The sequence below is a fragment of the Streptomyces sp. NPDC048483 genome (genome assembly GCF_040651455.1).
In the GTDB taxonomy this organism is placed as follows: Bacteria; Actinomycetota; Actinomycetes; order Streptomycetales; family Streptomycetaceae; genus Streptomyces.
In genome coordinates this window covers 1-56,457 of record NZ_JBEZJZ010000043.1, presented here as the reverse complement: position 1 = coordinate 56,457, position 56,457 = coordinate 1, and the positions used below count along the sequence as shown (strand labels likewise).

At 70.4% G+C, this 56,457-nt stretch carries 52 protein-coding genes (1 of these 52 only partly in view); 26 read left to right on the top strand and 26 right to left on the bottom strand.

The annotated features are described in order from the left end of the window. From AB0D04_RS22070 to hydA, 3 genes are all read right to left on the bottom strand, one after another. Positions 1–538, bottom strand: partial view of an NCS1 family nucleobase:cation symporter-1 gene (locus tag AB0D04_RS22070; protein ID WP_362705842.1) — the 5' portion only. 1,052 nt of this gene lie to the left of the window's left edge; the window shows 538 of its 1,590 coding nt (coding positions 1–538); its start codon is at positions 536–538; its stop codon lies beyond the left edge, outside the window. A gap of 63 nt (positions 539–601) precedes the next feature. Beyond that, a complete protein-coding gene (locus tag AB0D04_RS22065; RefSeq protein WP_362705840.1) occupies positions 602–1,606 on the bottom strand; it encodes a TIGR03842 family LLM class F420-dependent oxidoreductase in 1,005 nt (334 codons plus the stop codon). An 11-nt stretch (positions 1,607–1,617) separates the two neighbouring features. Continuing rightward, positions 1,618–3,024, bottom strand: a complete 1,407-nt coding sequence (gene hydA / locus AB0D04_RS22060) for a dihydropyrimidinase (protein ID WP_362705837.1) — start codon at positions 3,022–3,024, stop codon at positions 1,618–1,620. Positions 3,025–3,437: 413 nt separating this feature from the next. Between hydA and AB0D04_RS22055 the strand changes: the two genes are divergently transcribed. The 4 genes from AB0D04_RS22055 to AB0D04_RS22040 all read left to right on the top strand — a co-directional run bounded on the left by AB0D04_RS22055 (position 3,438) and on the right by AB0D04_RS22040 (position 5,896). Beyond that, entirely contained in the window at positions 3,438–4,322 is an 885-nt protein-coding gene (locus AB0D04_RS22055) for an ABC transporter substrate-binding protein (protein WP_362705835.1), read from the top strand. 172 nt (positions 4,323–4,494) lie between these two features. Further along, positions 4,495–4,674, top strand: coding sequence for a CopG family transcriptional regulator (locus tag AB0D04_RS22050; RefSeq protein WP_362705832.1), 180 nt, complete (start codon positions 4,495–4,497; stop codon positions 4,672–4,674). A gap of 1 nt (position 4,675) precedes the next feature. Then, complete coding sequence (locus AB0D04_RS22045) at positions 4,676–5,020, top strand: VOC family protein (protein ID WP_362705829.1); 345 nt, start codon at positions 4,676–4,678, stop codon at positions 5,018–5,020. Positions 5,021–5,038: 18 nt separating this feature from the next. Further along, a complete protein-coding gene (locus AB0D04_RS22040) occupies positions 5,039–5,896 on the top strand; it encodes a class I SAM-dependent methyltransferase (protein ID WP_362705827.1) in 858 nt (285 codons plus the stop codon). 66 nt (positions 5,897–5,962) lie between these two features. On the opposite strand, the gene AB0D04_RS22035 is transcribed toward AB0D04_RS22040, so the two are convergent. From AB0D04_RS22035 to AB0D04_RS22025, 3 genes are all read right to left on the bottom strand, one after another. Next, on the bottom strand, positions 5,963–7,276 hold the full coding sequence (locus tag AB0D04_RS22035) for an aspartate aminotransferase family protein (protein ID WP_362705825.1): 1,314 nt from the start codon (positions 7,274–7,276) through the stop codon (positions 5,963–5,965). Beyond that, positions 7,273–8,115, bottom strand: coding sequence for a nitrilase-related carbon-nitrogen hydrolase (locus AB0D04_RS22030; RefSeq protein WP_362705822.1), 843 nt, complete (start codon positions 8,113–8,115; stop codon positions 7,273–7,275). Before AB0D04_RS22030 ends, AB0D04_RS22035 begins: the two co-directional genes overlap by 4 nt. Before the next feature lie 150 nt (positions 8,116–8,265). Further along, positions 8,266–9,531, bottom strand: coding sequence for a hypothetical protein (locus AB0D04_RS22025; protein WP_362705819.1), 1,266 nt, complete (start codon positions 9,529–9,531; stop codon positions 8,266–8,268). Between the two features lie 207 nt (positions 9,532–9,738). Here AB0D04_RS22025 and AB0D04_RS22020 point away from each other — a divergent pair, with 207 nt between their 5' ends. Genes AB0D04_RS22020 through AB0D04_RS22010 form a run of 3 tightly spaced genes read left to right on the top strand, consistent with a single transcriptional unit; the run spans position 9,739 to position 12,209 of the window. Beyond that, a complete protein-coding gene (locus tag AB0D04_RS22020) occupies positions 9,739–10,170 on the top strand; it encodes a MarR family transcriptional regulator (protein WP_362705816.1) in 432 nt (143 codons plus the stop codon). Continuing rightward, positions 10,167–11,606, top strand: a complete 1,440-nt coding sequence (locus tag AB0D04_RS22015; RefSeq protein WP_362705814.1) for an MFS transporter — start codon at positions 10,167–10,169, stop codon at positions 11,604–11,606. The genes AB0D04_RS22020 and AB0D04_RS22015 overlap by 4 nt, the downstream gene beginning before the upstream one ends. A gap of 48 nt (positions 11,607–11,654) precedes the next feature. Beyond that, complete coding sequence (locus tag AB0D04_RS22010) at positions 11,655–12,209, top strand: isochorismatase family protein (RefSeq protein ID WP_362705811.1); 555 nt, start codon at positions 11,655–11,657, stop codon at positions 12,207–12,209. A 37-nt stretch (positions 12,210–12,246) separates the two neighbouring features. On the opposite strand, the gene AB0D04_RS22005 is transcribed toward AB0D04_RS22010, so the two are convergent. Continuing rightward, on the bottom strand, positions 12,247–13,710 hold the full coding sequence (locus AB0D04_RS22005) for an amidase (RefSeq protein ID WP_362705809.1): 1,464 nt from the start codon (positions 13,708–13,710) through the stop codon (positions 12,247–12,249). 142 nt (positions 13,711–13,852) lie between these two features. Beyond that, positions 13,853–15,670, bottom strand: coding sequence for a gamma-glutamyltransferase (gene ggt / locus AB0D04_RS22000; protein ID WP_362705807.1), 1,818 nt, complete (start codon positions 15,668–15,670; stop codon positions 13,853–13,855). Between the two features lie 156 nt (positions 15,671–15,826). On the opposite strand from ggt, the gene AB0D04_RS21995 reads away from it, so the two are divergent. Together AB0D04_RS21995 and AB0D04_RS21990 are read left to right on the top strand one after the other, a co-directional pair. Beyond that, positions 15,827–16,573 (top strand): hypothetical protein, encoded by a 747-nt coding sequence (locus AB0D04_RS21995; protein WP_362705804.1) that lies wholly within the window; start codon positions 15,827–15,829, stop codon positions 16,571–16,573. Between the two features lie 122 nt (positions 16,574–16,695). After that, positions 16,696–17,796: an ionic transporter y4hA gene (locus tag AB0D04_RS21990; RefSeq protein WP_362705802.1), complete on the top strand. Its 1,101-nt coding sequence runs from the start codon at positions 16,696–16,698 to the stop codon at positions 17,794–17,796. A 710-nt stretch (positions 17,797–18,506) separates the two neighbouring features. On the opposite strand, the gene AB0D04_RS21985 is transcribed toward AB0D04_RS21990, so the two are convergent. Further along, positions 18,507–19,244 (bottom strand): SDR family oxidoreductase, encoded by a 738-nt coding sequence (locus tag AB0D04_RS21985; protein ID WP_362705799.1) that lies wholly within the window; start codon positions 19,242–19,244, stop codon positions 18,507–18,509. Positions 19,245–19,438: 194 nt separating this feature from the next. Between AB0D04_RS21985 and AB0D04_RS21980 the strand changes: the two genes are divergently transcribed. From AB0D04_RS21980 to ligD, 3 genes are all read left to right on the top strand, one after another. Further along, positions 19,439–20,116 (top strand): alpha-ketoglutarate-dependent dioxygenase AlkB, encoded by a 678-nt coding sequence (locus tag AB0D04_RS21980; RefSeq protein WP_362705797.1) that lies wholly within the window; start codon positions 19,439–19,441, stop codon positions 20,114–20,116. Positions 20,117–20,312: 196 nt separating this feature from the next. Beyond that, positions 20,313–22,574 (top strand): MMPL family transporter, encoded by a 2,262-nt coding sequence (locus AB0D04_RS21975; RefSeq protein ID WP_362705794.1) that lies wholly within the window; start codon positions 20,313–20,315, stop codon positions 22,572–22,574. A 56-nt stretch (positions 22,575–22,630) separates the two neighbouring features. Then, positions 22,631–23,602, top strand: coding sequence for a non-homologous end-joining DNA ligase (gene ligD, locus AB0D04_RS21970; protein ID WP_362705792.1), 972 nt, complete (start codon positions 22,631–22,633; stop codon positions 23,600–23,602). A gap of 62 nt (positions 23,603–23,664) precedes the next feature. Here the strand turns inward: ligD and AB0D04_RS21965 are convergent, their stop codons facing one another. Then, positions 23,665–24,567 (bottom strand): hypothetical protein, encoded by a 903-nt coding sequence (locus tag AB0D04_RS21965; RefSeq protein ID WP_362705789.1) that lies wholly within the window; start codon positions 24,565–24,567, stop codon positions 23,665–23,667. A 317-nt stretch (positions 24,568–24,884) separates the two neighbouring features. Between AB0D04_RS21965 and AB0D04_RS21960 the strand changes: the two genes are divergently transcribed. Both AB0D04_RS21960 and AB0D04_RS21955 read left to right on the top strand, forming a co-directional pair. Next, positions 24,885–25,910, top strand: a complete 1,026-nt coding sequence (locus AB0D04_RS21960; protein ID WP_362705786.1) for a glutathione S-transferase C-terminal domain-containing protein — start codon at positions 24,885–24,887, stop codon at positions 25,908–25,910. A gap of 94 nt (positions 25,911–26,004) precedes the next feature. Beyond that, complete coding sequence (locus AB0D04_RS21955) at positions 26,005–26,304, top strand: hypothetical protein (RefSeq protein WP_362705784.1); 300 nt, start codon at positions 26,005–26,007, stop codon at positions 26,302–26,304. Between the two features lie 266 nt (positions 26,305–26,570). On the opposite strand, the gene AB0D04_RS21950 is transcribed toward AB0D04_RS21955, so the two are convergent. Beyond that, a complete protein-coding gene (locus tag AB0D04_RS21950) occupies positions 26,571–26,978 on the bottom strand; it encodes a hypothetical protein (protein ID WP_362705781.1) in 408 nt (135 codons plus the stop codon). A 271-nt stretch (positions 26,979–27,249) separates the two neighbouring features. Between AB0D04_RS21950 and AB0D04_RS21945 the strand changes: the two genes are divergently transcribed. Then, entirely contained in the window at positions 27,250–28,842 is a 1,593-nt protein-coding gene (locus AB0D04_RS21945; RefSeq protein ID WP_362705779.1) for an alpha/beta fold hydrolase, read from the top strand. A 32-nt stretch (positions 28,843–28,874) separates the two neighbouring features. Here the strand turns inward: AB0D04_RS21945 and AB0D04_RS21940 are convergent, their stop codons facing one another. From AB0D04_RS21940 to AB0D04_RS21915, 6 genes are all read right to left on the bottom strand, one after another. Beyond that, entirely contained in the window at positions 28,875–29,279 is a 405-nt protein-coding gene (locus AB0D04_RS21940; RefSeq protein WP_362705777.1) for a hypothetical protein, read from the bottom strand. Between the two features lie 53 nt (positions 29,280–29,332). After that, positions 29,333–30,202: an amino acid ABC transporter permease gene (locus AB0D04_RS21935; protein WP_362705774.1), complete on the bottom strand. Its 870-nt coding sequence runs from the start codon at positions 30,200–30,202 to the stop codon at positions 29,333–29,335. Further along, positions 30,199–30,843: an amino acid ABC transporter permease gene (locus AB0D04_RS21930; protein ID WP_362705771.1), complete on the bottom strand. Its 645-nt coding sequence runs from the start codon at positions 30,841–30,843 to the stop codon at positions 30,199–30,201. Before AB0D04_RS21930 ends, AB0D04_RS21935 begins: the two co-directional genes overlap by 4 nt. Before the next feature lie 18 nt (positions 30,844–30,861). Continuing rightward, positions 30,862–31,791, bottom strand: coding sequence for a glutamate ABC transporter substrate-binding protein (locus tag AB0D04_RS21925; protein WP_362705768.1), 930 nt, complete (start codon positions 31,789–31,791; stop codon positions 30,862–30,864). Positions 31,792–31,805: 14 nt separating this feature from the next. Next, positions 31,806–32,549 (bottom strand): amino acid ABC transporter ATP-binding protein, encoded by a 744-nt coding sequence (locus AB0D04_RS21920; RefSeq protein WP_362705766.1) that lies wholly within the window; start codon positions 32,547–32,549, stop codon positions 31,806–31,808. A gap of 167 nt (positions 32,550–32,716) precedes the next feature. Continuing rightward, positions 32,717–33,157 (bottom strand): DUF6278 family protein, encoded by a 441-nt coding sequence (locus AB0D04_RS21915; RefSeq protein WP_362705763.1) that lies wholly within the window; start codon positions 33,155–33,157, stop codon positions 32,717–32,719. 254 nt (positions 33,158–33,411) lie between these two features. Here AB0D04_RS21915 and AB0D04_RS21910 point away from each other — a divergent pair, with 254 nt between their 5' ends. Next, entirely contained in the window at positions 33,412–35,259 is a 1,848-nt protein-coding gene (locus AB0D04_RS21910; protein ID WP_362705761.1) for an SGNH/GDSL hydrolase family protein, read from the top strand. Positions 35,260–35,338: 79 nt separating this feature from the next. Here AB0D04_RS21910 and AB0D04_RS21905 read toward each other — a convergent pair whose 3' ends face one another. From AB0D04_RS21905 to AB0D04_RS21885, 5 genes are all read right to left on the bottom strand, one after another. Next, positions 35,339–36,118, bottom strand: coding sequence for an exodeoxyribonuclease III (locus AB0D04_RS21905; RefSeq protein WP_362705758.1), 780 nt, complete (start codon positions 36,116–36,118; stop codon positions 35,339–35,341). A 30-nt stretch (positions 36,119–36,148) separates the two neighbouring features. After that, entirely contained in the window at positions 36,149–36,790 is a 642-nt protein-coding gene (locus AB0D04_RS21900) for an MBL fold metallo-hydrolase (RefSeq protein WP_362705845.1), read from the bottom strand. 77 nt (positions 36,791–36,867) lie between these two features. Beyond that, positions 36,868–38,151: a 4-carboxymuconolactone decarboxylase gene (gene pcaC, locus AB0D04_RS21895; protein ID WP_362705756.1), complete on the bottom strand. Its 1,284-nt coding sequence runs from the start codon at positions 38,149–38,151 to the stop codon at positions 36,868–36,870. 310 nt (positions 38,152–38,461) lie between these two features. Next, positions 38,462–38,941 (bottom strand): IS110 family transposase, encoded by a 480-nt coding sequence (locus AB0D04_RS21890; protein WP_362705753.1) that lies wholly within the window; start codon positions 38,939–38,941, stop codon positions 38,462–38,464. Further along, the gene (locus AB0D04_RS21885) at positions 38,890–39,198 is read right to left on the bottom strand and encodes a hypothetical protein (protein ID WP_362705752.1); all 309 of its coding nucleotides are present in this window, start codon (positions 39,196–39,198) and stop codon (positions 38,890–38,892) included. Before AB0D04_RS21885 ends, AB0D04_RS21890 begins: the two co-directional genes overlap by 52 nt. Positions 39,199–40,068: 870 nt before the next feature. Here AB0D04_RS21885 and AB0D04_RS21880 point away from each other — a divergent pair. The 3 genes from AB0D04_RS21880 (at position 40,069) to AB0D04_RS21870 (ending at position 43,082) form a co-directional block, all read left to right on the top strand. After that, a complete protein-coding gene (locus AB0D04_RS21880; RefSeq protein ID WP_362705749.1) occupies positions 40,069–41,103 on the top strand; it encodes a cupin-like domain-containing protein in 1,035 nt (344 codons plus the stop codon). Positions 41,104–41,190: 87 nt separating this feature from the next. Continuing rightward, positions 41,191–41,985 (top strand): SDR family NAD(P)-dependent oxidoreductase, encoded by a 795-nt coding sequence (locus tag AB0D04_RS21875; protein WP_362705746.1) that lies wholly within the window; start codon positions 41,191–41,193, stop codon positions 41,983–41,985. Next, entirely contained in the window at positions 41,982–43,082 is a 1,101-nt protein-coding gene (locus AB0D04_RS21870) for an amidinotransferase (protein WP_362705745.1), read from the top strand. Before AB0D04_RS21875 ends, AB0D04_RS21870 begins: the two co-directional genes overlap by 4 nt. A 10-nt stretch (positions 43,083–43,092) precedes the next feature. Here AB0D04_RS21870 and AB0D04_RS21865 read toward each other — a convergent pair whose 3' ends face one another. Beyond that, the gene (locus tag AB0D04_RS21865; protein WP_362705742.1) at positions 43,093–45,087 is read right to left on the bottom strand and encodes a radical SAM protein; all 1,995 of its coding nucleotides are present in this window, start codon (positions 45,085–45,087) and stop codon (positions 43,093–43,095) included. A gap of 259 nt (positions 45,088–45,346) precedes the next feature. Between AB0D04_RS21865 and AB0D04_RS21860 the strand changes: the two genes are divergently transcribed. Genes AB0D04_RS21860 through AB0D04_RS21840 form a run of 5 tightly spaced genes read left to right on the top strand, consistent with a single transcriptional unit; the run spans position 45,347 to position 50,532 of the window. Then, the gene (locus AB0D04_RS21860) at positions 45,347–46,477 is read left to right on the top strand and encodes an amidohydrolase family protein (RefSeq protein WP_362705739.1); all 1,131 of its coding nucleotides are present in this window, start codon (positions 45,347–45,349) and stop codon (positions 46,475–46,477) included. An 11-nt stretch (positions 46,478–46,488) separates the two neighbouring features. Further along, positions 46,489–47,748, top strand: coding sequence for a hypothetical protein (locus tag AB0D04_RS21855; protein WP_362705736.1), 1,260 nt, complete (start codon positions 46,489–46,491; stop codon positions 47,746–47,748). A 28-nt stretch (positions 47,749–47,776) separates the two neighbouring features. Then, on the top strand, positions 47,777–48,640 hold the full coding sequence (locus AB0D04_RS21850; protein WP_362705729.1) for a hypothetical protein: 864 nt from the start codon (positions 47,777–47,779) through the stop codon (positions 48,638–48,640). Positions 48,641–48,682: 42 nt separating this feature from the next. Then, complete coding sequence (locus AB0D04_RS21845) at positions 48,683–49,657, top strand: TauD/TfdA family dioxygenase (protein WP_362705726.1); 975 nt, start codon at positions 48,683–48,685, stop codon at positions 49,655–49,657. Positions 49,658–49,692: 35 nt separating this feature from the next. After that, on the top strand, positions 49,693–50,532 hold the full coding sequence (locus AB0D04_RS21840; RefSeq protein WP_362705723.1) for a hypothetical protein: 840 nt from the start codon (positions 49,693–49,695) through the stop codon (positions 50,530–50,532). On the opposite strand, the gene AB0D04_RS21835 is transcribed toward AB0D04_RS21840, so the two are convergent. Then, entirely contained in the window at positions 50,505–51,002 is a 498-nt protein-coding gene (locus AB0D04_RS21835; protein ID WP_362705721.1) for a methyltransferase domain-containing protein, read from the bottom strand. The genes AB0D04_RS21840 and AB0D04_RS21835 overlap by 28 nt on opposite strands. Positions 51,003–51,359: 357 nt before the next feature. Here AB0D04_RS21835 and AB0D04_RS21830 point away from each other — a divergent pair, with 357 nt between their 5' ends. Both AB0D04_RS21830 and AB0D04_RS21825 read left to right on the top strand, forming a co-directional pair. Beyond that, on the top strand, positions 51,360–53,354 hold the full coding sequence (locus AB0D04_RS21830) for a Gfo/Idh/MocA family oxidoreductase (protein WP_362705718.1): 1,995 nt from the start codon (positions 51,360–51,362) through the stop codon (positions 53,352–53,354). Continuing rightward, a complete protein-coding gene (locus tag AB0D04_RS21825) occupies positions 53,351–53,893 on the top strand; it encodes a hypothetical protein (RefSeq protein WP_362705715.1) in 543 nt (180 codons plus the stop codon). Before AB0D04_RS21830 ends, AB0D04_RS21825 begins: the two co-directional genes overlap by 4 nt. Before the next feature lie 632 nt (positions 53,894–54,525). Here AB0D04_RS21825 and AB0D04_RS21820 read toward each other — a convergent pair. Both AB0D04_RS21820 and AB0D04_RS21815 read right to left on the bottom strand, forming a co-directional pair. Then, positions 54,526–55,098: a hypothetical protein gene (locus tag AB0D04_RS21820; protein ID WP_362705713.1), complete on the bottom strand. Its 573-nt coding sequence runs from the start codon at positions 55,096–55,098 to the stop codon at positions 54,526–54,528. After that, entirely contained in the window at positions 55,095–56,216 is a 1,122-nt protein-coding gene (locus AB0D04_RS21815) for an ROK family glucokinase (RefSeq protein WP_362705711.1), read from the bottom strand. The genes AB0D04_RS21820 and AB0D04_RS21815 overlap by 4 nt, the downstream gene beginning before the upstream one ends. Positions 56,217–56,457: the final 241 nt, after the last annotated feature.

Sequence of the window (56,457 nt, the reverse complement as noted above, 5' to 3'; positions counted from 1 at the left end):
GGTAGCCGCCGATGGTGGCGGCCTCGGCCCAGTCCCCGCCGGCTATCTTGCCGAGCAGGATGTAGATGCCCTGGCCGCCGATCCAGGTCTGGATGCCGAACCAGCAGCAGGCCACGGCGGCGCGGATCAGCGCGGGGAGGTTGGCGCCGCGCAGGCCGAAGGAGGCGCGGGCCAGGACGGGGAACGGGATCCCGTACTTGGGTCCGGCATGGCCGGTGAGCAGCATCGGTGCGAGGACGATGACATTGGCCAGGGCGATGGTGAGGACGGCCTGGCGCCAGTCCATGCCGAGGGCGATCAGGCCCGAGGCGAGCGTCCAGGACGGGATGTTGTGGGCCATGCCGATCCACAGGGCGGTGAAGTTGTAGGTGGTCCAGCGGCGTTCGGCCAGCGGTACCGGGCGCAGGTCGGCGTTGACGTAGCGGCCGTGCGGGTCCAGGGCCCCGGGGGCCGGCTCGATGCGGCCGTCCGGGGCGGTGATCTGGTCCGGCGGGGAGCCGGGGAGCTGCGGTGGCACGGGCGGGAAGGGCGCGGTCATACGGGGCCTTTCGTCCGGGCGGGCCACCGGCGGTCGGGGCCGCGGCCCCGCCCCGGCGCCCGTTCAGTCGGCGAATGCGGGAATGATCCGTTCTCCGTACGCGTCGATGGTGGATTCCTTGGCGTCGTGCATGGCGTAGACCGCGAACTGGTCGACGCCCAGTTCCTTCAGCCGTCGCAGCTTGTCGATATGGGCCTCGGCCGGGCCCAGCAGGCAGAAGCGGTCGACGATGGTGTCCGGGACGAAGGCGGTGTCGGGGTTGTCGGCGCGGCCGTGGTGGGAATAGTCGTAGCCTTCGCGGGCCTTGATGTATTCGGTGAGCTCTTCGGGGACCAGGCCGGAGTGTTCACCGTAGCGGGCGACGAGGTCGGCGACGTGATTGCCGACCATGCCGCCGAACCAGCGGCACTGCTCGCGGGCGTGGCCGAGGTCGTCGCCCACGTAGGCGGGCGCGGCGACGCAGATCGTGACGTCGGAGGGGTCGCGTCCGGCGTCCACCGCGGCCTTGCGTACGGCCTTGATCATCCACTCGGTGAGGAAGGGGTCGGCGAGCTGGAGGATGAAGCCGTCGGCCAGCCGCCCGGTCATTTCCAGGGCCTTGGGGCCGTAGGCGCCCATCCAGACCGGCAGCTTGCCGTTCTTGATCCAGGGGATCCGGATCCGGTGGCCACCGCCGACGTCCGCCTCGCGTCCCTCGGCCAGATCGCGGATGACGCCGATGGCCTCGCCGAGCCGGGCCAGGGTGTTGGGTGGCCGGCCGGCCACCCGCATCGCGGAGTCGCCGCGTCCGATGCCGCAGACGGTGCGGTTGCCGTACATCTCGTTGAGGGTGGCGAAGGTGGAGGCGGTGACCTCCGGGGTGCGGGTGGAGGGGTTGGTGACCATCGGGCCGACGATCATGCGGTCCGTGTGGTCCAGGATGCGGCTGTAGATGACGAACGGTTCCTGCCACAGGACGGCCGAGTCGAAGGTCCAGCCGTAGCGGAATCCGTTGCGTTCGGCACGGCGCATCAGGGCCACGACGGCGGATGCGGGCGGGTCGGCCTGCAGGACAACTCCGAAGTCCACGGCGGCGCTCCTTAAATGAGGTACTGGCAGGTGCCGCGCGGGATGTACTGGCCATGGCCCGCGCGTCCGGTGAACTCGCCCTGGTCGATGACGAGTTCACCGCGCGAGAGAACCGTCTCGACCCGTCCGGTGAGGTGTTTGCCCTCGTACGCCGAGTAGTCGACGTTCATGTGGTGGGTCTCGGCGGAGAGGGTCTGCTCGGCGGTGGGGTCGTAGATGACGAGGTCGGCGTCGGAGCCGGGGGCGATGGTGCCCTTCTTCGGGTAGAGGCCGAACATCCGGGCCGGGGCGGCGCAGGCGATCTCGATCCAGCGGCGGCGGCCGATGCGGCCCTCCACGACGCCCTGGTGGAGGAGGTCCATGCGGTTCTCCACGCCGGGCATCCCGTTGGGGATCTTGGAGAAGTCGCCGCGGCCCAGCTCCTTCTGGCCCTGGAAGCAGAACGGGCAGTGGTCGGTGGAGACCACCTGGAGGTCGTTGGTCCGCAGTCCGCGCCACAGCGCCGCCTGGTGCTCGCGCGGCCGCAGCGGTGTGGAGCACACGTACTTGGCGCCCTCGAAGTCCGGTTCGGCGAGGTTGTCGGTCGACAGGAACAGATACTGCGGGCAGGTCTCGCCGAAGACGTTCAGCCCCATCCTGCGGGCCCCCGCGATCTCGGCGACGGCTTCCTCGGCGGAGACATGGACGACATAGAGGGGTGCGCCGGCGACGCGCGCCAGCTGGATGGTGCGGTGGGTGGCCTCGGCCTCCAGCAGGACGTGCCGGACCTCGCCGTGGTAGCGGGGGTCGGTGCGGCCCTCGGCCAGCGCCTGCTCGACGAGGACGTCGATGGCGATGCCGTTCTCGGCGTGCATCATGATCAACCCACCGTTGCCCGCGGCCCGTTGCATCGCCCGCAGGATCTGGCCGTCGTCGCTGTAGAAGACGCCCGGGTAGGCGGTGAACAGCTTGAACGAGGTGACTCCCTCCGACACGAGGAGGTCCATCTCCTTGAGCGTGCTCTCGTTGACGTCCGAGAGGATCATGTGGAACGCGTAGTCGATGGCGCACTGGGCATCGGACTTGGCGTACCAGGCGTCCAGGCCCTGGCGCAGCGCCTGACCACGGCCCTGGACGGCGAAGTCGACGATGGTGGTGGTGCCGCCCCAGGCGGCGGCGCGGGTGCCGGTCTCGAAGGTGTCCGACGCGAAGGTGCCACCGAACGGCAACTCCATATGGGTGTGCGCGTCGACGCCGCCCGGGATGACGTATTTGCCGGTGGCGTCGATGGTGCGGTCCGCGGAACGGCTCCAGCTCTCGGCGTACGGACTGCCGTGCGCGGCGAGGGCGACGATCCGGCCTTCCTCCACCAGGACGTCGGTGTGCATTTCTTCGGCGGCGGTGATGACCAGTCCGCCCCGGATGACCGTACGGCTCACAATCCCTGCTCCTTCCACACCAGCAACCTCGGCGGCACCGGAAGGCGGAGCGCGACGTGCGCCGTCTCCTCGGCATGCCTGCTCCGCTGACGCCATGCCACAACCGGTCTACACCCGTAGATTCCGGTCGAGAAGGAGACCGTAGAAGCATGTCATCCACGGTGGCAATACCGTGACCGTTAATCAGCGGGGACGTTCGTGTTGCGCCGACGATCAGCTGGACGGTTGAACGCCGGCGGCGATCGGAGCCCGGCCCACCGCTTGTGGGGGGACCGGCCACGGAGGGGTGCGAAGGCGCCGCGGCGGGCAGAACGAGGACGCCGGAACGGGCCGTACGACAAGGCAGGAAGACGAACTCAGGACGCAGACGACGACATCACCCATCTCACAGGACGTCAGAAAGGCGACACGTCATGGAGCAGAGCACGCCGTGGGAGTTTTCCGACGACCGCGGGCGCCTGGCGGTGGCCGGGGACCGACCGGCGCGGATCGTGACCTACATACAGGCGGGGGCGACGCTGTGGGACCACGGCATCCGCCCCGTGGGGATCTTCGGGTCCCAGCACGACGGCGCCGCCCCCGACCCGGCCAAGGCCGGCGAACTGCCGCTGGCGGAGATCCCGTATCTCGGCGCGGGCGGCGCGCTGCACCCGGACGCGCTGCTGGAGGCCGAGCCGGATCTCGTCGTGGCCGTCACCTATGACGGCGAGCAGATCTACGGGCTCGAGCCGAAGACCGCGCTGGAGCTGGAGGCGCATGTCCCGGTGGCGGCCGTCGCGGTGGGGCCGGGGCGGGGGCTCGCCGAGGTACGGGAACGGTTCGCGGCGCTCGCGGGATCGCTGGGGAAGGGTGAACCGCTGGGTGCGGCAAGGGAGTTGGACGCGGCGGAGGACGTGCTGCGGCAGGCGACCGGGGGCCCGGTGCGGCCGCGTGTCCTCGCACTGTCGCCCGGCGACCGCGAGCGGGTCCATCTGGCCCGGCCGGGCGCCTGGCCGGATCTGCGGGCGCTGGCCGAGCAGGGTGTCGACCTGCTGGAGCCGACCGCCGGATCCGGTGCGAACTGGTCCACGGTCGGCTGGGCGGAGGCCGCCGGAATGCGCCCGGACATCGTGCTGACGGACACCCGGGTCAACGCCGCCCGGCCCGCGCAACTGCGCGCCGACGCACACTGGCGCGCCCTGGAGGCCGGGGCCCGGATCCTGACCTGGAACCCGGAGGCCCCGTGCAGCCGCCGCGCCCACACCCGCTTCTTCACGCTGGTGGCCGAGACCGTACGGGCAGTGGTGGCGGGGAGTTAGCGCACCTCGCGCGAGCGGGCCCGGGGTAACGGGAAAGGCCACCGTGTACCTCAACAGCGCGGCGGCCGGGCGGACATACGAGGACGTGGCACCCTGACCCGCGCTCTGCGGCGCCGGGCCCACGACCCACATCCCTAGTATGCTAGCAAATTAGGATGCTACTCTCTCTCTTGTGGGAGACGAGGATGTGAAGCAGTTCAACGTGTACCTGCCGATCGGGCTGATCAAGCAGGTCAAGTACCGCGCCATCGAGTCGGAGCTGTCGCTGTCGGCGCTGGTCGCCGAGGCGCTGCGCGCCTACCTCGATGACCCCCGTCACAAGCAAGAGCAAGCGTCGGACAAGGAGAGCTGACATGACGACCGAAGGCATCGAAGCCGTGTTCATCGAGACCCATAACTGGGGGAAGTCCGCGAAGTTCTTCCAGTCACTGGGCTACGAGTTGGAGTTCTCCACGGACCACAACTCCGGACAGCTCCGCAACGGCGACGGCCCCTCCCTCTTCATCGCCGAGGTGCCCGCGGACCAGGAGCCCCAGATGCGGCTGGTGCTGAAGGTGCCCGACGCCGATGCGTTCCGTCCCGACCCTGGAGTCGAGGTGGTCACACCGTTCGAGGACACCCACTTCGGGACCCGGATGATGACCGTCCGTGACCCCGACGGACGCCTGTGGAACCTCCAGGCCCCGGCCAAGAACTGACCCAAGGAGAGGAACATCGTGACAGACGAGCAGAACGAGGTGCCGGACAGCACCGCGGTGCGGGTCGCCCTCTGGCGGGCGTTACACGTGCAGATCGACCCGCCGCCCCACGTGCTCGAGGACGAGATCGGCCTGCAGCTCGCCGCCCCTGACGAGGGATGGCGACGCCGACCGGACATGGACCCGCACACCACCAGCACTTTCCGCGCGGCCATCGTGTCCCGCGCGCGTTTCATCGAGGACCTGGTTGCCGAGCAGATCGACCACGGCATCACCCAGCACGTCGTCCTGGGGGCCGGACTCGACACCTTTGCCCAGCGCAGACCGGAGGCGGCCGCCCACCTACGGATCTTCGAGATCGACCAGCCGGACACCCAGGCCTGGAAGCGCCGACGCCTGATCGAGCTCGGCTACGGAATCCCCGACTGGCTGCGGCTGGTGCCGGTCGACTTCGAGGCGGGCGGGGACTGGTGGGAGCAGTTGTGCCACGCCGGCTTCGATCCCGGCCGGCCGGCGGTCGTCGTCTGCGCCGGCGTCACCATGTACCTCACCAAGGACGCCACCGCGGCGACCCTGCGCCGGCTCGCCGGGCTGACCCCCGGCTCGACGCTCGCCATGACGTTCATGCTGCCGGCCGAACTCATCGATGACGCCGACCGCGCCGCGCTCGAGGCGACCAAGCCACAGGCGCAAGCGGCCGGGACGCCGTTCATCAGCTTTTACACCCCGCAGAAGATGCTGGCGCTGGCCCGCGAAGCCGGCTTCAAGGACGCCCGGCACGTGTCGGGAGCCGCGCTGGCCGACCGCTACTTCGCCGACCGGACGGACGGCCTCCGCCCGTCGAGCGGAGAGGATTTCCTGGTGGCCGCCACCTGACCCCCGCGTTCCACCGCGGCCGGCTCTCCGGTGGCGCCGAGCCGGCCGCGGTGCTGTGGACAGGTGTCAGGAACCCACCGGTTTCCCCTGCGCCGCCCGCAGCGCGTCCGCGAGCAGGTCGGCCCCCTCTTCCGCCTCGGCGACGGTCAGCGTCATCGGGGGTGCGATCCGCAGCGAGGCGCCGCCCTGGCCGCCCTTGCCGATGAGCAGGCCGCGCTCGCGGGCCGCCTCGATGACCAGGGATGCGGCCTCGGGCGAGCGGGTGTCGGTGCCGGGGCGGACCAGCTCGATGCCGATCATCAGTCCGCGGCCGCGCACTTCCCGTACGACATCGAGTCCGGCCGCGACGGCCCGCAGCCGCTCGATGAGCAGGCCGCCGACGCGCCGGGCGTTGCCCTGGAGGTCGTGTTCGAGGAGGTAGGTGAGATTGGCGAGGCCGGCGGCCATGGTGACGGGGCTGCCGCCGAAGGTGGAAATGGAGTTCGCGGAGAGGGAGTTCATGATGTCCGCGCGGGCGACGACACCGCCGATGGACATGCCGTTGCCGATGCCCTTGGCGAAGGTCAGCATGTCCGGCGGGCCGTTCTCGGCGTGTGCCTGCCAGCCCCAGAAGTGGTCTCCGGTGCGGCCCCAGCCGGTCTGGACCTCGTCGCTGATCCAGAGGATGCCCTCACGGGCGAGGACCTCACGGAACGCCGCGTACAGGCCGTCCGGGGGCGCGGTGAAGCCGCCGACCCCCTGCACCGGTTCGGCAATCAGCGCGGCGACGCCGCCCGCGGTCTGCTGGAGCATGTCCTCCAGGTCGGCGACGCAGGCCTTGATGTAGTCGGCGTCGGAGAGCTGGGCGTACGGGCCGCGGGAGCGTACCCCGCCGTGGACGTAGAGCGTCTGGAGCGGCGAGAGGCTGGTCGGGGACCAGCTCTGGTTGCCGGTGATGCCGACGGCGGAGAAGGACCGGCCGTGGTAGCTGTTGCGCATCGCCAGGATCTGGTTGGAGCGGCGGTACGAGGTCGCCAGCAGCAGGGCCGTGTCATTGGCCTCCGTACCGGAGGTGGTGAAGAAGACCCGGGCGTCGGGGATGCCGGAGAGCGCGACGATCCGCTCCGCCAGCTCGACCATGGGGCGGGAGAGATAGAGCGTCGAGGTGTGCAGGATCCGGCCGGCCTGCTCGCCGACGGCCTTGGTGACCTCGGGCAGGGCGTGCGCCGTCATGGTGGTGAGGATGCCGCCGAAGAAGTCGAGGTAGCGGTTGCCCTCGATGTCCCAGACGTAGCGGCCCTCGCCGTGGGTGAGTTCGAGCGGCCGCTCGTAGTAGAGGCTGAGCCAGGACGGCAGGACGGACCGGTGGCGGGCGTGCAGCTCCGCGGAGTCGTGGGTCACGGCTGCACCAGCCCGCCGTACGCGTCGGGGCGCCGGTCGCGATAGAACGCCCACTGCTGCCGGACCTCGTCGATCAGCGCGAAGTCGAGGTCACGGACGACGAGTTCCTCTTCCTTGTCGCTGGCGACCTCGCCGACGAACTGGCCGCGCGGATCGACGAAGTAGCTGGTGCCGTAGAAGTCGTTGTCGCCGTACTCCTCCACGCCGACCCGGTTGATCGCGGCGATGAAGTACTCGTTGGCGACGGCGGCCGCGGGCTGCTCCAGCTGCCAGAGGTGGCCGGACAGTCCGCGGGAGGTGGCGGAGGGGTTGTAGACGATCTGGGCGCCGTTGAGGCCCAGTTGCCGCCATCCTTCGGGGAAGTGGCGGTCGTAGCAGATGTAGACGCCGACCTTTCCGACGGCCGTGTCGAAGACCGGCCAGCCCCTGTTCCCCGGCTTGAAGTAGTACTTCTCCCAGAAGCCCTTGACCTGCGGGATGTGGTGTTTGCGGTAGATGCCGAGGAGGGTGCCGTCGGCGTCGATGACGACCGCGGTGTTGTAGTAGAAGCCGGACTGCTCGATCTCGAAGATCGGGACGACGATGACCATGCCGGTCTCGCGGGCGAGTGCCTGCATCCTGCGTACGGTCGGGCCGTCGGGCGCGGACTCGGCCCAGCGGTAGTGCTCCGGCTCCTGGACCTGGCAGAAGTACGGGGCGTTGAAGACCTCTTGGAAGCCGATGATCTTCGCGCCCTGAGCAGCCGCCGCTCTGGCGTGCTCCTCGTGCTTCGCGATCATCGATTCGGTGTCGCCGGTCCAGGTCGCCTGGACCAGTGCGGCACGCACAACATCGGCCATGAGCTGCTCCTTTGTCGATGCGTCAGCCTGCAGCCCACGCGGGATCTACGCCGATATCTACGCCGGGATCTACGCGTGTGGAGGTGACCGTAAGCCCCGTCACGCACCGTGGCAAGACCATCTCTCAGCGCGGCGCGCCCAGGTGGGGGATCACAGATGGGCGATGCGCAGGGCGTGGGCGATATCGCGGTGCCGGTGCGGTGAGACGTTCCCGGCCGCGGTCAGCAGCAGCGGCTCCAGCGTGTCCGGTGCCACGGCGGCTGCCATGGCCGCCTCCTCCGACGTACGGGCCCGTACGAGCGCGGCCAGTAGCTCCAGCGCCTGCCCGGTACGGTCCCGGTCGAGCAGCGCCAGGGCGGCCTGCGCCACCTCCTCGACGGGGCGGGCGACGCCCTGCCGCAGCATCTGGGCGCCGTCGGACGTACGGCCCGCGGCGGCGAGCGCGTCGGCGGCCGCGGCGAGCCCCGCGGGCGGGAGGCAGGCCGCTTCCCACAGGAGGGTGGGGACGTCGGAGGAGAGTCCGGCGCGCTCCAACTCCTCGATGAGGAGAGGGAGTTCGGATGCGGGGCGGTTGGCGGCGGCGCAGAGTTCGGCGTGCGCCAGGCCGCCGTTGGCGGTGGCGCGCAGATGGGCCAGACGGGAGACGGCGGTGGCGGCGGCGTGGCGGGCCTCGGCGGCGGCCGGGGCGGGCGCGGGGTGGTCCGTCGGTCGGCCGTCACCCGTCGGCTCCTCGTCGTACACGCCCGCGAAGCGGGCGCCGCGCAGAGTGGGTACCGGGTCGGGGGCGGTCTCGTACTCCTCCGCCGCCTCGTCGTCCGCCGCCGCCTCCAGCCCGGCGAACCGGGCGCCTCGGGGGCGGGCGGGCCTGGCCTTGGCCCTGCTCTTGGCCTTGACCTTGGGCCGCCTGTCCGCCGTCTCTGCCAGCGCCTCCAGCCGGGCCCGCAGCTCGCCGACGCGGGCGCCCGCGCGCGCATGGTCGTCCCGCGCCCAGGCCAGTTCCTGGGCCGGCCGGTCCGCGTCCGTGGGACCCGCCGCCTGTACGGCCGCCTCGAGTTCGCGGGCACGCAGCGCCGTGTGCCGCTCCTCGTGCAGCATCGCCTCCAGGCGCGCCTCGAGCGCGGGCCGGCCGCCCGGCCGTGCGTCGTGGTCCGCGACCGCCTGCGCATGCAGCCGCCGGGCCCGCGCGCTCGCAGTGCTCACCGCATGCTCGCCCGGCAGCTCCGCGAGGTCGTACAGCAGCGACTCCATCACATCCCACGGCGGCACATCCCGCCCTTGCAGACAGGCCCGCAGCCCCTCCGGATCGCGCCGCGCAAAGACCCCGTACCAGCCGGCCGACGGGTCGAGCCGCTGGGTGAGAGCGCCCAGAAAGTACGCGAATTCCCGTACCGCGTCGTGGAGTTGGGTTTCCGACATCGGCTGAGCCTCTCCCCCTTCGGCCGGAGTTCTCCCACTCGCCCGCATTCGACACCGCGGATGTTTCGGGGACGGTGACGGCGTGCTACGTACACGTTGCGGGCCGCGCACAGCGCCCGGCAGGCGGGCATCGCGCGAGCCGGAGCACCCTTCGCTTCTTGACAGGGAAACTTGCAAGTTTACCTGTTGGCCTTCTACGCTTGCGGTATGCCGGAAGAGAAGCAGGAACGCCTCGCGACGGATCTGGGCGCGACCGTCGGGCAGCTGATGCGACGCCTGCGCGCCGCGTCCCCGCAGGGCGAGCTCAGTCCCACCCAGCGCGCGGTCATCGCCCGGATCGACGCCGACGGGCCGGCCACCACCGCGGCGCTGGCCCGTGCCGAGCTGGTCCGCCCGCAGTCCATGCGGATGACGGTGGGCTCGCTGGAGGAGCGTGGCGTGCTCGCCCGCAGCCCGCATCCGACCGACGGGCGGCAGGTCGTCTTCTCCCTCACCGAGGAGGGGCGCCGGGTACTCAAGGACGTACGGCAGGCCAAGCAGAACTGGCTCGCCGTGGCCATCGCGGAGCGGCTGACCCCCCAGGAACAGCGCACCCTCGCCACGGCGACCGAGCTGATGCGGCGGCTGACCCGGGAATGAGTGCGCCGAGCCGCTCCCACGAGCCCGCCGGCCTGGGTGCCGACGCCCCCGGCCGGCCCGCCGACGGGACCCGCCACCGGGCCTTCGGCGCGCGCCTGATGACGCCCCTGCTCCTCGGCTCGCTCCTCAACCCTCTCAACTCCACGATGATCGCCACCGCCCTGGTGGCCATCGGCCGGGACTTCCGCATCGGGGCCGCCGGCACCGTCTGGCTCATCTCCGCGATGTATGTCGCCAGCGCGGTGGGCCAGCCCTCGATGGGGCAGCTGGCCGACCGCGTCGGGCCGCGACGGGTCTTTGTCGCCGGTGCGCTGACGGTCTGCGCGGCGGGGCTCATCGGGGCGCTGGCCCCCACCTTCACCCTGCTGATCGTCTCCCGGGTCGTGCTCGGCATCGGTACGGCGGCGGCCTACCCCGCCGCGATGGCGATGCTGCGCGCCGAGTCGACGCGGGTGGGGGTGCCCACGCCCCGCTCCGTACTGGGCCGGCTCTCGCTCGCCGCCCTGGGCAGCGCCGCCATCGGCCCCACCCTCGGCGGACTGCTCGCCGCGACGGCGGGCTGGCGCGCGGTCTTCGCCGTCAACATCCCGCTGGCGTTGCTGGCTCTGCTGTCCGCGCTCGCATGGCTCCCCCGCGACGAGAAGTCTCCCCGCGCCGCCGGCTCCCCGGCCTCCCTCGACCCCCTGGGGATCGCCCTCTTCGCCGCCACGCTCACCGCCACGATGTTCTTCCTCCGGGACCTCGCGGCCCCCCAGTGGCTCCTGCTCGCCCCCGCCGCCGTCCTGGCGGCCGTCCTCGTCTGGTGGCAGCTACGGCACCCGTCCCCCTTCCTCGACCTCCGCATGCTCGCCCGCCACGGCGGCCTGCTGCGCACCTATCTCCGCCACGGGCTGACCTATCTCGTGATCTACTGCGCGCTCTACGGCTTCAGCCAGTGGCTGGAGGAGGCGCACGGCTACTCGTCCTTCCACGCCGGCCTGATCATGCTGCCGATGTCCGGCGCGGCCGCCTTCTGCTCGATCGCCGGCGCCCGTACGAAGGGGATCCGCGCCCCGCTGACCCTCGCCGCGGTCTGCCTGGCGGCCGGCAGCGCGGTTCTTCTCGTCCTGCACAGCGCCAGTCCGCTCCTCGCGCTGCTGTGCGCCGGGGCCCTGCTCGGCGTCCCGCAGGGCCTGGCCGCCACCGGAAACCAGGCCGCCGTCTACGTCCAGGCCCCGGCCGACAGCGTCGGCGCAGCCGCGGGACTCCAGCGCACCGCCCAGTACCTCGGAGCCATCACCGCCGCCAGCCTCATCGGCCTCCTGTACGGCCGGCACGCCACCGACCCCGGGCTGCACCAGATCGCCGCCCTGGGCATCGCCCTCGGCGTGCTCCTCCTCGTCCTCACCCTGACCGACCGCAGCCTGCGCGCCGGCCCGGGAAACTCCACCAACTGACGGCCCTGACAGGCTCGTTCACCACACCACTCCCCAAGGAGCAGCACCGTGCCCGCCACCACCCTCGACCCCACCACCGCCCTGATCCTGATCGACCTTCAGAAGGGCATCGCCGGTCTGCCCGCCGCCCCGCACCCCGCCGCCGAGGTCATCGCGCGCGGTGCCCGGCTGGCCGCCGCCTTCCGCGTGCGCGACCTGCCCGTCGTCCTGGTGAACGTCACCGGCGGCGCACCCGGCCGTACGGAAACCGCCCTGACCGGCACCACCCCGCCCGCCGACTGGGCCGATCTGGTCCCCGAACTCGACCGGCAGCCCACCGACATCACCGTCTCCAAGCAGCAGTGGGGCGCCTTCCACGGCACCCACCTCGACCTGGAACTGCGCCGCCGGGGCATCACCCAGGTGGTCCTCGCCGGCATCGCCACCAGCATCGGCGTCGAATCCACCGCCCGCGCCGCCCACGAACACGGCTACCACGTCACCATCGCCACCGATGCGGTCACCGACCTGGACGAGGCGGCGCACCGCAACAGCCTGCAGAAGATCTTCCCGCGCCTGGGCGAGACCGACACGACGGAGGCGATCATCACGCTGCTGGGCTGAGCCGGTGCATCCGTCCTCGGTCGGCGCCGCGCACCCGTCAGGCCGGGACGCCCGGCCGCCGCTCGTGCCACCGCAGATCGTCCTGCAACTGGGCCGCCAGGGAGATCAGCCGTGGCTCGCCGTGGGCCGGGCCGAGGAGTTGGGCGCCCAGGGGGAGGCCGTCCCTGCTGAATCCGGCGGGGACGCTGACGCCGGGCCAGCCGAGGACGTTCCAGGGCCAGGCGTAGGGGCAGGCGGCGATCATGGCCTGGTCGGTGCGCCAGCCGTTGAGTTTGGCGAGGGTGCCGATGCGCGGGGGCGGGGTGGCGGTGGTGGGGGTCAGGAGGATGTCGTAGGGGCCGAAGAGCGCGCCGATGCGGCGTTGTTGGCGTTTTTCGACGGCGCGGGCGCGGCGCAGGACGGGGCCGCCGAGGATGCGACCCATGCGGACGGAGCCGCGGGTGCGGGGGTCGAGGACGGTGCGGTCGGGGACGCGGGCGGCCCATTCGCCGACGCCGGCGGTGGCGCGGGGGAGGAAGGAGAGGCCGAGCAGGCCGTAGTCGGGTTCGGCCTCCTCGACGAAGTGGCCCAGGCGGGCGAGGGTGCGGGCCATGCCGGTGACCGCGGCGCGGACTTCGGGGTGCAGCGGCTTGCGGGTGAAGGTGGTGGCCGGTTTCCAGGAGAGGGCGATGCGGAGGCGGCCGGGGTCGCGGCCGGCGGCCTCGCGGGCGGCGATGGTGGGCGGGCGGTGCAGATCGCCTTCGTGGTTGCCGCTGGCGACGTCCAGGAGGAGCGCCGCGTCCTGGACGGTGCGGGCCAGCGGGCCGATGCCGGTGATGCCCTGGAAGGACTCGGCCTCCGGCCAGGTGGAGATGCGGCCGCGCTGTGGCTTGATGCCGACGAGGTGGGACCAGGCGGCGGGGATACGGACCGAGCCCGCGCCGTCGGTGCCGAGCGCGGCGGGGACCAGGCCCGCGGCCACCGCGGCGGCCGAGCCACCGGACGAGCCGCCGGGGGTGTGGTCGAGGTTCCACGGGTTGCGGGTGTCGCCGAAGGCGGGGCCCTCGGTGAACGGCCACTGGCCCAGTTCGCAGGCGTTGGTCTTGCCGACGATGATCGCGCCGGCCGCGCGCAGCCGCCGTACGACCTCGGCGTCGTGTTCCTTGGGCGGGAACTCCCCGGCGCAGCCGAACGCGGTCGGCTCGCCCGCCACATCGGTGTCGTCCTTGACGGCGACGGGCGCACCGAGCAGCGGCAGCCGTTCGCCCGCGGCCAGTCGCCGGTCGGCTTCGGCGGCCTCGGCCAGCGCCGCCTCGGACCGTACCCGCCGGAAGGCGTTGACGGTGTCCTGGGTGGCCTCGATGCGCTCCAGGCAGCGCCGTACCAGCGCGCTGGAGGTCACCCGTCCCTCGGCCAGCGCCCGCGCCTGCTCGGCGAGGCCTTCCAGTTCGCCGGCCGTCGTACGGGTACGGCCTGCCGGGCCGGGTCCGGTACCGCTGCCACGGCTCTCGTCAACGCTCACGCTGCGCGCCCTCCCTGGGACCGTTCTCGACGAACGGTCCCAGGAGGCTAGTCGTCACCGCGATGGCCAGCAATGACGCCGCGCGGTGGGCCACATGGACGCCACACGGACGGCACAGCGGCCGGTCGGGCAGGACCTGCGGTTACGGCCGGACGACCATCGCCGAGCCGCCGCCGCGCCGTACCTTTTCGGCCGCCGCGAGCCAGCGCCCGTCCGGCAGCCGCTGGACGCCGGTCGCCGCGCCGATCTCGGGGTTCTGCTTGAAGGTGTGGCCCAGCGCCTCGAGTTGGCCACGGAGCCGGCTGTTCCACAGGGCCGGTTCCAGCTCGGTGGCCGCCGCGTTGCGCTGGCTGGCGCGCGGGGCGGCGATGGCGTCGACCAGGGGCATCCCGCGGTCGAGGAAGTTGGCGAGGCTCTGCAGGACGGTGGTGATGATGGTGGCACCGCCGGGTGAACCGAGGGCGACGACCGGCTTGCCGTGACGCAGGACGATCGTCGGGGACATGGACGAGCGCGGGCGCTTGCCGGGGCCCGGCAGGTTCGGGTCACGCACCTCGGGGTCGGCGGGCGCGAAGGAGAAGTCCGTCAGCTCGTTGTTGAGGAGGAATCCGCGGCCGGGGACGACGATGCCGCTGCCGCCGGTCTGCTCGATGGTGAGGGTGTAGGCGACGACGTTGCCCCACTTGTCGGCGACGGTGAGGTGGGTGGTGTTCTCGCCCTCGTACGTCGTCGGCGCGGCCTTGCCGGTGGTGCCGCAGCGCGCGGGCCGACGGGGGTCGCCGGGGGCGAGCGGGCTGGTCAGGACTTTGTTGTCGCTGATCAGGCAGGCGCGGGAGTCGGCGAAGCGCTGCGAGGTGAGGCCTTGGGTCGGGACGTCCTCGTATGCCGGGTCGCCGACCCAGCGGCCGCGGTCGGCGAAGGCGATCCGGCTGGCCTCGATGTAGCGGTGCAGGTACTGCTTTTCGGTCAGGCGGGAAAGGTCGGTCCGCTCAAGGATGTTGAGCGCTTCGGCGACGCTGGTGCCGCCGGAGGAGGACGGGGCCATGCCGTAGACGTCGAGGCCGCGGTAGGTGGTGCGGGTGGGGGCCTGGCTGAGGGCCTCGTAGGCGCGCAGGTCGTTGGCGGTCAGGTCGCCGGGGCGCACCTTGCGCTCGGCGCCGGGACGGACCGGTGGTGTGCGGACGGTGCGTACGAGGTCGCGGCCCAGGTCGCCGTCGTAGAGCGCGCCGACGCCGTTGGCCGCCAACTGCCCGTAGGTACGGGCCAGATCGGGGTTCTTGAGCGTCGAGCCGAGGACCGGGAGCTTGCCGCCGGGGAGGAAGAGGTCGGCGGTGGCGGGGAAGTCGCGGAAGCGGGCTTCGTTGTCGGCGGTCTGCTTGCGGAAGGTCTCGTCGACGGTGAAGCCGTCGGCGGCCAGCTTCCGCGCGGGGGCGAGCACCTGGCCGAGCGAGCGGCTGCCCCATTTGTGCAGGGCGGTGTCCCAGGTGGCGGGGGTTCCCGGGGTGCCGATGCTCAGGCCGCTGGTGACGACCTCCTCGAACGGCATGGGCTTGCCGTTCTCCAGGAAGAGGTTCTTGTCGGCGGAGCGCGGGGCGGTCTCGCGGCCGTCGAGGGTGCGCAGCGAGTGCGTCCTGGCGTTGTAGTAGACGAAGTAGCCGCCGCCGCCTATGCCCGCGGAGTACGGCTCGGTGACGCCGAGGGCGGCGGCGGTGGCGACCGCGGCGTCCACGGCGTTGCCGCCTTTCTTGAGGACGGCTATGCCGGCGGCGGAGGCGTCCGGGTCGACGCTGGAGACCGCACCACCGTGGCCGACGGCGACCGGGGTCTTGGCGGGAGTGGCCTGTTCCGGGGACGAGGGGCCGCGTGGTGGTGTGGACCGGGCGGCGGCCGGGACCGCCAGCAGGGAGCCGGCCAGCGCGGCGGCGGCCCCCAGGACGGTGAGGCGTCGGACGTTCGGCATTCCGGGGTGTCCTCCAAATGCGTGAACGGGGGCGGCAAGGGCCCGGAGCCTACTCGCGGACGCACTACCTCGGCAGAGGGCATAGCGGGACAACTCTCCCCAGCCACCCGCCCCGGCCTCGAACACGCACCCGGACAGCCGCTACGCTCGCCCGCCATGGACGACACCCTCCTGCTCCTGACCGTGGCGGTCGCGGCCCTCGTGGCGGGCCTGGCCGCCGGCTGGGCCGTGCAATCGGCGACGGTCCGCCGGAAGCTGACCCGCGAGCAAGAATTCTTCGGGCTGCCGGCCGGTTCGGAGTGCGTACTGGTCACGCACCGGGACAGCTCCTCGGCCCACTGGAGCATCCCGCGCCATGACGCGCTGGCGCTGCTCGGGCTGGCCGCGGTGATCGAGAACTGCGGGGCGCACCCGGAGGTCGCGCCGCACGACACCGGGCTGCAGGGCTTCGGGGCGCGCACCGAGTTCTGCGTCGGCGACCCGACCGCGCACCGCCGGCTGGCGGCCCATCTGGCCAATCTGCTGCCGGGCGTCGCGGTGCACCCCGGCGACGAGTCCGGTGCCGGGCGCGGCACGTTCACCATCGGCGGCACGGCGTACCGGATGGAGCCGGGAACAGTCGAGTACGTCCTGCTGGCCCGGCTGACGGCCGGCGGCGAGGGCGACCGGCCGGTGTTCCTGGCGGCGGGTCAGCGCCCGGTCACCCACCGGGCCGCGGTACGGCATCTCGTACGCAACCGGGCCCGGCTGGCCCGCAAGCACGGCGCCGGGGGCCAGTTCGCGCTGCTGCTGAAGGTGGTGAACTCGCAGGCGTACGGGCCCGATGTCGTCGAGCTGGTCGCCGATGTCACCAAGGCCGCGACCGCGCCCGCCGAGCCGAAGGGGCACCGGGCGGCGGCCTGACGGACGCGGTGCGCGAGCGCTCCGCGGACGGGCGCGACCGGCCAGGCGGGGGCCCGGCGGGGGGCTCGGCGGGCCGGAAAGCTCGGCGGGCGTCCCTCAGGGTGATCTGCAAAGCTCGGAGCATGATCGCCAGCCTGCGCGCCACCGTCCTGCACTGGACCGGTGCGCTGCCCGTCCTGGCGGTCGTCCTGCTGGCCCTGGTGTGGGGTCGGTCGCTGCCGGTCGCCCTGGTCGCCCTGGTCTCGTGTTTTCTGGCCGGTGCGGTGCTGGCCGCGGTACATCACGCCGAGGTGATCGCGCACCGGGTGGGCGAACCGTTCGGGTCGCTCGTGCTGGCGGTCGCGGTGACGGTCATCGAGGTGGCGCTGATCGTCACCCTGATGGCCGACGGCGGCGACAAGAGCGCCGCGCTCGCCCGGGACACCGTCTTCGCGGCGGTGATGATCACCTGCAACGGCATCGTCGGCCTGTGTCTGCTGGTCGGCGCCCTCAAACGCAAGGTCGCCGTCTTCAACGCCGCGGGCACCGGCGCGGCGCTGGCCACGGTGGCCACGCTGTCCGGACTCAGCCTGGTCCTGCCGACGTTCACCACCACGACCCCCGGACCGCGGTTCTCCACCCCGCAGCTGGTCTTCGCCGCGCTGGCGGCTCTCGTCCTCTACGGCATGTTCGTCACCACCCAGACCGTCCGGCACCGCGACTATTTCCTCCCCGTGACCGCGGCCGGCAAGGTGATCGACACCGAGGACCACGCCGATCCCCCGACCCGCCGGGCGGCGCTGACCAGCCTCGGGCTGCTGGCGCTGGCCCTGATCGCGGTGGTCGGGCTGGCCAAGGCGGTATCGCCCGCCATCGAGTCCGGCGTGGCCGCGGCCGGCCTGCCGTCCTCCGTCGTCGGCATTGTGATCGCCCTGCTGGTCCTGCTGCCGGAGACCATCGCCGCCGTCCGCGCCGCCCACCGGGACCGCGTACAGACCAGCCTCAATCTCGGCCTGGGCTCGGCGATGGCCAGCATCGGCCTCACCATCCCGGCGGTCGCGGTCGCCTCCGTCTGGCTGACCGGGCCGCTGTACCTGGGCCTCGGCGCGACCCACATGGTGCTGCTCGCCCTCACCGTGATGGTGGGCACCCTTACGGTGATCCCCGGCCGGGCCACGCCGTTGCAGGGCGGTATCCATCTCGCCCTGCTCGCCGCGTACATCGTGCTGGCGGTCAGCCCCTGACCCGTTCGCTGCGCTTTGCCTGGGCCGACGTTTTTGGCTTCCCCGCCGTGGGGGTTTGTCGCCGTTGCGCCTGCGGCCCGTTCGCTGCGCTTTGCCTGAGCCGTACGTTTTGGCTTTCCCGCCGTTGCTCGCCCACTGCCTAAAGGGCGTGGGAGGTACCCCCAGCGGCGGGCGGTGCCGCTTGCGCGGGGCTGTTCGGCTGCGGGACCGGGCCTCCGGACTCCGTCCTGCGGCCCGGCCCCTCCCCGTTGGGGGTGGGGAAGACCGGTGGGGGTGTGCGTAGGTAGTCAGGTGCACCAAGTGGACCCAGTCATGGGGCACTGGTACACACCACGCCCACCCCCACCGGCCTCACCACCCACCCACGGGAGGGGACGGACCGTAGCGGCGAAGCCGTGTAGGGCCGTCACCGCACCCGACAACACCACGCCCGCCGCAGGCGCAACGGCGACAAATCCCCACGGCGGGACAGCCGACAACGTACGGCCAAGGCAAAGCGCAGCGGAGGGGTGACGACTGTCACCCAAGGCCGCGGAACCGGAACGCCACCCAATGGTTTATCGTTCAAACGCGAGGCGCACGGAAACCACTTTCCATACGCCGCCTCCCCCACACCGCCCCCGCCGGAATCCCCCGTTCGGCTGGGGCCCGCCCCGGCCGGAATCCCCCGTTCGGCCGGGGCCCTTCTCTTTTCCCGCCGGAGCCGGCGGTCAGCGCAGGTGGGACGCCCCGTTGACGTCCAGCACCGCGCCCGAGGACCAGACCGCGTCCGGCGAGGCGAGGTAGTGGACGGCCGCGGCCACGTCCTGGGGCGTCGCGACCCGGCCGAACGGGCTCTGCTGTCGGACGTCCTCGGTGATCCGGTCCGCGACCCGCTCGGTGCCGACGAAACCGGGCGCGACCGAGGCGACGGCGATCCCGTACGGCGCGAGATGCACCGCCAGCGACTGGCCCATGGCATGCAGCGCCGCCTTGGACGCCCCGTATGCCGGATGGTCCGGCTCGCCCCGGAAGGCCCCCCGCGACCCGATGTTGACGATCCGCCCCGCCACCTCCCGCTCGATCATGTTCCGCGCCGCGCAGTAGCTCATATGCGCCGCCCCCAGCAGATTCACGTCCGTGATCTGCCGCCAGGCGGCCTGCCACTCCTCGAACGACGTACGGTCCAGCGGATGCGCCACATTCGCCGCGGCATTGTTGACCAGCACATCGATCCCGCCGAGCGCGTCCACCGCCGCCGCGGCGATCGCGGCCGCACCGTCCGGCGTCCGCACATCCCCCTGCACCAGAACGTGGCCGCTCCCCGCCAGCCCCGCAAAAGCCTCCTCGGCCGCCTCCCGGCGCGAGGCGTAGTGCAGCGCCACCCGGTCCCCGTCCGCGGCAAACCGCTCCGCAACCGCCCGGCCGATCCCCCGCGAGGCACCCGTCACCAATACCGCCCGGCTCATCCGCACTCCTCACCCGTCCTCGACTGCCCTGGGCATCGCGCTACGCGATGACCGGAAATGATCGTAGGCGTGGGGTGCCGGCGGTGAAGACAGTGGTGGCCGACGACGGGGCGGGCGAGGTCGCCGCGTCCGACAGCACCGACAGCACCGACAGCACCGACAGCACCGACAGCACCGACAGTTAGTGTGCGCAGATGTCTGCGGAACCGGAATTCGGTCAACTCCCTTTCCCCGTCGGCCCGGACGGGGGCGTCGGTCCGGCTGGGCCCGCCGCCGTCCCCGGCCTGCGGTATGACGCCGACTGGCTCGCCCCGGACGCCTGTGGCGCGCTGCTGGCCCGGATCGATGCCGGTGCATGGTCGACGGAGCTGAAGCGGCGGGTGCAGCACTACGGACGGCGGTACGACTACGGGCGGCGCAGCGTGGCGGCGGAGGGGCCCGACGCGGTCGCGCCGGCGGTTCCCGCGTGGCTGCGGGAGGTTGCCGCACGGCTCGCGGACGAGGGAGTGATGGACCGTCAGGCGGACCAGGTCATCGTCAATGAGTACCTTCCGGGGCAGGGCATCAGCGCCCATGTGGACTGCGTGCCGTGCTTCGGACCGGTCGTCGCGGCGGTGTCGCTGGGGTCCGGATGCGTCATGGACTTCAGCGATCCCGGGACCGGCACGAAGGCGGGGGCGCCGCTCGCCCCGGGCAGTCTGTGCGTGATGACGGGGCCGGCCCGGTTCACCTGGCGGCACGCCATCGCGGCGCGCAAGAGCGACCCGGGTCCGGCGGGCGGCCGGGTGCCGCGGGGGCGGCGGGTGTCGGTGACGTTCCGTACGCTGCTCGCGCCCGGCCCGTCCGGCCCGCCCGTCCCGTCGTACCCCTAGGTGCGGCGGGAAGAGCAGGCCGCGGTGCCTCACCCATCTGCCCGCCCGGACATGCGGCGCCGACGGAACCGGTCTTGGATGCTGAGTACGGATGCGCTCTGCCCATGCCGCCCCACCCTTCCCGGGGCGGCATGAGGGCGCGCCACCAGGCGCGGCGGCTCCGCCGGGCGCCGGCCGGCCACCGTCGGGAGCACGCATGCCGTTGCCGAAGGCGCCCGCCGGGCACCGCCGCACGGGTGTGCTGCGGCCCCTGGGCGAATGGTGCGCCCGGCATGCGGTCCTGGTCATCGTGGCGTGGCTGGTGGCGCTGGCCGGGGTACAGGTGCTGCAGCGCGCGTACGGCGGTGAGTACTCCGACAACTTCACGCTGCCCGGTACGCAGTCCCAGCAGGGCAGCGAGGTACTCAAGGCGCATGAGCCCAAGGCCGGCGGCTACAGCAGCCAGGTGGTCCTGCACGACGCGCGGCCGCTGACCGGCTTCAGCGGCCAGATCTCCGACGCCGTCGACGCCCTCCAGAAGTTGCCGGACGTGCTGGCTGTGCAGAGCCCGCTGCCGCCGCCCGGCTCGCCGCCGCCGAAGCCGCCACCGGGTACGCCGAACGTCGGCCCGCTCTCCACCGACGGCCGGACGGCATACCTCACCCTGCGTTTCAGCGTGCCGCCGTCGACCCTGCACCCCGACTACCTGGGCGGCGTCGACCGGGCCGTACAGCCGCTGCGCTCTGCGGGCGTGCAGGTCGAGTACGGCGGGCCGCTGGGCGAGCTGGCCCGGCCCAAGCCGGACGACCGGGTCAGCGAGGCAATCGGCTTCGGCGTGGCGATCCTCGTCCTGCTGGCCGGCTTCGGCAGTGTCCTGGCAGCCGGGGTGCCGCTGCTGACCGCGCTGATCGGCGTCATCTGCGGGCTGGGCGTCCTCGGGCTGATCGCCGCCGCGTTCACCTTCGCCACCGTCTCGCCCACCCTGGCCACCATGATCGGCCTCGGTGTGGGCATCGACTATGCGCTGTTCCTGATCACCCGGCACCGGCAGAACGTCATGGACGGCATCGACCCCGTGACCTCCGCGGGCCGGGCGAACGCCACCAGCGGCCGGGCCGTGCTGGTATCGGGCTGTACGGTCATCATCGCCCTGACCGGACTGACGGTCTCCGGCGTCGGCTTCATCGGCAAACTGGGCGCGGCGGCGGCCGTCACCGTGGTCTCCGCGGTGCTCGGTGCGCTCACCCTGGTGCCCGCGCTGCTCGGCCTGATCGGCCGCCGTATCGACCGGCTGCACGTACGCAAACCGGTCGCCGAGACGGACGGCGCACCCGGCGCCGGGACCCACGGCACCTGGCACCGCTACGCGCAACACGTCGAGCGCCGCCCGTGGTGGTTCCTGACCGGCGGCGTGATCGTGATCGCGGTCCTGGCCGTGCCGCTCTTCTCGATCCAGCTGGGCCACATCGGCGACGGCGCCGACCCGAAATCCTTCACCGACCGGCGCGCCTTCGACCTGATGTCCGCGGCCTTCGGCCCCGGCTCCAACGGGCCGCTGACGCTGGTCATCGACCAGACCGGCGTCCCCCGGGCGGACCGCCCCGCACTGGCGACGCAGGCCCAGAAGGCGCTCACCGGCGTGCCGGACGCGGCCCTGATCACCCCGCTCAAGCCCACCGCGGACGGCGACGTCCTGATCGGCACCGCGTACTCCGCCCATTCCCCGCAGAACGCGGCCACCACCCACCTCACCAACCACCTGACGGACGACGTCCTGCCCCAGGCCGTCCGGGGGACGGCCGCCCGCGGCTATGTCACCGGCACGACCGCCGGCCAGGTGGACTTCCTCGACATCGTCTCCAGCCGCCTGCCCCTGATCATCGCCGTCGTCGTCGGCCTCGCCTTCCTCATCATCCTCGTCGTGTTCCGGGGCGTGCTGGTCGCCGTCAAGGCCGCGGTGCTCAACGTCCTGTCGATCGCCGCCTCGTACGGGGTGGTGGTGGCCGTCTTCCAGTGGGGATGGGGCGGTCCGTCGCTCGGGGTCTCCGGCACCGTGCCGATCGAGAGCTATGTGCCGATGATGATGTTCGCGATCGTCTTCGGGCTGAGCATGGACTACGAGATCTTCCTGCTGTCCCGCGTGCACGAGGCCTGGCTGCGCACCGGTGATCCCAGGGCGAGCGTGGCGCACGCCCTGGAGATCACTGCCCGGGTGATCTCCTGCGCCGCACTGATCATGGTGAGTGTGTTCGCCGCCTTCCTCGTCAGCGACAACATCGTGGTGAAGATGCTGGGCCTGGGCCTGGCGGTGAGCGTGCTGATCGATGCCACGGTGGTGCGGCTGCTGCTGGTCCCTGCGGTGATGACGCTGCTCGGCCGGGCGGCCTGGTGGACGCCGCGGTGGCTGGACCGGATCCTGCCGCATGTGGACCCGGAGGGGGAGGGTGAGCGGCCGGCCCGTGCGGGAAGGGAGAGCTAGCTCTGCACGGTCCGTCCCGCCTGGCTTCCCGCCGCATCTCGCCCGATCATCGACATATGGCCCCGACCGCCGAGCGTGGCTTCCCCCCGTACCCCGAGATCCGGCCGATGCTGGCCACCGTCGGCCCGCTGCCCGCCGAGCACGAGGAGGCGGTGTGGGCGTTCGAGGCCAAATGGGACGGTGCGCGCTGCATCGTCAGCACGCCGGGTGACGGTACGGTCCGGCTCGTCACGCGGGCGGGCAACGACGCGTCCACGACGTACCCCGAGCTCGCGCCGCTGGGCGAGCAGCTGCGCGGCCGGCCCGCGGTGCTGGACGGCGAGGTGGTGGTGCTGGATGCGCGGGGGCGGCCCGACTTCGGGCTGCTGCAGCGGCGGATGGGGGTGATGAACCCGCGCCGCACGGCCCGGCTGGCCATGGAATACCCGGTCCATCTGGTGCTCTTCGACCTGATGTATCTCGGCCAGTCGCTGCTCGGCGTGCCCTATTACGAGCGCCGCGGCATCCTGTCCCAGATGCGCCTGCGCGGCCTGAACTGGTCGGTGCCCGCCTATGTGGAGGGCCAGGGCAAGCAGGCGTGGGAGGCGTCGCTGCGGGGCGGCATCGAGGGCGTGGTGGCGAAGAAGCTGACCTCGCCATACACGCCGGGCATACGGTCACCCGAGTGGCGCAAGACCAAGCATCTGGTGACGCTCGACGTGATCATCGGCGGCTGGACGGAGGGCCACGGCGGGCTCACCGGGCTTCCCGGCGCCGTCCTGGCGGGCATCGAGGAAGCGAGCGGGCTGCGGTACGTCGGCTCCGTGGGATCGGGCCTGTCCGACCGGGAGCGGCGGGACCTGGCGCAATATCTGGGGGTGATTCCGCTCGGCCACTCCCCCTTCACCAACCCGGTGGACGTCACGGGCGCCCACTGGGCCGAGCCCCGGCTCATCGCCGAGGTCACCTTCACCGGCTGGACCTCGGCGGGACGGCTACGGCACCCGATCTGGCACCGGCTGCGGCCCGATCTGACGCGGCTGGGCTGACGTGCCCTCAGGCACAGGGGAACGGCGAGCGCGAGGCAGGGACGGCTGCCTCGCGGGACGGCTCACGGACGGCAGAATGCGGCCGCGGCGACCGACCCGCCGTCGTTCTCGTCGTCCGTGCCCAGGATCCCCGCGCGCGAACCCGGCAGGCAGACGAGCGCCTCTATCTTGTGGCCGGAGAAGGTGCCGAGCCGGTGCGGCTTGTCGGACGCGTCCAGGTGGGCGTCGCCGCCCTTGCCGACGGAGAGGTGTCCGGCGTCGTAGAGCGCCGAGTCGTACGGCCCGTCGTCGCCCGGGTCCGAGGCGGACGAGACCGTCAGATCACCGGCGGCCGAGATCTTCACATCCGAGATGTGCCGGACGTCCTGGTCCGGATAAGGCGCCCTGAATTCCGCGGAATCGCGCTTACCGAAGGAGTTCGTGTCCCGATCCCAGGTGGCGGTGGTCAGTTTCGCGGGCCGGTCGTCCTGGCCGCGGTCCGCCCAGACGGCAGCAATGCCGTCCTTTGTAGCGGTCAGCGCGAACCCCTCGTAGTTCCCGTCCGAGGAAACTCCGGGCAAGGGGAAGGTGCTTACCACCTTCGCGGTGCCCTTTTCCACGTGAATGCGGTACGCCGTACCCCTGCTGGCGAGCGCCACATACTCGTGGTCCCGGCCCGGTACGGCGTCGATCGCCTCCAGGTCCACGGGCAGTTCCCCGCTCCACTCCAGCGGCTTCACCTGCGGCTTGGCGTCCGGGACGTAGCGCACTGCAACCAGTCGGTTCTCGCCGGGGTTCTTATTGTCACGGACGGCGAGGGTGTCCACCGCGTCACCCTCCCGGCCGTCGACCACGATTCCGCTGATTCCGGAGGTGATGCCGTCACCCGCCCGTTGCCAGTCGACCGCCGGGGCGGCGCCGGCAGGGGCCGCGGGCGCGATGAGTGCGGCGCCGGCTATGGCGACGCCGAATAGTTTCTTGATCATCGGTCGATTCTAGGTGCGGGTCTCAGATTTGCCAGGGGGTAGTCGTTATCACCTTCAGGAAAGTCGAATGCCTGCGCCCACGAATACCACTCACCATCAAATCCACGCCCCGATAATGCTATTCCGGGACATATCTCGTTGTACGTGGCTGCGTACGAAACTGGATACGAGACCGGATACGGGGCCTGATACAGGACGGGATACGGGCTGCGTCACGGCCCGGCGTGCGGGGAAGGCTCGCCACGCACACCCGGCGCATACCCAGCCATCGAGCAGAAAGCGCCCGGACACCCCACATGAACAGGAAGGAGCAGGTAATGCCCGACCCCCTCACCACGGACGGCACCGCCGTATACGGCAGAAAACCGTTCAAGCGCTCAAAGAGCCACTTCGCGGACCGCATCACCGCGGACGGCCGGGACGGCTGGCCCGTGGAGCGCGGCCGCTACCGCCTCGTCGTCAGCCGCGCCTGCCCCTGGGCGAGCCGGGCCGTGATCTCACGGCGGCTGCTCGGCCTGGAGGACGCACTGTCGCTCGCCATCACCGACCCCATCCAGGACGACCGCAGCTGGCGCTTCACCCTGGATCCGGGCGGCCGCGACCCCGTACTGGGCATGCGCTACCTCAGCGAGGCCTATGACGCCCGCGAGAAGGACTACCCCGGCGGCGTCAGCGTCCCCGCCATCGTCGACATCCCCAGCGGGCAGCTCGTCACCAATGACTTCCAGAAGATGACCCTGGACCTGGCGACCGAATGGACGGCGCTGCACCGTCCCGGCGCGCCCGATCTCTACCCGGAGCCGTTGCGGCCCGAGATCGACGAGGTGATGGAGGGCGTCTACCGCGACGTCAACAACGGCGTCTACCGAGCCGGGTTCGCCACCGGGCAGAGCGAGTACGACACGGCGAGCCGCGATGTGTTCCGGCGGCTGGACCTGCTGTCCGAGCGGCTGGCCGACCGCCGCTACCTGGTCGGCGACACCATCACCGAGGCCGACATCCGCCTCTTCACCACACTGGTCCGCTTCGACGCCGTCTACCACGGCCACTTCAAGTGCAACCGCTTCAAGCTGGCCGAGGACCCGGTGCTGTGGTCGTACGCCAAGGACCTCTATCAGACGCCGGGCTTCGGCGACACCGTCGACTTCCACCACATCAAGCAGCACTACTACCGGGTCCACACGGGCATCAATCCCACCGCAATCGTCCCGCTCGGCCCTGACCTCAGCGGCTGGCTGACGCCGCACCACCGCGAGGAACTGGGCGGACACCCCTTCGGTGACGGAACGCCGCCGGGACCGGTACCGGCGGGCGAGGAGGTGCCTGCGTCGGGTCGACCGTGAGATCCTCAAAACCGGTGCGACCGGAGCTTGCCGCGAGCGTACCGAGCGCCTTGGGGCTCCCGGTTCACCGCGAGTCACGCAAGGAGTGAGCCTCATGAGGATGCTCGCAACGGCCCGTATACCCGTCGAAACCGGCAACGAGGCGCTGAAGAACGGCACTCTCCCGAAAATCATGGAATCGATCCTCGACACCATGAAACCGGAGGCGGCCTACTTCACCCCCGACCAGGGCGAACGCACCGCATTCCTGTTCTTCGATATGCAGGAATCGTCGCAGATGCCGATACTTCTTGAACATTTCTTCCTGGAGCTGAATGCCAAGGTGACCATTCAGCCGGTGATGAACAGCGATGAGCTGCGCAAGGGGCTGGGAGAGCTGATGGGCGGCCGGTGACGGACAGCGCGGACCCGCCTGCGGGTGTAATGGCCGCCCCGGTCGTATACGGTCCACCGCCGCCCACCCCATGAACTTCTCCACGATCCAGGCCGGTTGCCCACCCGCAAGTCCGTGAGTGCGACCGCAAGAGTCTCTGCGGCCGAGCGCTCTGCAGCGGCGCATGGCCCGACATCTCCGGCCAGGCGCACTGCAGTTGCCCGCGACGGAACTCCGCCACGGCCCCCGGCCGGCCGTGCGTGATCAGCAGCGGCGGCTCGCGCGGCTCACTCCCCCGCCCCTCCGGGACGGCCGGCGCGCTCACGCGTGGCCGACGCGCTGTCATCGTCCGGTCCCGCACCGCCGCTCCGGCGATGCCGTGCGGCCTGCTCCTCGATCCAGCGGCCGTGGGCCTCCCAGGCGGCCTGCTTGCTCATCCCCAGCGCCGCGCCGATCTGCGACCACGAGGCACCCGCGTCCCGGGCGGACCGCACCGAGAGCTGCCGCCCGTCAGCCGCCTTGCGCGCGATCACCTCACCCAGCGCCAGCATCTCCAACACCTCCTCTCTGGACAGGGGTTGGAGATGCTGGAGGTCCGCATCCGGCGCCGGGGAGTCCCGTACCCGGAGCGCGTCATAGCGGGCCGTGGCGGAGAGCAGGGTGAAATGCCCCTCGAGACTTTCGGGAGTCAGCATGCATCCAGCTTTGCGTCATGACACCTTGACGTCAAGCCGACATGACGGCCACCCGTCGCACGCGCCCGGCGAGGGCGCGTCGCAGAGCCCGGTACCGAGAGGGGCACCCTCAACCCCACCCCACCATCCCGACGTTACCCACCCGTAACCTACCGACGGGTTACCACAGGTAAGTGCCGCGCCTTACTCTCCAGTCAACTCGAGCCCCGTACGCCCCATCTGTCTTCGGACAGCGTGCGCGCGGCTCGCATCGAGATCTGGAGCAGAGAAGATGACGCCCTCCCGCACGACCTTGCGCGCCGCGATCGGCACCGTCTCCGCGGCGGTCCTCGCCACCACGGTCCTCACCGCCGCTCCGGCCACCGCCCAGGCCGCGCCGGTGGAATCGGCACCGGCGTCCGGCGCGCCCTCGGTGAAGTTCGTCGACATCAAGGGCGACGGCGGCATCACTCTCAAGGCGAATGTCTTCACCCCGGCCGGTGCGGACGGGACCCGGCGCTACCCCGTCATCGTGCTGCCGACCAGCTGGGCGATGCCGCAGGTCGAATACCTGGCGCAGGCCAAGAAGCTGGCCGATGCGGGCTATGTGGTCGTCGGCTACAACTCCCGCGGCTTCTGGCAGTCGGGCGGGAAGATCGAGACGGCCGGCCCGCAGGACATCGCCGATGCGTCGAAGGTCATCGACTGGACGCTGGCCCACACGCCCGCCGATCCGCACCGGGTCGGCATGGGCGGGGTCTCGTACGGGGCCGGGATCAGCCTGCTGGCATCCGCATTCGACAAGCGGATCAAGGCAGTTGCGGCGCTCAGCGGCTGGGGCGATCTGATCGGCTCCATCTACAGCGGCCGGACCCAGCACCTCCAGGCGGCAGCGATGCTCGGCGGCGCGGGCGCGCTGACGGGCCGCCCCAGCCCGGAACTCCAATCCATCCTCAAGGACTTCCTCACCTCCAACCTCGACAAGGAAAAGGACATGATCGCGTGGGGGAAGAAGCGCTCCCCCGCCACCTACATCGACAAGATCAATGCCAATGGCGCGGCCATCATGCTCGGCAATGCGTGGGGCGATTCGCTCTTCCCGCCCAACCAATACGCCTCCTTCTACGAGAAGTTGAAGGGGCCGAAGCGGCTGGAGTTCCGGCCCGGAGACCACGCCACGGCCGAGGCGACCGGGCTGTTCGGGCTGCCGAATGACACCTGGACCAACACCAAGCGGTGGTTCGACCACTACCTCAAGGGCGAGGACAACGGCATCAACCGCGAGTCGCCGGTGCTGCTCAAGTCCCGTTCCACCGGGGCGTACGAGGGCTACAAGAGCTGGAAGGACGTACCGTCGGCGCACCGGAGGATCGAGCTGGGCGGCAGCAAGCGGATCCACACCAACCTCGACTCCGGTGCCGACGGCGGGCTGATCTTCCTCTCCAGCATGCTGGACCAGTTCTTCCGGCTGCCTCCGATGGCGTCGGTCCCGCTGTTGCCGCGCTCGCTGGCCGCCGTATGGGAGTCCGAGCGCTACGAGACCGGGCAGCGGGTGCGCGGGACGACGCGTCTGCACACCACGGTGACCAGCACCGCCGAGAGCGGCACCGCCATCGCCTACCTCTACGACGTGGGCCCGCTCGGCCTGGGCAAGCTGGTCACGCACGCCCCGTTCACCTTCCACGGCAAGACACCGGGCAAGCCCTTCGGCGTGGACCTGGACCTCTTCTCGACGGCGTACGACGTCCCGGCCGGGCACCGGCTCGCAGTGGTCGTGGACACCGTCGACCCGCTGTACATCGAGCACAACCCGCTCGGCGCCAAGCTGACGTTCTCCTCCCCGGCGGGGGATCCGTCGTATGTGTCGGTGCCGGTGCGCGACTGAGGCACCCACCGTATGCCCGGCGAGCGGGACGTCTACCGGCGTCCCGCTCCGCCGGAACCCGCCGCGGTGTCCGCCGTCGGCGTCAGCGGATCCACCCGGGACAGGGTCTCGGCCAGCGGCAGCCCGGCCCGCGCGGCCGCGACCCGGCGGGCCCGGAGTTCGGCGCGGGTCCGCGGACGGTACTTCGGCTCCTTGACGCAGCCGCACACCGAACGCCCCTCGTAGCGCAGTCCCTCGCCCAGCACCGCCGCCACGACGGACCACGCGCGGGTGTCCCGGCGCGGCGGCGGGGCGAAGTCACGGCCGGCGCAGATCAGCGGCCCGGCACAGTTCGGGCACCGGTCCGCCCGCTCCGGGTCCGGGTGCCGCTTGAAGCTGACCCGGCACGTCACGCAGGCGTGGTGCATCTTGTACATCGTCACGGCGTAGCGGCACATGGCATCGACCCTAGTGGAGACGAGCAGATCCCGGCCGAACCCCGGTCCCGGCCTCACCCCTTGGGCCCCTGAGGCATCCCCGGCAGCACCGTCTCCGGCTCCGGCGGTGCCACCTCCACGCCCTTGACCTTCGGGTTGCGGCGCTGGCGCTTGGCGACCCAGTTGGCCAGCCAGGACAGCAGCATGCACATCCCGATGTAGATCGGCGAGATGATCATGACGACGGGGATGAACGGCAGGCCGTAGTCGAGGTTGGAGGCGATCAGCTTGCCGGCGTGGAGGAATTCCTCGTAGGTGATGAGGTAGCCGAGCGAGGTGTCCTTCAGGGCGACGACCAGCTGGCTGATGATCGCCGGGAGCATCGCGCGGACCGCCTGGGGTACCAGGACGTGGGTCATGACCTGGGTCTTGCGCATGCCGAGTGCGTAGGCGGCCTCGCGCTGGCCGCGGTCGACGGAGTTGACGCCGGTGCGGAAGACCTCGGCGAGTACCGAGCCGTTGTAGAGGGTCAGGCCGGCGACCAGGGCGGTCAGCGGCTGGGCCTGGAGGGCCACATAGATGAAGAAGATCATGACGAGGACGGGCATGGCGCGGAAGAACTCGACCAGCAGCGTGCTCACCCAGCGGACGACCCGGTGCACGGAGAGCCGCCCGGTTGCGAGCACCGCGCCGAGCGCCAGCGAGAGAACCGCCGCGAGCCCGAAGGCGCGCAGGGTGTTGGCGAGGCCGGTGAGCAGAAGTTCCTGAATTCCCTTGTAGAGGAAGGGAGTCCACTTGGCCGCCGTGAACTGGCCGGTGGAGAACAGGAGGTAGATGATCCAGGCGATCAGGGCCAGGATGACGACCGTCGAGGCGAGGCCGTAGAACCGGTGGCGTTGCCGGGTGCGCGGGCCCGGGATGTCGTAGAGGGTGGTGGTGGTCATCGGGCGACTCCGAAGCGCTTCTCCAGGAAGTTGAAGATCGCGCTGATGGTCAGGGTCACGATCAGATAGCCGACGGCGATCCAGATGAAGGTCCAGATGATGCTGTAGCCCAGCTCATTGAGCGGTTTGTAGACGCCGAGGAGTTCGACGACGCTGAAGGCCCCGGCGATCGCGGAGTTCTTGGCGAGCGCGATGAGGGTGGAGCCGATGGGCGGGATGACCGAACGGAAGGCCTGCGGCAGGACGATGTCGCCGAGGGTCTGCGGGAAGGTCATGCCCAGGCTGCGGGCCGCCTCGCCCTGCCCCACCGGCACGGTGTTGATGCCGGAGCGCACCGCTTCGCAGATGAAGGCGGAGGTGTAACAGCCGAGCGCGAGGACGGCGAACAGCTTGAAGGGCAGGACCAGCCCGAAGCGCGGCAGGCCCAGGACGACGGCGAAGAACAGCAGGGTCAGCGGTGTGTTCCGGAGCACCATCACCCACGCCGTGCCGAGCGCCCGCAGCGAGCCGACCGGCGCGACGCGGAAGGCCGCCATGAGGAAGCCGAGGACGAGGGCGAGCAGCGAGGCGTAGACGGTGAGTTCGACGGTGCCCAGCAGGCCGTCCCCGTAGAGGGAGAGGTTGTCGAGGAGAACGTTCACGGGTCAGGTCCTAGGGTCCTAGCTCGCCGGGTAGCGGTCGATCGGGGGCGGCTTCGGTGCGGGCGCTCCGGACAGGCCGAGCGTCGCGTCGTACGCCTTCTTCCAGTTGCCGTTCTTCTCGTCGGTGGCGAGCGCGGTGTCGAGGGCGAAGCGGAGTGCGTTGTCGCTGCGCGGTACGCCGATCCCGTACGGTTCCTCGGAGAACGGCTTGCCGACCACCTTCATCTCGTCGGGCACCTTGGCCGCGTAGCCCAGCAGGATCGCGTCGTCCGTGGTGACCGCGTCGACCTGATAGGTCAGCAGATTGTCCACGCACACCGAGTAGGTGTCGTAGGTGATCAGTTGGGCCTTGGGGTAGTCGGCCTGGATGCGCTGCGCCGGGGTCGAGCCGGCCGCCGAGCAGACGCGCTTGCCGGCGAGGTCCTGCGGCCCGTGGATGTCGTTCTCGTCGGTGCGGACCAGCAGCGACTGGCCGGCCATGTAGTACGGCCCGGCGAAGCCCACCAGCTTCTTGCGCTTGTCGTTGATGGTGTAGGTGCCGACGTAGTAGTCGATCTGGCCGTTCTGCAGGGCCGTTTCGCGGTTGGCGGAGGCGATCGTCTTGAACCGGAGGGTGGCGGGCGGGAAGCCGAGGGCTGCGGACATCATCTTGGCGATCTCGATGTCGAAGCCGCTGTAGAGGCCGGAGGCCGGGTCCTTCTCGCCGAGGTAGGGCTGGTCCTCCTTGACGCCGACGATGAGATGGCCGCGGCGCCTGGCCTGTTGCCAGGTGGGCGAGTCGGGCAGACGGAAGTTCCGGGCGACGGGATAGGTGGGGAGTGCGCTGCCGGTGGGGCCCTTGACCGGTGGGCTGCCCTCCCGGCCGCAGCCTGCGGTGGCCAGGGCGAGGGCGGTGAGGACGAGTGCCACCAGGGCGCGGCGCAGGGGCGTAAGGGAGAAGTGCGGCATCGCGGCACCCCCGTTCAGTGCTTGAGGATCTTGGAGAGGAAGTCCTTCGCGCGTTCGCTCCGCGGTGCGCTGAAGAAGTCCTCGGGGGTGCGGTCCTCGACGATACGGCCGTCGTCCATGAAGACCACGCGGTTGGCGGAGGCGCGGGCAAAGCCCATTTCATGGGTGATCACGACCATCGTCATGCCCTCCTGCGCGAGCTGGCGCATGACCTCCAGCACCTCGTTGATCATCTCCGGGTCGAGGGCGGAGGTCGGCTCGTCGAAGAGCAGCGCCTTGGGCTCCATGGCGAGGGCGCGGGCGATGGCGACGCGCTGCTGCTGGCCGCCGGAGAGCTGGGCGGGGTATTTGTCGGCCTGGGAGGCGAGCCCGACCCGGTCGAGGAGTTCGCGGGCCCGCTGCGCCGCCTCGTCCTTGTTCTTCTTCCGGACCTTGATCGGCGCCAGCATGATGTTGGCCAGCACCGTCTTGTGGGCGAAGAGGTTGAACGACTGGAAAACCATGCCGACATCGGCACGCACCTGGGCCAGCGCGCGGCCCTCTTCGGGCAGCGGCCTGCCTGCCAGGGTGATACTGCCCGACTCGATCGTCTCCAGGCGGTTGATGGCCCGGCACAGGGTGGATTTGCCGCCTCCGGAGGGCCCGATGACCACCACCACCTCCCCGCGGCCGACGGTGAGGTCGATGTCCCGGAGAACGTGCAGTTTCCCGTAGTGCTTGTTGACCCCGCGCAGTTCAATCAGCGCTTCACCGGCCATATGCAGACCTGCCCACTCTCATCCGTACAGCGGAGAGCCCGCAAACTACCGGGAGGAAAGGGGCGCTTCTCTCCGGACACGCACACAGAGAGGCATATTGGGGGTTAAAGCATGTTTACGGAGGAACTCGGCGCGGCGGCCCGCTGTCCTTCGCCTTCTCGCAGGGATCAGTTCTCCGCGGCCTCGGCATAGACCTGGGACAGCTCGGGCGCACCGCCGTCCGCCCATTCATGCCCCGCCTCCACCACATCGATCTCCCGCCCCGACGCCAGCCTGACCACCGGCTGCCCATCCGGCCACACATGCCACACGGCGCCGCGCACCGTACGCACCAGGACGGTGCCCAGATAGAGCCCCGCGTCATTGCCGAGCCAGGACACCACCTCCGGGTCGTCCCGCCAGACCGGCTGCACCTGGTCCAGCGCCTCCAACGAGCCCACGGAGTCGTCGAGTTCCACCCCTTCCGCGGCGGCCTGGGCCCGCAGCAGCTCGCATTCGGACAGCAGCTCGACGACGCTCTCGGGGTCGGCGCTCACCGACTCCGCGAGCGGCACCGACCCGCCGGGGTGGGAGCGCCTGCGCCACTTGTCCAGGAAAGACATGTTCATGGTGCGAGGGTCCCACCCGTACCAGGGCCCCGGCCACAGGCGCGCGGCGCAACCGATCCCCGTTCGTCACCTTGACGCCCCCTGCCGGCCTTCCTACTTTCATGGCGCTCGGATCGGATCGGCTGGATCCGCCGCAGCACCCTGCCCCCCACGGAAACGCCCGGATCGCAGCTCACCATCTGCCCGTTGACCTCGTCCGATGTCCGCCGGCACGTCATCCGACAGCGCCCGGAGCCACCAGAGGGAAGGCATTCATGCGCGTACGACCATGGGGCACCGCCCTGGCACTCCTGCTCACCGCGACCGCACTGCCCGCCGCCACCACGACCGCCCTCGCGGCGCCCGCCGCGGCCGCCTCGGGGGCGGCCTCGGCGGCGCAAACCCCGCACCGCCCGTTGCCCTTGGCGAGACTTTTCGACAACAAGGCCATCAGTGACAACGCCAGACCTGGCGCGGCCGACTTCGACGGCGCGGGCCATTCGCTCTCCGCGCAGGACCTGGCGGCGGCCGGCTGGTCGCCCGGCAGAACGCTGACGATCGACGAGGCGCGGCTCGCCTGGCCCCGTACGGCGGCCGGTACGCCGGACAACGTGGTGGCGAACGGGCAGGCGGCGGTGCTGGACGGGCGGGGCGACGCGCTCACGTTCCTGGTCGCCAAGACGGGAACCGATGGTGGGCCGGCCGCCGGCACCGGGACCGTGCACTACCGCGACGGTTCCCGGTCCGCCTTCGAACTCACCGCGCCCGACTGGCGTTCGGGGCCGCTGAGCACCAAGGCGGTGGCGCTGCCGCACATCAATGCGCCGGGCGGGCAGAGCACAGAGGCGGCGGCCCGGCTGTACGCGGTATCGGTGCCGCTGCGGGCCGGGCGCGAGGTGGCGTCGGTGGAGCTGCCGCGGGACCCCGGTCCGGCGGCCGATCTCCATGTCTTCGCGGCCACGGTAAAGGCCAACTCTCCTGGAAGGACGGGGAGTTGGTCGGCGAGCACGGCCGGCTACCGTGCGGTCGGCCCCTGGACGGACCGTACCCTGCGGCTCGTCGTGCACGCCGGTGCGGGCGGGCCGCGGGCGCGGATACGGCTGGCGAACACCTTCGCGGCAGGGCCGGTGGACATAGGGGCGGCGAGCGTGGCGGTGCAGGATGCGGGCGCCGCGGCGGATTCGGCGCCTGTACCGGTGACGTTCGGCCGCGGACACACCGGCACCCGGATACCGGCGGGCGCCGAGGCCGTCAGCGATCCGGTCGCCTTCGACGTCCCGGCGGACACCAGCCTCCTGGTCTCCCTCCATCTGCCGGGGACGGTGACGGCGGCGCCCGTCCACCAGGAGGCCACCCAGGTCTCGTATCTGAGCGCGCAGGGCGGCGGGGACCGTACCGGTGACGCCGGTGACGCGGGGTTCCCGGAGACGATGACCATCTGGCCGTTCCTGACGGGCGTGGACGTCGAGGGCGGCCCCGGCTCGGTCGTGGCGCTGGGCGACTCCATCACCGACGGGGTGAAGTCGACGAGCGGCGCCAACCGCCGCTGGCCCGATGTCCTCGCCCGCCGCTTCCAGGCCCAGAGCGCCCTCCCCCGCTACGGCGTCCTCAACCACGGCATCTCCGCGAACCGCATCGTCACCGACCGCTACCAGGGCGACGGGGTCAGCACCGACACCGGCGGGGTGAGCGCCCAGCACCGCCTGGAGCGGGATGTGCTGGCACAGCCCGCCGTCCGTACGGTCGTCGTCTTCGAGGGCATCAACGATGTGCGCTGGGGCACCTCGGCGGACGAGGTCATCGCCGGTCTGCGGGCCATCGCCCGGCGGGCGCACGAGCGGGGGCTACGGGTCGTGGCGGCCACCATCGCCCCCTGCGAGGGCTACAAGGACTGCACCGCGGACGTCGAGGCCCGCCGCCAGGCCGTCAATGCCTTCCTCCGCGCCCACGGCGGCGTCTTCGACGCGACCCTGGACTTCGACGCCGTGGTCCGCGATCCGCAGCGCCCCCAGCGGATGCTGCCCGCCTACGACAGCGGTGACCATCTCCATCCCGGCGACGCGGGGCTGAAGGCGCTCGGTGAGTCGGTGGATCTGCGGGCGCTGGTGCCGGGGCGGGGCTGAGGGGGTACCGGCCGGTCGCGGCCGGCTGACGGGGCGTCGGCCGGTCGGGCCGGCCCCCGCGGCCCGTCGGTCACCGCCCTCACACGTCGAGGTCCACGACCACCGGCGCATGGTCCGAGGCGCCCTTGCCTTTGCGCTCCTCGCGGTCGACATAGGCGTCCGAAACGGCCTTGGCGAACGGCTCGTTGCCGTAGACCAGGTCGATGCGCATGCCCTTGTTCTTGGGGAAGCAGAGCTGGCGGTAGTCCCAGTAGGTGTACGGGTGGTCGTACTTGAGGGGGCGGGGGACGACATCCGTCAGGCCCGCGTCGCGCAGGGCGGTCAGCGCGGCGCGCTCGGCGGGGGTGACATGGGTGGCGCCGGCGAAGACGGCGGGGTCCCAGACGTCGTCGTCGGTCGGGGCGACGTTGTAGTCGCCGAGGACCGCGAATGGGCGGGCGCCCGCCGCGTCCTCGGCGACCGCCGCCTTCAGGGCCTCGAACCACTGGAGCTTGTAGGCGTAGTGCGCATGATCGACCTCGCGGCCGTTGGGGACGTACACCGACCAGATGCGCGCCGGGCCGCAGGTGGCCGAGATGGCGCGGGGCTCCTGGGCACCCTCGTAGCCGGGGCCGCCGGGCAGGCCCTTGACGACGTCGTCCAGGCCCACCTTGGACAGCAGCGCCACACCGTTCCACCGGCCGTCGGCGTTGACCGCCGCTTCATAGCCGAGCTGGCGCACCTCCTCGTACGGGAACTGCTCGGCGGAGCACTTGGTCTCCTGGATGCACAGCACGTCCGTGCCGGTGCTCTCCAGCCAGGCCAGCAGCCTCGGGAGGCGGGCGGTGATCGAGTTGACGTTCCAGGTCGCGATGCGCATGTACGTAAACCTACAGCGGGGGTGTGACAGTCAGCCGAGTGTGGTGCCGGTGCCGGGGGTCAGGCGGCCGTGATCGGTGCCGCCGAGTTTGTCGATCATGGAGTCGTAGATCGGCCGGGCGTGGTCCTGGAGGAGGCTGTCGTGGATGTCGATGGCCCTGCGGGGTGCGACCGCGCGGACGTAGTCGATCACCTCGGCGACCTTGTTCCAGGGCGCGTGGACGGGCAGCAGCAGAGTGTCGACGCGGCGGCCCTCGGGGACGGTGAGCGCGTCGCCCGGGTGGAAGACCGCACCGCCGTCGACCAGATAGCCGACGTTGGTGATACGGGGGATGTCGGGGTGGATGACGGCGTGCAGCTGGCCGTGCACCTCGATGTCGAAGCCCGCGGCGGTGAAGGTGTCGCCCTCGCCCACGGTGTGCACCCGGCCGGGGAAGGCGGCCGAGAGCTGACCTGCGACGCTGGCCAGGGTCCAGATCTCGGCGCCGGGATTCGCCTCCATGCCCGCGCGCAGCCGGTCCTCGTTGAAGTGGTCCATGTGCTCATGGGTCACCAGGATCGCGTCCGCCCCGACGGCCGCGTCCTCCTCGCTGAACACACCCGGGTCGATGACCAGCGTCTGCCCGTCCTTCTGGAGCCGGACGCAGGCATGGGTCATCTTCGTGAGTTCCATGGGGTTCGTGAGTTCCATGGGGCCATCTTGCCGCGCGCGCCGGGCGCCCACCCCCGGAACGGCGGCGGGCGCGCCCGTCATTCCTCCGGGGTCGTCTCCTCCTTTATCACCCGCTGGGCCACCGCAAAGGCGGAGTTCGCTGCCGGGACGCCGCAGTAGATCGCGGTGTGCATCAGGACCTCCTTGATCTCGGTGGGGGTGAGGCCGTTGCGGAGGGCGGCGCGCACATGCAGCGCCAGTTCGTCGAGGTGCCCGCGGGCCACCAGCGCGGTGAGGGTGACGATGCTGCGGGTGCGGCGGTCGAGGCCGGGGCGGGTCCAGGTCTCGCCCCAGGCGTAGCGGGTGATGAAGTCCTGGAAGTCGCCGGTGAAGTCGTCGGCGGCGGCCTCGGCGCGGTCGACATGGGCGTCGCCCAGGACCTCGCGGCGGACCTTGATGCCCGCCTCGTACGTGCCGCCGCGGTCCGGCTCCTGCTTGGTGAGGCCGGACTCTATGGCGGCGGGGGGCGCGGCCGGGGGCGGCGGGGGCGCGATCTGCGCCTTGGGGGCGGCGGCGCCGATGGCGGCCTGGCCGGCCGGGCCGGGCTTGTCGTGCCAGGCGGTGGTGAAGTGCCGGATGAGGAGTTCGGTGACGGCCGAGGGCTGCTCGACGGGCGCGAGGTGGGAGGTGCCGGGCACCATGGCGAGGCTCGCGTCCGGTATGCCGGCCACCAGGGAGCGCGCGTCGCTGGTCGGGGTGACCTGGTCCTCGGAGCCGACGACGACGAGGGTGGGCACGCCGACGCGGCTGAGGGAGGACCGTACGTCGTACGAGGCCAGTGCCTCGCAGGCGGCTATGTAGCAGCCGGGGTCGGTGGTCCGCACCATCTGGACGGCCCATTCGACGATGGCGGGCTGGGCGCTTGCGAAGCCGGACGTGAACCAGTGCTCGGGGGCGGTGCGCGCGATCGGGTCGAGGCCGTTGGTACGGATCACCACGCCGCGCTGGCGCCAGGCGTCCGCGGTGCCGTAGCGCGACGACGAGGACACCAGGGCAAGGGAGGTCACCCGGTGCGGGCGGGTGAGCGCCAGCTGGAGGCCGACGGCGCCGCCGATGTTGCAGCCGGCATAGCCGAACCGCTCGACGCCCAGGAGGTCGAGGGTGGCCACCAGGCGGTCGGCCAGTTCGGCGATGGAGGACGCGGCGTGGGCGGGCGAACCGCCGTGACCGGGCAGATCGAAACGGATGACGCGCCAGTGGCGGGTCAGCTCGGGGATCTGCCGGTCCCACATGTGCCATGTTGTACCGAGCGAGGCGCCCAGTACGAGTACGGGGGCGTCGTCGGGACCGTCGATCCGGTGCTGCAGGGTCTTCTCGCTCACCCGACCAAGCTACCGAACTTCGTGACGCGGTCCTGACACCCGGGTCAGGAAAAGCCGGCACGAGGACGCCCGTAGCGTGGCCACCGGCCGCACCCGAAGCGGATACGCGCAGGTCAGAGCCTCATGATCGAGACGATGCAGACGACTGAGTGGCCCGGCTTGTCGTAGCTCACCTTGATCCCCTGGTACGGATGCGGTGCCCTGCTCGTGATCAGGACTGGGGCGTCTGCCGGCCCATCAAAGCGGTGCTGCAGGGTGCGCCTCGGTGTCTCACTCGCCCCCTGCGCGATCTCAGATCTCACCATTGCCCCTATGCCGGGGATCCTGCGGATGCCGGCCGGACCAGGTTGAAGACCTCTCGGGCGGCGTAGCGTTTGAGGCATCGGACGATCTCACGTCGGGTCTTGCCCTCCTTGATGCGGCGCCTGTAGTAGCCCCGGGTGCGCGGGTCGTAACGCGGCCGGGTCTGCACGATCCGGTGCAGGGCGGCATTGGCCTGTCGGTCGCCCCCGCGGTTGAGTCGACGGTAGTGATGGCGGCCCGAGGAGTGCTCGATGGGGCTGACCCCGCACAGCGCGGCGAAGGACGCCTCGCTGCCCAGGCGTTCAGGGTTGTCACCCATGGTGATCAGCAGGGTGACGGCACTGTCCGGACCCATGCCCACCGGGATGAGCAACTGCGGAAAGTGGCACTTCACGAGCCGGGCCAGACGGTGTTCCAGATCACGGATTCGCCCGGTCAGCTGCTGGGTGCGGGCCTTGACGGCGGAGTCCTTGGCACGTTTGAACATCCGGGCGCTCTGCACCGGCCCGTCGCCGGACTTGGCCGGGTTTGCGTGCGACCGCTGAGCACGGCCCGAGCAGCGGCCTGAGCATCGACCGGGTCCGACTTCCCCTGCCGGCGGCGGGCCGTACGGTCGGGCCGGTTCACGTCGATCACCTGGAGATGCTGGGCCGGCAGACAGCGGGACAGGGCCGCCCCGTAGCTGCCGGTCCCCCACACCCCGGCCCGTCGAACCGTCACAAACGTGCAGGCCCACTGAAGCAATTGCCGATAGCCAGTCTCGGTGGCTGGGAAGGATTCGGTCCGATGGCCGCCCCCAGCGCGGAGATCACGGCATCGACATGGGCATCCCGGTGGGTGTTTACGCCGAGGACGACCTCACCCGCCAGGAGCGGAAGTTGGCTGGCTTCTGGGGTGCCGAGTGTTCTGGTCATGGCCATTCGCCTCCCGACCGGATGACGGTGTCGACGGGGCCGGCACCGGACCGTTCGGGCGGTCAGAACTGTGACAGCGCCTGGTTCACGGCAGGGCCCCTGTCGGGACACGTCCCATCGGCCCAGTGCCAGCACGCACCGTCCCGCACCAAAGGTCGACATGACGAAGCCAAGACACTCGGTCCAAGACACCTCGGTCAGGTCTCACATGAGTCAGACCCCGGCCGGGACAGCGTTGTGCGATTGTCCCAGTCTGGCGGCACAGGGACATGACCAGATCATTCCCGGGCGGCTTCGTCGATACCGATGCTCATACTGGCGGGGGCCGGCCGACGAGGAGCTGATTCCTCATTCACTCCTGACCGTTCCTGACGGGCACCGTGCCGGCCGGGGTGTCGATCAGGTCCGTTGACGCGCGCCTCAACACCGGCGAGTGTCGTGAACCCTCCCGCCCCGGTCCTGGACGCCCCACAGGCTCACAAAACCGCAGACAGCCCCCCACGCTACTCGCCCGACAAGACCGTGCAGCGAGCCGAACCTTCACCGAGCACGACCGCCTGGAACGGCAACAAGGTGAGAGACCGCGCTGAACACATCACGCGCAGGGGTCGGCCCACACTGGCCAGAAGTGCGCGCTCATGTGGGGTGTCTGACTTTGGGGGCTATGCAGGGGGTAGGCAAGCCCGGACAGTGAGTTGTCATGAGCATCATCCGACGATCCGGGGTGGGGCGGTTGGGGGAGGAGCTGGGGTTGCCGGAGAAGCCACCGGATCTGGCAGCCGGGATGGCATCGCGGCTTCTCGACAGGGGGTTGGTTGTCCGTCGGGTGCCGCGGGTGCCCGCATCCGGCGTCGGTGTGCTGCGCCGCGTCGTTGCCCGGCGCTCCGGACCGTTGCTCTGTTCCGGTCTCCTTGACTCCTGGCCGGCCCGCACCGCGTGGAATCCGGCAACCCTGGTGGAGCGCCACGGCGAGCGGCGGGTGACTGCCTTGCTGGACCTCCCCCACACCGGTGTTCTCTTCCCGCAGGATCAGCAGAGCTACGAGCGGGAGTTGAGTTTCGGCGAGTTCGTCGAGCGGATGGAATCTGCCGGGCCCTCCGCGCCCTGTTATCTGGCGTATCAACGGGCTCACGAGATCTTCGACCCGGCTGACTGCGACTTCGCCTCTCTGCTCCCGCCCGATGGGCACCCCACTGATACGCGGGTGTGGATCGGCTCCGCCGGGACGCGTTCGATGCTGCACTCGGACCTCAAGGACAACTTCTTCTGCCAGCTCTGGGGGGAGAAGAGCGTGACTCTGCTCGCGTGGCGGGACAGCAGGGCCGCGTACCCCTTTCCGGACAACCTGGTGAACAGCCAGGTGGACCTGGCCGCTCCGGATATGCGGCGCTTTCCGAGACTGAAGCACGCGGTGCTGCACTCCGTGTGGATGGGTCCCGGCGACCTGCTGTACATCCCGCGCGGTTGGTGGCACGACATCCGGGCGCACTCGGCGTCCGTCTCGGTCAACCACTGGTTCGGCCGGCCGCTGGGCGCTGCTCAGTACCTGGCCTTGCTCGGAATCCTCGGGCCGCAGTACTGGAAGGCCACCGCCCGCGACTTCATCGGGCACGGGCTGCTGCGTCGGAGGGATTCGACTCGTTTCTTCTTCAGCCCTCCGTCCACCGGAAAGCGGCTCTACGACGCACTGCGGTTCGGTGACTTCTCCCGCGGGAACGATCCCAGCGCGTCCTAGCCCGGCACAGGGCCCCTCACGACGGGGCAACCTCACCGACTCAGGAGACCAGGCTTGGTAGAGCAGGCTGGGCATCAATCGCGGCGTGTGCTGATCACCGGCGGGGCGTCCGGAATCGGCGCGGCCATCGCGCAGCGCTTCGCACGGGACGGGGCAAGGGTGGCCGTTCTCGACCGCGACCGGGAGGCCCTCAGGCGGTTCGCGAACGACGCCCCCGACGGGGTGCTGCTGCTGCTCGCGGATGTGGCAGAGGAAGCGCCCCTACGGGAGGCGTTCGCCGAGGCAGACGCGGCCTGGGGTGGACTGGACGTGGTGTGCAACAACGCCGGCATCAGTATCCGCCGGGCGTTCCTGGAGACCTCGCTCGCGGAGTGGGAGCAGACGCTCCGGGTGAACCTCACCGGAGCCTTCCTGGTGGCCCGCGAGGCGGGACGCCGGATGCGGTCCGGCGGCGGAGTCATCATCAACACCGCTTCGGTCAGCGGCATGGTGGGCATGCCCGACTACGCGGCGTACAACGTGAGCAAGGCCGGGCTGATCGAACTCACCCGGACCTTGGCGCTCGAACTGGCACCAAGGGTCCGGGTCAACGCGATATGCCCGGGCTACGTGCTCACGCCCATGCAACGGGCCGAGTACACCGAAGGGCAGCTCGCCGAACAGGCCGGGATGCTGCCGCTGCAACGGCTCGGCTCCCCGGAGGAAATCGCCGGCCTGGTGGCCTACCTGGCCTCCTCGGACGCCGCGTTCGTCACCGGGCAGACATTCGTGATCGACGGGGGCGAGACAGCCGGTGGACTGGCCAGCGCAGCCCGACGGCACGACGTACGTGATGCGCATGTGGAGTCGACAGCAGAACCACGCCGAAGTGGGGGAACATGACGAACGACGTGCAGCCGGATGAGCACGAGCAGGCACTGTCGCCGGCGGTCAACTCGTACACCGAATGGGATCCGCTGCGGGAGGTGGTGGTGGGGAGCCTGCTGGGCGGGGTCTTCCCTGACTGGCAGGAATCGATGGTGGACGTCGTGCCCGACGCTGCCCGGCCTGTCTTCCAGGAGCTGGGCGGGACTCCGTTGCCCGCCGGCCTCCTCAAGGCGGCCGAGGAGGAGTTGGAGGGCCTGGTCGAGGTGCTGGAGGCACACGGGGTCGCGGTGGTCCGGCCGGATGCCGTCGAGCACCAGGTGCCGTTCCGGACGCCGCACTGGAGCTCCGCGGGCGGACTTTACGCCGGGATGCCCAGGGATCTGCTGATGGTCGTCGGCGACGCCATCATCGAGGCCCCGATGTCCTGGCGCTGCCGCCACCACGAGGTGGACGCCTTCCGTTCGCTGATCAAGTCGTACTTCCGACGCGGCGCCCGCTGGTTACCGGCTCCGCGCCCGCAGCTGACCGACGCGCTCTACCGCACGGAGGGCGAAGCGGGTGACTGGGCGGTGACCGAGTTCGAGCCGGTCTTCGACGCCGCCGACTTCCTGCGTTTCGGCCGCGATCTCATCGTCCAGCGCAGCCATGTCACCAACGAGTTCGGCATCGACTGGGTGCGGCGGGCCATCGGCCCGGAGTTCGGTGTGACGGTCGTCGACACCGACGATCCGCATGCGATGCACATCGACGCCACCATCGCGCCGCTGGCGCCGGGCAGACTCCTGGTCCACCCGGAGCGCTACGTCCACCACGAGATCTTCGACGGCTGGGAGATCCTGCCCGCCCCGGCGCCGACGCTGCCGCAGGACTGGCCGATGTACTTCTGCAGCCCATGGGTGAGCATGAACGTGCTCACCCTGGACCCGGAGACGGTGGTGGTCGAGCGCCAGGAACAGCCGCTCATCGACGCGTTGACGGCTTGGGGATTCCGTTGCGTGCCGGTGGACTTCCGGCACGTTTACACCTTCGGTGGGTCCTTCCACTGCGTCACGCTGGACACCGTGCGGGAGGGCGGGCCCGCACGGTACCTGTCCCGGCCCGGGGGCCGGTGACCTCTGGCCGTCAGCCGCGGAACAGGAGCCGTGAGTAGTCCGGTCGCAGCAGGACGTTGTTGTCGTACAGGCAGTACTCCACGGCCAGCAGGGGCAGGGCCGGGTCGCCGCCGGGGCCCGCCGCCGCCCGCGCCGCGTCGAGCACGTCCTGGACGGCTACAAAGCGGGCGGCGAGCCCGTCACAGACGTCGTAGGCGGTCCGCGCGGTGCGGTCGTCCCAGTAGCCGGGCAGGCCGATCGCCGCGAAAACGTCGCGGGTTCGGCCCGGCTCGGTATCGATGAGCAGCTCGACGAGGGCACGGGCGAGCGGGCCGGCGCTCTCCTCCAACGCGGTGCTTTCCCGTAGCTGCTTCAGCAGTGCCGCACCGCCGTCTGCCGCGAGGGAAAGGCGAACGGTGCGTGCGGCCTCGCTCTCACCGGCGCGGGCCGGCGCGTGCCGGAGGCTCTCGCACCACTGGGCCAGGCGTTCCTCGTCGGTGTGGCCGGCGAGGAACGCCGGCCAGTCGAGGCGGGCCCGGTAGGCGCGGGACAGGAAGGTCTTCTCCACATAGGCGAAGAACTCGTCCACCGCCCGGGCGCTGCCGAGGGCCTCGACCAACGCGGTGGGATAGCTGAAGGTGGGGTGTACCAGGTCTACTTCGTCCAGGAGTCCTTCCGGGCCGACGGAGTAGGCCGAGGCCGCGGTGTCGTCGATGAGGCCGTCGCCCAGGTCGAAGACGCGGGTGGCACGGGTGATGAGCGAGTCGTCGAAGCGCTCGCCCAGGCGCAGCTCGCTGACAGTGCGCAAGGTGGCCGATACGGTCTCGGGGGTGGCGTAGGTGTTTCCCAGGAACATGTCCAGCCGCCGGGGCGGGAGGGGCAGGCCGTGTGCGCTCCGGAACGCCTGGTCCTCTTCCAGCCAGGCGACCTGGGCCTGGACCGCGTGCCGGGCTCGGTAGGGGACGCGGGTCCGCTTGAGGTTTTCGTCGTGGTAGGAGGCGAACTGGTTCCAGCTGGGTTCGAAGTGCGACTCCAGCAGCGCCCGGATTTCGCTCCGCTCCAGCGGGGGGTTGGGCAGCAGATAGCAGGTCCAGTTCAGTGGCGTTGTACGTCCGTGGTTGAGCTTCCGCATCCTTGCGGCCATCTCGAACAGCAGCTTGTTGCTGCCGATGTTGATCTCCGAGCAGACCAGCCACACGCGGGAAACGCCGCGGTCGGCGAGGAAGGCGATGTCCGCCATCACCACGTCGAGGTCGCGGATGCGGTGGTGCCGGCCCTTGACCATCGGTTCGGTGCAGAAGTAGCAGCGGTACGGGCAGCCGCGCTGCACCTCCACCGGGACGTGGACGTCCGCCTCCGGTCCGGTGACGCGCTGCGGACCGTAGAAGTCCAGCAGGTCGCGCAGGATGGCGTCGGTGTACTCGGTGTGGTCCGCGGGTGGCAGGAAGACCCGGGGGTTGAGGGTGTAGCCGTTGCCGGAGTGGTGGGCGAGGTTGGCGATCCGCTCTACGTTGCGGTGCGCCAGCACGTCGTCCAGGTGCTTGAGCACCTCGTCCGGCTCGCCGGTCACCCCGAAGTCGGGCCGGAGCCGATCCAGCAGGTCCGGGGTGCGGGTGGTGAAGCCGAAACCACCCACCATTATCGGACACCCCGTCAACTCCCTTAATAAGGATACGAGTTGCTGGGTTTCGTGAAACGGCCAGTAGCTGTTCCTGCGCACCGGAGGGGCGCCCGGCAGGTCGTGGTCGGCATAGTTCCAGATGAAGATGGAGTCCAGTTGGCGCAGGTGGATGCCGATGAGCCGGGGGCTGGTGCGCTCCAGGGTTTCACACAGCGTCGTGCGCCACGACTCCTTGGGGGTGTGGAGCAGGTCGAGGCGGGCGGTGGTGAGTCCGTGGCGGGCAGCCACTGCCGAGACCTGCACGAATGCGTAGGGATAGATGGGCAGCGCCGGGTAGTTGGAGGCGCTGAGGAGAAGGATGTCCGCGCCCTGTTGCGCCGGGGCGGTCGGGTTGTCGACCGGCATGCGGGGAATGGTGACACACCGTCGGACACCGCACCAGAAGAGCGCTACGCCGGGTGTCCGAATCGGCGCGTTCGGTTGCGCGCACCCTTGAACCGGACATGCCGCGGACCGAAGAATGGGATCTCGCGCTGCCGCCGTCTGCCTGAACTCCTCGGACGGCTTTTTCCTGTCCGCGTCTTACCGCCTTCCGCCATCGCCGCAGGCCACGGGTTGCCGGCGTGTTGCCGCGATGGCCCTTACCCATGGGGAGAGTGGGCCTGTGATCGTCCCTGTGCTCTCAGCGGACTCCCACGTCGTCGAACCGGTGCGGCTGTGGACCGAGGGGCTGGAACGCCGCTACCGCGACCGCGCCCCCCGGGTCTCCTGGGACGCCGAGCGACGGGGTTGGTACTTCACCTGCGACAACCTGAGACCCGCCCTGGTCAACACCCTCTACGCCACCGACACCACGCCCGAGGACTTCGTGAACGCGGAGCCCGTCGTCGAAGCGGCCCGGGCCGGCGGCAGCGATCCGGCCGCACGGCTGAAGGACATGGCGCTGGACGGAGTGGCCGGTGAGGTGCTCTATCCCAGCCTGGGCCTCCACCTCTTCTGGCTCGCGGACGGCGACTTCCAGCGCGCCTGCTTCCGTGCCTACAACGACTGGCTCGCCGACTACGTCCGGTACGCGCCGGCGCGGTTGGCCGGCCTCGGACTGATCTCGCTCTGGGACACCGGCGAAGCCGTCCGGGAGCTGCGCCGCTGCCACGACCTCGGACTCAAGGGCGCCGCCATTTGGGCCTCCGCCCCTGACGAGCGTGACTTGGCCGGAGCCGCCAACGACCCCTTCTGGCAAGCGGCACAGGAACTGGGCATGCCCGTCTCCATGCACTGCCTCACCGGGTACCGGGACAGCCCCCGGCTCTTCGACTACACCACCCCGATGGGCCGCATCCAGCGCAACATGGCCTACCCGGAGGAACTCCAGCACACGCTGACCGACCTGATCTTCTCCGGCGTCCTCCAGCGCTTCCCCGGCCTCGACATCGTCCTGGCCGAGAACGACATCGGCTGGATCGCCTACCACCTGCTGCACGCCGACCGGATCTACGACAAGCTCGGCCCGGCGCTGGGCACCGACCTCACCATGTCCCCGAGCGACTACTTCCGCCGCCAGGTCCACGCCACCTTCACCGAGGACGAGGTGGGTGTGGTGACCATGCGCCTGCTCGGTGCGGGCAACTTCCTCTGGGGCAGCGACTATCCGCACTACGAGGGAAGCTGGCCGCACTCCACGGAAGTGCTGGGGCGCTGCCTGGCGGAAGCCGACCAAGGAGCCCGGGACCGGGTCACCTCCGGCAATTGCGCGCGCCTGTACGGATTCGATCTCGCGACACTGACCACCCAGTGAAGGAGGCCCGCATGGCGGAGCCGACCACGCACCCCTGGTACCGCTTCATCGACGACGACATCGAGAACAGAACCCGGGCGGGCGTCGGCTTCACCAACCTGATCTCCCAACGCCCCTACGCACTGGCCCCCGAAACCCTCCAGGGCTTCATCGACCGCAACGCCCTGATCCGCGAATTCCAACGGATCACCCGTGACGTCTTCCTGGCCAGTCTGCATGGTGAGGCCGACCCCGCTATCGCGGAGACCGTACTGGCCGGACAGCCCCCGGAGCGCGGCCGGGAGTTCCACCTCGAACTGACGGAGCGCCACCTCGCACTGCCGCTCTACTTCCGTACCGACGAGCCCGCCCCCGGTGCGATCGCGGAGGTGCAGTGCCCTGCCTCCGGCTGGGAGATCGCGGACCAGGTGCACGCCCTCTACCGGGCCTTCCCGAAGGACTTCGACGACACGGAACGGAACTTCGACCCGCTCATCGACAACCTCGCCACCTCCCTGCGCTCCCGGTTCGGCGACGACCTCGTCATCCACCACCTGACCGGCAACGCCTCCCGGCCGCATGGCGTCCACTACACCGTGCAGCGGCTGCGCGAGGCCGGCATCCGGCACTTCGCCTGGGACGCCGTCCACTGGAAGGATTGCGGGTTCGTCCGTGCCCACGAGTTCTACGACCTCAGGTACAACGGCTTCTTCGACCAGTGGATGGAGGCGTGCGAACAGGGCGAGCTCTTCTTCGACCACCCGCCCACGCCGCTCTACGACGCCAAGGTGACGATGGCCTGGCCGTTCTGGTCGAAGGCCAGGGAGTACTACCCCGACGCGATCCGCGGGATCTTCCCGCACACCGAGATCATCACGCCCGAGGGCTTCCATCTGCCGGACGGCACCTGGATCACCCTGGACGAGTACTGCCGGCTGGGCCAGGGCCGACGGCGCTACTACGTGAAGTTCGGCAGCCACCACCCGACGCTGAACTGGGGCAGCCGCGCCGTCTACCACGCGGGCAGCTTCTCGGGCTCTGCGCTGCGCGCCCTCTTCGACCGTATCTGCGCCGACACCGCGGCAGGCCACCTCTGGGTCGCTCAGGACGCGCGCCTGCTGGCAGAGCCCGCCGCCGCCATATCCCGGAGCGGGGAGGACGTGAAGTTCGACGGCTACACCAAGCTGAGTGCCTTCTACACGCCGGAGGGCCTGGCCGGCGTGATGGCCATGCAGGAACGCGCGCACAAGGTACACGGCTCACTGAACACCGTGGTGAGCGCCGCCTACTGACGCACACACGCCACGAAGGAGGTGAGTGGTGAGCAACAGCGGCTCCGATCAGATTCGGCTCACCGGACAGGTCCACCCCGCCGACTACTTCCGCTTCGTCGAACGGGACGAGATGGACTGGCAGGCGTGGACGGACGTCCTCCACGGAAAGGTCGCCGGCGCGATCTTCCGCGGGGTACTACCACCGGACGTCTGCGAGCGCATCCGACGGAATTTCTGGAGCAGCCCGATGCTCCGAAGCGACGAACGCAGCGCTCGGGACGCGGACTACTGGTGCGGCAATCACCTCTTCACCGCCTCCAGTCTCGACTGGTACCTGGCCGAGGCGGACCGTGCGCGTCCAGCCCTGGAGACACTCTGCGCGGGCCCGGGCCGGACACCGCTCTCTCTGCTGGACGAATACCGCGACCATCTGGCGGGCGAGGGTGTCCGGCTCCGCCTGGCAGAACACCGGGGACGGCGGGCTGCCCCATTCCGGCTGCGCTCCCGAGCGGACAGCGACGCGCTCGTGCTCGCTCCGCACGATGACGCCGAGGCCATCCGCCACGCGCGCCACATCGACGGGTGCGAGGTCCAGCGGGTGAGCCGCCTGTGCAATGCGCTGATGTGTGTGGAGAACAACTCCGGGGGCGAGCTGCTGTACTGGAACATCTCGCCCGACCGCAAGAGCCGCCACGCGTTCGGCATGTCCACCGACAGCTACGGGTACCCGATCGAATCGCTGTCCGGAATCGAGCAGCTCACCGTCCCCGTCCACGCCGGGGACGTGTACATCTTCGACACCGCAAACGTGCACGCCGTGGCCCCCTGCGGCAGCGACGGTGTCTTCCGCACCACCATCAATCTGCTGATGGGCGAGCTCGACGAAGAGACGACCGTGTACTGGTCCTGACCGATCGGGCGCCACGAACGCGACCGAAGGGAGACAACGCGGATGGCAACAGCCACGCAGAACGTCGCCGGAATCGACGTACGGCGCCTCGCGGGGCACATCGGCGCCGAGATCGCAGGGGTGGACCTCTCCGCACCGATATCCGACGCGGTCATGGCCGGGATCCGTGAGGCACTGCTCCGAAACAAGGTGATCTTCTTCCGCGGCCAACGGCTGAGTCACGCCGACCATGTGACGTTCGGGCGCCGCTTCGGCGCGCTGACCCGGCGCCCGGGCCGCAAACACGGCGTCCATCCCGATGGACACCCGGAGATCCTGATCGTCGACCCGGATGCGGAGGACACCCGCTACGGCCGCCGGTTCGAGGAACGGCTTCGGCCCAAGACACTGCGCCACGACTCAGGCTGGCACGTGGACCTGGCCGCCTCCGTCAACCCGCCGGCCATCTCGATCCTCCGCTCCGAGGTGGTCACCGAATACGGCGGCGACACCCAGTGGACCAACCTGGTCGCGGCATACCAAGGGCTCTCCGGCTCACTGCAGACACTGGCTGACGGGCTGCGCGCGGAACACACCCTCTACGCCGCCTGCGAGCTGCGGCTCTCCGACGAGGAGGACGTGGAGGTCATCCGGCGGCTCACCGAGGACACCCTGCTCTCCGTGCACCCCGTGGTGCGCGTCCACCCCGAGACCGGTGAGAAGGCACTGTTCACCCCACCCGCCTCGGTGACCCGCCTCCTCGGGCTGCTGCCGTGGGAAAGCCGCCATCTGCTGGAACTGCTCTACGAGCACATCGGGCGCCCGGAGTACACCGTCCGCTGGCGCTGGGCGGTCGGCGACGTCGCTGTCTGGGACAACCGAGCCGTGGCCCACCTGCAACCGGCCGATCTCGATCACACCGACTACCACCGCACCCTCTACCGGGTAACCGTCCTGGGCGATCACCCGATCGGTCCGGACGGCTTCACCTCCGAGGCCGTCCGCGGCAAGCCGCTCATCGCTCACACCAACTCCTGACCCAACACTCCTGCGTGCAAAGGGGGCGAGACATCATGCCGGGCAAACGCGGCGTGTACTTCGTGGCCAACGACCGTGTGGTGGAACTGGTCACCGCATTCCTCAACAGCTTCCGCCGTACCAACCCCGACATTCCGCTGCGGCTGATCCCCTTCGACGGCGCATACGCTCGGATCGCCGCCCTGGGGGACCGCTACGGGTTCACCGTATGGGAGGACGAACAACTGCTGGCGCGGTGCGACGAGATCAGTCTCTCGTTCCACGAGCACCACAAGGGACACTTCAGAAAACTCGCGGCATGGGAGGGCGAGTTCGACGAATTCCTCTACATCGACAGCGACACCGCCGTCCTACGGAACATCGACTTCGTCTTCGATTATCTCGCCGACTACGGCTTCGTGACCGCCACGTCCAACCTTCCGGGACGCGCCTGGAAGGAAACCATCAAGCAGGCCGGAAAACTGTCGCGGGAGCAGTACGAATACGCTGCCAACACCGGCTTCGTCACCTCCCGAAAAGGGGCGCTCACGCTGGCCGGAATCACCGCCGCGCTGCCCGGTGCCCGCGAGGTCACGCCACACATGAAACTCGGTTACGAACAGCCGTTCCTGAACTACCTCATGGTCACGTCGGGCCTGCCCTGCACCAGCCTGCACCGCTTGCGCACCACCACCGGCGACCAGACCATCCCGGCCGAGGTCTTCGCCTGGACTCCGGGCGTCCAGGCGAAGAACGGCGAGGTCGTGCACCCCGCCTCGCCGCCGACTCTGATGGTCCACTGGACCGAGCCGGTCAAACCGACCCAGGCGGACCCGGCGGAGATCCCGCTGTACGACCTGTGGTGCCACTACCGGGATTTGCGCGCCCTCACATAGAGCGACTGCTCGTCGTCGTGTCGTGGCGGGAACTCAGGGTGTGCGGCGAGCAGGTCGGCCTCCTCGATCCGTTCGACAGCGGAAAAGCCGGCCTGGCCGAGGGCCCAGGTCAGCAATTCCAGGTCGAAGAGGTTGCGGTGCCTGCCGCGCGCCTGGAAGAGGTCGTTGATGAACTGCTGGACGGGGGCTCCGCCGAGGGTGTACTCCGGCCAGCGGCGGCAGCGGTCCTCCTTCAGCGCCTGCCCGCGGTCGGTGGCGTAGGCGGCACAGACCTTGGCCAGGTCGGGGCAGGAAATCCAGAGCACGGCGTCATCCGTACAGACGCGCTGCAGCTCCTGGAACAACGGGACGAGTTGCCTGTGCAGTTCCAGGTGCTCGACGACGTGTTGCATCACCACGGCCGTGACCGAACCATCCGGGAACGGCAGCCGGCCGGCCGCCAGGTCGATGTCGCGTTCCGAGCCCGACACGTCGCAGTTGAGCCAGCCGGGAACACGTCGGTCACCGCAGCCCAAATGAATTTTGGGCGATTTCACGGCGTCCTTCGAACCCCGGCCCCAACAGTGGTTCCTGAGACGCGCGAGGAGGCGGGCGAAGTCATGTCCGATGAATGAGATGGTGCGGGGATCGAATTTCATCTTGCGCAACACCCAAGGAATCATGCGCTTTACCGTGCCCGAAGAATTAAGGTCCGGTCAACCATGAGTTCGCAGCACGGAATTTGGGCAGTCCTTTTCGAGTCAACGGTCCTTCTCGCCGGAGAACTCCGGCCCGGACCGCAGAACTCCGTGATGATCGGTGTCACCGCATTCCCCGTGGAGGCGTGCATGCGACAGGTGGTCCTACCCGGCCCCGGCCGGTGCGAGGTCGTCGAGCAGAACGAGCCGCCGGGCGGCGCCGGTGACGTCGTGGTCGATGTCAGCGTGAGCGTGGTGTCGCCCGGCACCGAGCGTGCGATCCTGCTGGATCGTCCGACCGCCGGTTCCCGGTTCCCGGAACGCCCCGGTTACATGGCCGCGGGTACGCTGCGCAGCGGTCCAGGACTTCCCGCGGGCACCCGGGTGGCGGTCCGCCGGGCACGTCACGCGGACGTCGCCGTCGTACCCGCACGCTACGTGCGCGCGGTGCCCGATCGCGTCCCGCCGGCCGACGCCGCGGTCTGGCAACTCGCGCTCACCGCCCTGCACGGTCTCGAAACCGGAGGCCAGCGTGCGGACGAGCCCGTGACGGTGGTCGGTCAGGGCCTGCTCGGCGTTATCACCCGCCGCCTGGCCGTGGCCCGCGGCGCGTCGCGGGTGAGGGCGGTCGCCGCGTCCACTGCCAAGATGTGGACCACCCGCACCGAACCGTCCACCGTGTTCGAAGAAGCCGGACACCTCGACGGCGGCACGCCGCTCGTCGTGGACGCCACGGACAGCGGCCCCGGCCTGGCCGTCGCCATCGCCGCCGCCGAGCACGGCGGCCGGGTGGTACTGCTCGGATCACCGCGCGCCGACGAGGCCGAAGTCCCCCTGCAACAGCTCCACGACCGCCTGCTCGACCTGCGCGGCGCCCACGTCTCCCAGCTCACCGAAGCGGACGAAGAACGACTCAGCGACCAGTTCTTCTCCCTGCTGGGACAGCGCCGCTTCACCATCAGGGACGTCCTGTCCGACTACCCGGCGCACAAAGCCCCGGAGGTCTACCAACGCCTCGCCGGGGAGCGCGCCTTCGTCAGCGCCGCACTGCACTGGAACACACCGCACCCGGCTCCCGGCGACCTCAACCTCACCGCACGCCCGATGCGCTTCGGCCTGCTCGGCTGCGGCGACATCGGCATCGAGGACGCCAAAGCGCTCGCCGCCGCGGACGAAGCCGATCTGACGGCCTGCCACGATCCTGTCGCGGAGCTGGCCCAGGAGACCGCAGCCCGGTTCGGCGGCCGGTGGGAAACATCCGTCGCGGCCCTGCTGGCCCGCCCCGACGTCGACGCGGTCGTCATCGCCACCCCGCACGACACCCACGAGCCGCTGCTCACGGAGGCACTCGCCGCGGGCAAGCACGTCCTCCTGGAGAAGCCCGTCGCCCAAGACCTGCCCTCGGCGCGGCGCATGCTCGAACTCGCTCAGGCCGGCCCGCTGCGCACGGGCATCCTCTTCCCGACCCGCACCGACCCGAGGTTCTGCCAGGCCCGCGCGGACATCGCAGCCGGGGAGATCGGCGCGCCGCTCGGTGTCGCCACCACGTACTTCACGGACAAGCCCGCCACCTACTTCCTCGGCGGCATCAGCGGCCGCATCTCCTCCACCTGGCGCCTGTCGAAGGAACGCGCGGGCGGCGGCTTCCTCATCATGAACCTCATCCACCAGATCGACGCCGTCCGGGCACTCATGGGCCAGGAACCCGACCGCGTCTACGCGGAGACCGCCCCCTCGACAACGGCCGCGGCCCCCGGAATCGAGGACGTGGTCAGCGTCGTCCTGCGTTTCGGCACCGTCGTCGCCACCCTCATCGGCAGCGCCGGCGTGGTGGGCGGCCGGGGCATGCAAACCCGCATCTGGGGCGAGAAGGGCGAAGTACAGCTCACACCGGACTACTCGCTCGCCCACCGCGGAGCACCCGACCCAGTGGACAGCTCCGTAACCGGGGCGGCGCCGACCGCGATCGAACTGCGCACCCGAGCATTCACCCGCTTCGCGCGAGCGGTCCACGACGGCACGCCCGTGGATGTCAGCCTGGCCGACGGACTGCGCACCCAGGCGGTCGTCGAAGCGGCGTACGCCTCCGCGCGACTCGGCCGCGCCGTCTCCCCGACCAGTCTCCTCGAAGGCGGTGCACCGTGAACAACTGGCGGCACGTCACGGGCGTGTCCGGCGCCCACCCCACAGCTGGGGACCTGGTGTGGTTCGCCGACGACCCGTCAGCCGACGAAACCTGGGCGTACGGGTACCCGGCGCCGGACGCCGACGAACGCGCCGCCCGCGCCTGGGCCGCCACCGCCCACGCCGCCGTGGAAGCCGCCGGCCAGGCCGACGTCCAAGTGGTGGGAGAAGGGGTACTCGCCCGCCTCGTCCGGCTCGCCCTGCCCGACCACGCGGGTACGGGCTCCACCCCTCAGCCAGGTGTCGTCATCGAGACGACTGGCACCACCGCCGGCATCAGGAGCGCGCTGGCCGCGCTCTCTCCCAGCGGACGCGTCCTTCTTGCCGCCCGCCCGCTGAGTACGATGACGCCCCTCCCGACCTACCACGGCATCCACCTGCCGGGTAGCCGTGTGCTGCCCATTCCCTGGTGCGATGGTTTCGGCGACCTACCTGAACACCTATTGCGGCGCTCCTTGCACTGTGTCCCCAGAGTGAGCGACCGGCGAGACGATGTGTGACCCCCTCGGTCGAGGGCCAGCAGTCGAGGATGAGGACAGAGCGTTCCTACAAGGTCTCCATCATCCTGGCGGGGCCATGATCAACGGTCCCGCCAAGACCTCAACTGTCCGTCTTCCCCTACTGGGCCCAGCCTTTCCGTGGTGGGCCATCCGATGCAGAAGGAATGTGCCACACCCACGTGCTCACGCATCGGTCGCGCATGTGGCCGATCTGACGTCGGCCCCAAGACCAAGTCTCAGGGGCCGGCAAGAGCATCCGCAGGGCCTGTCCCCACAGCATCGGAAGCGTCCGACGGGGCTTCGTCGTCTCACCCGCTCTCACACAGGTCTCACACAGGTCTCACCAACTGGGTGGGCTCCCCAGAACCCAAGGCTCTGACCTGGCGTTTAAGCGCCTGCCCTGGATCGGCCGGACGCCCCTTGGACGGCCGCTACCACCTGTGCCACGTGGTGCCGAGCGAGGCGCCCAAATACGCGTACGGGGGCGTCGTCGGGACCGTCCATCCGGTGCTGCAGGGTCTTCTCACTCACCCGACCAAGCTACCGAACTTCGTGACGCGGTCCTGACACCCGGGTCAGCTGGAAAACCGGACACAGCCGGAGCTATCCCGTCAGGAAGAAGCCGGACAGCGTCAGAACTTCACTGTCGAGACGGTGTAGACGACGGGATGACCGGGCTCGTCGTAGCTGACCATGATCCGCTGGGAGGGCTGCGGTGCCTTCTTCGGGTTGACGGTGCCCGCCCAGGGCCAGTCGATGCTGAAGTCCCAGCCGACCTTCGCGCCCTGCTCGGGCGGAATGGTCTTCACGCCCTTCTTGAGCGCGGCGGTGCTGGTGCCCACGGCCTCGAGGTAGTGCTCCAGGCCCCAGTCGTTGGTCCGGAACTGGACGAACAGCGAGCTGGTCTTCCAGGAGTTGGTCTCGTAGTAGTAGACCGGGGTGGAGCCGATCGGCACCGGGACGTCGTAGATCCGCTGCTGGACCTTGGAGGGGAAGGCGTTGGTCAGCCCGGTGGCGGCGGCCTCCGCCTCCTTGCCCTGGCCGCTGTCACGGCTCTGCTCGGCGGAAATGACGATATAGCCGGCCGGGATCGCGATCAGCAGGAAGATGATCAGCGCCATCAGGACCGGGCGGTGGCGCTTGCCACCGGGCGGCGGGGTGGGGTGGGAGTCGTCGTTCATGGCGTTCAGGTCGGTGTCGGTCATCGGCGGCCGGACCGTTCGTAGCGCCCGTAACGCTCGACGCGGCGGCGGTTGGCACGCCGGAAGCGGCGGGCGATGAGGCGGGCGAGGTCGGCGGCACCGACCATCCCGGCATCGGGACCCAGCTGGGCCTTGGCGATGGTGGCCTCGGGACGGTAGCCGCGGCCGGTGAGGTTGCGCCGGAAGGCGTCCCGCGCCGGGCCGATCAGCAGGTCGTCGGCGGCGCTGACGCCGCCGCCGATGACGAAGCAGGACGGGTCGAGGGCGGCGGCGAGGTTGGCGATGCCGACGCCGAGCCACTGGCCGATGTCCTGGAGGAGCTCGATGCACATCGCGTCGCCCTCGCGGGCCAGCTCAGTGATCAGCGGTCCGGTGATGTCGCCGATCCGGCCGTCGACCCGCTCGATGATGTTGTACGCGACCGGGGAGTCGGCGGCGGCCAGCTCGCGGGCCTCACGGACCAGGGCGTTGCCGGAGCTGTACTGCTCCCAGCAGCCGCGGTTGCCGCAGGGGCAGCGGTGGCCGCCGGGCACGACCTGCATATGGCCGAACTCACCGGCCACGCCGTACTTGCCGCGCTTGACCGCGCCGTCCTCCAGGATGGCGCCGCCGATGCCCGTACCGAGCGTGATCATGACGAGGTGGTCCTCGCCGCGTCCGGCGCCGAAGCGCCATTCCGCCCAGGCGGCGGTGTTGGCGTCGTTGTCGACCATGACCGGCACCGCGAGGCGGCCGGCAAGACGGTCGCGCAGCGGCTCGTTGCGCCAGTTCAGATGCGGCGCGAAGAGCACCTTGGAGCGGTCCGCGTCGACCCAGCCGGCCGCGCCGATGCCCACCGCGTGGACGTCGTGCCGGTCGGAGAGGTCCAGGACCAGCTCGGTGATGGTGTCCTCGACGACCTGGGGGCTCTTGGACTTGTCCGGCGTCTCGGTGCGGACCTTCTCCAGGATGGTGCCGTCGGCGTCGACCACACCCGCCATCACCTTGGTGCCGCCGATGTCGATGCCGACGGTGGGTACGCGCGGGGCGGTCAGATGCGAGCGCCGCTCACGGGTGCCGATCGTGCGCAGGACGGTGGCTCTGGCGGATCCTCGGTGCGCCCGGTCCCGGTACATGCTCATCGGCCCCCCCTGGTTCCGTGACGTCCTCCGTGACGGATGCCGTGACGGTCGTGGCGGCTGCGTGCTCGCAAGAGTCGTCTCGTCCCTGCGGGTCTCAGGAGGCCGGGGCGGCCTCGGCGGGCATGCTGCGTACGGTGCGTAGGAGCTGTACGGCGTGCATGGTTCGTATGGTTCGGTGCGATTGTGCATCACCCGCGGTGTCCGGCGCACCGCGGCATGGGGTGGCGCGGGGCCCCCGCGC

Bases quoted from the DNA above. Each gene is read 5' to 3' on its own strand.
- AB0D04_RS22055 (WP_362705835.1), top strand. From the start codon at position 3,438: ATGGAGCAGAGCACGCCGTGGGAGTTTTCCGACGACCGCGGGCGCCTG.
- AB0D04_RS22045 (WP_362705829.1), top strand. From the start codon at position 4,676: ATGACGACCGAAGGCATCGAAGCCGTGTTCATCGAGACCCATAACTGG.
- AB0D04_RS22030 (WP_362705822.1), bottom strand. From the start codon at position 8,115: ATGGCCGATGTTGTGCGTGCCGCACTGGTCCAGGCGACCTGGACCGGC.
- AB0D04_RS22025 (WP_362705819.1), bottom strand. From the start codon at position 9,531: ATGTCGGAAACCCAACTCCACGACGCGGTACGGGAATTCGCGTACTTT.
- AB0D04_RS22020 (WP_362705816.1), top strand. From the start codon at position 9,739: ATGCCGGAAGAGAAGCAGGAACGCCTCGCGACGGATCTGGGCGCGACC.
- AB0D04_RS22015 (WP_362705814.1), top strand. From the start codon at position 10,167: ATGAGTGCGCCGAGCCGCTCCCACGAGCCCGCCGGCCTGGGTGCCGAC.
- ggt (WP_362705807.1), bottom strand. From the start codon at position 15,670: ATGCCGAACGTCCGACGCCTCACCGTCCTGGGGGCCGCCGCCGCGCTG.
- AB0D04_RS21995 (WP_362705804.1), top strand. From the start codon at position 15,827: ATGGACGACACCCTCCTGCTCCTGACCGTGGCGGTCGCGGCCCTCGTG.
- AB0D04_RS21990 (WP_362705802.1), top strand. From the start codon at position 16,696: ATGATCGCCAGCCTGCGCGCCACCGTCCTGCACTGGACCGGTGCGCTG.
- AB0D04_RS21985 (WP_362705799.1), bottom strand. From the start codon at position 19,244: ATGAGCCGGGCGGTATTGGTGACGGGTGCCTCGCGGGGGATCGGCCGG.
- AB0D04_RS21980 (WP_362705797.1), top strand. From the start codon at position 19,439: ATGTCTGCGGAACCGGAATTCGGTCAACTCCCTTTCCCCGTCGGCCCG.
- AB0D04_RS21975 (WP_362705794.1), top strand. From the start codon at position 20,313: ATGCCGTTGCCGAAGGCGCCCGCCGGGCACCGCCGCACGGGTGTGCTG.
- ligD (WP_362705792.1), top strand. From the start codon at position 22,631: ATGGCCCCGACCGCCGAGCGTGGCTTCCCCCCGTACCCCGAGATCCGG.
- AB0D04_RS21965 (WP_362705789.1), bottom strand. From the start codon at position 24,567: ATGATCAAGAAACTATTCGGCGTCGCCATAGCCGGCGCCGCACTCATC.
- AB0D04_RS21960 (WP_362705786.1), top strand. From the start codon at position 24,885: ATGCCCGACCCCCTCACCACGGACGGCACCGCCGTATACGGCAGAAAA.
- AB0D04_RS21955 (WP_362705784.1), top strand. From the start codon at position 26,005: ATGAGGATGCTCGCAACGGCCCGTATACCCGTCGAAACCGGCAACGAG.
- AB0D04_RS21950 (WP_362705781.1), bottom strand. From the start codon at position 26,978: ATGCTGACTCCCGAAAGTCTCGAGGGGCATTTCACCCTGCTCTCCGCC.
- AB0D04_RS21945 (WP_362705779.1), top strand. From the start codon at position 27,250: ATGACGCCCTCCCGCACGACCTTGCGCGCCGCGATCGGCACCGTCTCC.
- AB0D04_RS21940 (WP_362705777.1), bottom strand. From the start codon at position 29,279: ATGTGCCGCTACGCCGTGACGATGTACAAGATGCACCACGCCTGCGTG.
- AB0D04_RS21935 (WP_362705774.1), bottom strand. From the start codon at position 30,202: ATGACCACCACCACCCTCTACGACATCCCGGGCCCGCGCACCCGGCAA.
- AB0D04_RS21925 (WP_362705768.1), bottom strand. From the start codon at position 31,791: ATGCCGCACTTCTCCCTTACGCCCCTGCGCCGCGCCCTGGTGGCACTC.
- AB0D04_RS21920 (WP_362705766.1), bottom strand. From the start codon at position 32,549: ATGGCCGGTGAAGCGCTGATTGAACTGCGCGGGGTCAACAAGCACTAC.
- AB0D04_RS21915 (WP_362705763.1), bottom strand. From the start codon at position 33,157: ATGAACATGTCTTTCCTGGACAAGTGGCGCAGGCGCTCCCACCCCGGC.
- AB0D04_RS21910 (WP_362705761.1), top strand. From the start codon at position 33,412: ATGCGCGTACGACCATGGGGCACCGCCCTGGCACTCCTGCTCACCGCG.
- AB0D04_RS21905 (WP_362705758.1), bottom strand. From the start codon at position 36,118: ATGCGCATCGCGACCTGGAACGTCAACTCGATCACCGCCCGCCTCCCG.
- AB0D04_RS21900 (WP_362705845.1), bottom strand. From the start codon at position 36,790: ATGGAACTCACGAAGATGACCCATGCCTGCGTCCGGCTCCAGAAGGAC.
- AB0D04_RS21890 (WP_362705753.1), bottom strand. From the start codon at position 38,941: ATGTTCAAACGTGCCAAGGACTCCGCCGTCAAGGCCCGCACCCAGCAG.
- AB0D04_RS21880 (WP_362705749.1), top strand. From the start codon at position 40,069: ATGAGCATCATCCGACGATCCGGGGTGGGGCGGTTGGGGGAGGAGCTG.
- AB0D04_RS21870 (WP_362705745.1), top strand. From the start codon at position 41,982: ATGACGAACGACGTGCAGCCGGATGAGCACGAGCAGGCACTGTCGCCG.
- AB0D04_RS21865 (WP_362705742.1), bottom strand. From the start codon at position 45,087: ATGCCGGTCGACAACCCGACCGCCCCGGCGCAACAGGGCGCGGACATC.
- AB0D04_RS21855 (WP_362705736.1), top strand. From the start codon at position 46,489: ATGGCGGAGCCGACCACGCACCCCTGGTACCGCTTCATCGACGACGAC.
- AB0D04_RS21845 (WP_362705726.1), top strand. From the start codon at position 48,683: ATGGCAACAGCCACGCAGAACGTCGCCGGAATCGACGTACGGCGCCTC.
- AB0D04_RS21840 (WP_362705723.1), top strand. From the start codon at position 49,693: ATGCCGGGCAAACGCGGCGTGTACTTCGTGGCCAACGACCGTGTGGTG.
- AB0D04_RS21830 (WP_362705718.1), top strand. From the start codon at position 51,360: ATGCGACAGGTGGTCCTACCCGGCCCCGGCCGGTGCGAGGTCGTCGAG.
- AB0D04_RS21820 (WP_362705713.1), bottom strand. From the start codon at position 55,098: ATGACCGACACCGACCTGAACGCCATGAACGACGACTCCCACCCCACC.
- AB0D04_RS21815 (WP_362705711.1), bottom strand. From the start codon at position 56,216: ATGAGCATGTACCGGGACCGGGCGCACCGAGGATCCGCCAGAGCCACC.